Here is a 56,958-nt window from a genome sequence, read left to right as displayed (position 1 = left end):
TTCCTGGGGGTAGTGCTTATCCACAAGGGCGAGATCAGCCGCCGTGATATAGCCTTTGCTGAGGAATTGTTGAATTAATTCCTGCCCCTTGTGATTTAACGCCCGTTGCAGCAATGCCATTTGGGAAGCTTCGCCATAGATCCAGAGATCTTGCACCCGCCGGGCAACAGAGGCTCCCCCCGCGCCTTTGGGATAGCGAATGTAGTCAAAAAGTACCCCATCCGGTCGTCGTTGGGCGATCGCCGCCACCAGTTGGCGATAGTCCTGTTGAGCGAGGGAGTTATAGGGATCAATAAACGTCGCATCCGACTCTCCCGCCCCCACATCGATGGTCAAGTCACTGGTGGCCATTAGACTGTCCTGACTGAGACCATTCCGAGCCAGTGCCGCCTGACGGTCAGGGCGCTGGGAGTAGGGATAGCCAAAGTTCATGGTAAACAACCAGGCATAGACTTTGAGACCCCGCTCATGGCCTTTGCGAATTACGGTTGCCAGTAGGTCTGCCTGCTCCAGTCCTGGGGTATTAATCTGAGAGGGCCATACGGTGGGGTTGTTGGCTGCCGGAAGCAAGGCTCGCCCGTGGTAAAATGTTTCGATGTAAACCTGGTTATACCCCCGATCGACAATGCGATCTAGTACCGACTCTAGTACCCCTGGTTTGGTATCACAGGCGTACAGGCGCAGCCAGGTGGCCGTATTCTGGGGCCAAACTTGAGCCCGACAGCGGCGAAGCATTTCAGCATGATTGGCAACAAGAGCACGATACTGCACCTCTGCACTGGGATCTCCGGTTGCCGCCGCTTGGCGCAGGAGATCTTTTTGGGCGATCGCTGCTGCTGATTGTTGGCAATAACTGGAGATCTGTGCTTGAGCTGGTTTTAGCCCTAGGGCACTCTCAACCCCTAAGCCGATCACCCCAACCAACAGCCCAGCCCAAGGATGAAGGAACCAAGGGCGGATTTGCCAGACATGGGGGGAAACGCAGTTACCAGACATCAGCGCTAGGGAACTGGAACAGATTGGAGCAGGCGTTCAACCACCTGCTGGGTCTTTTTACCGGCCGCAGGAATCATGCGGTGAGCTAAAACATGGGTGGCCAAGAACTTCACATCATCCGGGATCGCAAAGTCCCGATCCTCTAAAAAGGCCAAGGCTTGAGTGGCTCGTTGCAGTGCTACTGCACCCCGGGGACTAACCCCGAGGAGTACCGCCTCATCCTGACGGGTGGCTCGGACTAAATCGACAATGTACTGCTGGAGGGGTAACTTCACGGCAACTTGAGCACAGCATTGCCGTAATTCTTGCACATCGGCGAGGGAGAGACAGGGCTTCAGCTCCTCCATGCCACTTCTCCCCTGGAGGCGTTGCAGCATCTGTAACTCTTCCAACTCCGTGGGGTAACCCAAGCTAAAGGCAAGGGTAAAGCGATCCATCTGGGCTTCTGGGAGGGGAAAGGTTCCCTGATACTCAATAGGATTCTGGGTGGCAATGACGAAAAATGGACTCGGAACCAAGCGAGTCACTCCATCCACCGTAATCTGGCGTTCCTCCATCACTTCTAATAAGGCCGATTGGGTGCGAGGGGTGGCCCGATTAATCTCATCCGCCAATAGCACATTGGCGAAGGCTGGCCCCGGTAAAAACTCAAACTCTCCGCTGCGAGGGTTCCAAATGTTAGTGCCTGTAATATCAGAGGGCAAGAGATCAGGGGTACATTGAATCCGCTGAAATCGGCCTTCGATGGAGCGAGCCAGGGTCTTAGCCAGTAGGGTCTTCCCCACCCCTGGTACATCCTCTAACAGGGCATGACCACCCGACAGAAACGCAACTAAAATCAGGCGAATGGCATCCTGCTTACCCACAATCGTTTGACCCAAATGCTGGATCAGTAATTCAATCCGGTCTCTCATAGAGGAAAACCAAGGAGGGGTTATCGAGGGGGCATCAGTATGGCTCTGGCTGCCCTACAGTCTAACTGGATCTGCGCCTGCAAGTCGTCTAGAGTCGAAAATTTTTGTTCCGGTCGCAAAAACTGCTCCAAACTCACCACCAGGGTTTGCCCATAGAGATCCCCTGACCAATCCAGGAGATGCACCTCAATCACCTGCTGGTGACCATCGACCGTGGGACGAAAGCCCAGATTCATTACCCCTGAAAGGGTTCCTAGATCGGGCTTCAGGGTGGAACTGGTGACCCGAACCGCGTAAACTCCCTGTCGGGGCAGAAATTTAATCCCAGGGATCTGCAAATTTGCCGTGGGGAAACCCAGGGTACGTCCTAACTGTGCCCCCGGTACCACCGTCCCCACCAGGCAGTAGTCATAGCCCAAAAGGTAATTGGCAGCGGCGATCGCTCCCTCTTGCAGGAGTTGGCGAATACTGGAACTACTGATGGCTGCGTGTTCACAGGTTTGAATGGGTACAATCATCACCTCAATCCCATAACGTCCCGCGATCATTTGCAGATCGCGGGACGTTCCCGACCGTTGGCAGCCAAACTGGAAATTTTCTCCCACACTGATTTGGGTGGCTCGTAACTGATTGACGAGAATTGTTTCCACAAACGCTGAGGGACTGAGATCTGCCAATTCTCGATCAAAGGGTAGTTGCACCAGTTGTTCCACCCCTAGAGCCTGCAATTGCAGGACTTTTTGGTCGAAGGGGGTCAGCAACAAGCGGGATTCACCGGAGAAGAATTCTTGGGGATGGGGATGGAAGGTGACCACCGTCGGATAGGGATGGGCACTCACCGCAGCGGGTGCAATCAAGCCGACACATCCCTCTGTGCCGCTGAGAGAAGTAGAAGTATCGCCTCCACTGTAGGCACCTGGTGAGGAGTCTCCTGGCAACCGCTTGCCGCCACTGGCAGCAGGGGATAGAGAGTCTACAACAATCGGTTGAATCACACGGCGATGTCCCCGATGCACCCCATCAAAATTCCCCAGGGCAACGGTGGTTGGCGTTAGCGCGGTAGTAAGAGAAGAAGTGACCCACACGCTTTACATTTTTACACACTTCTTTCGGGTTGAGGCGACGGGCAGTAATTTTCTCGCGTTCTCAGGGGTCTGAAACCAACCCCATCTGGGTAACATCACGGCAGCAGTTGCAGCGCCATTCCTTCCTGAGCCATGACCGTATTGGGAAAGAGCGTTGCTGCCTGGACACCGACTTGATCCAGAAACGCATCATTGTGGAGCGGGTCATGGTGAAAAATTACCAACTTTTGGACATTGGCCGCCTGCGCCAGTTTCACTGCTTCCTGCCAAGTGGAGTGACCCCAGCCTACCTTACCATTGCTGGCATTGTAGTACTCTTCATCGGTGTAGGTAGCATCGTAGATGAACACATCCGCATCCTGCGCCAGTCGGAGTACATTCTCATCCAGCCGATCGGGATAGTGCTCTGTATCCGTAACATAGGCAGCCACATGGCCCTGCCAGCTGACTCGGTAGCCCACCGATCGTCCCGGATGATTCAAGGGGATATTCTCCACCGTGATCGGGCCAATTTGCACCACTTCCTCTAGGGCGAGGTCATAAAATTTCAGATCTCCCCCCATAATTTGTAATGGCACCGGGAAATTAGGGTGGAGCATCTGGTCATTGAGGCGTTGTTCAATGGTGGAGCCATTGATGGCCAAAGGACTGTAGATATGAAAGCAATTGCCAGGGACAAATGCCGGGACAAAAAACGGAAACCCTTGGATGTGATCCCAGTGGGTATGGGTAAAGAAAAGATAAGCTTCCAGAGGCATTTGGGACAGGAGGTTTTGCCCCAACACCCGTAAACCCGTCCCGCCGTCAAAAATTAACCGCTGGCCTCCCACCCGCATCTCCACACAGGGGGTATTGCCCCCGTAGCGCACGGTCTCGATCCCTGGGCAAGCGATGCTACCCCTCACGCCCCAAAAATGAACAGAAAATTGATCTTGCATGCATAACATGGGCTAGTGTCAGAGTACTTTGTGCTGCCCATAAGGTACTCTCTTCTGCAATAGTCTACCCTTTGGTTAATTGAATCTTAAAAAGAAGAAAGCATTCCTTTAGGCATCTCGGAAGCTGATCCACAGGGAAATCATCTGACCTACCCTGGTCAGGGGCGATCCCAAAAATTCGCCCCCCAATCTTGCAGTTGAGTTAACCCCTCTAGACTCGTGAGGTTAAAGTGCAGGGGGGTGACCGTAATATAGCGATCGAGGATGGCTTGGGTATCGAGCCCAGCGACATCAGATCCTGCAGTGTCCGGCACCTCCTCCACGACTTCCCCAGCTAACCAGTAGTAGGTTTTCCCCCGAGGATCGGTGCGTTTTTCAAACACATCCTGGTAACGGCGCACCCCCAGTCGTGTCATCGTCACCCCGGCAATTTCAGATGCAGGCACGGCGGGGACATTGACGTTTAGCAGCATCGTTGCTGGCAGAGGGTACTTGTGACAATGGCTGAGTAACCGCTGGGCGAACTGGGCGGCGGGTAAAAACTCCTGGAATGTAAAACTTGTGAGACTCAGCGCAATGCTAGGAATCCCTTCAATTACCCCCTCCATAGCCGCCGAAACCGTGCCGGAATAGAGCACATCGGTTCCTAGGTTGGCACCGTGGTTAATCCCAGAGAGGACAAAATCGGGTGGACTCTCCAGCAGCGCCCACAGGGCTAGCTTCACACAGTCGGAAGGGGTACCCGAGCAGGCCCAAGTGCGCACGGCGGGGTGAAAAACATCCTCTACAACTTCGGCGCGAATCGGCTTATGGAGAGTCAGACCATGGCCCGTTGCTGAGCGTTCTCGATCGGGGCAAACCACCGTCACGTCATGACCCGCGATCGCCAGGGTATTGGCTAGGGTGCGAATTCCCAGAGCAAACGACACCGTCGTCATTACTAATCAGTAATTTCATTTCAATTGCAGATTGGTGAAAACAGGGCTCTGGCCTCTAAACTAGCAGTAGGCAACTGCATTTGTTGATCAACCCTGCATTTGTTGCCTGAAACCTTGTTGATGTCAAGATGAATTCCCTGCATGACTACTTTGCCCCCGAACTTGGAGGAACAACTCATTGCCCTGCGCCAAGATGCAGAGCAAGCCCTCGCTCACCTTGCGGATACCCTCACGCCAACCGTAGCGCTGGAGCAGGTGGAGCAGTTGCGGGTGAAATACCTGGGTAAAAAAGGGCAGCTGGCGCAAGTACTGGGAGGGATGGGGAAGTTGGCAGTCGGCGATCGCCCGCGCATCGGTGCCCTCGCCAACGAGGTGAAAGAAGCTCTACAACAGGCCCTCGATCAGCAACGGGCAACCCTACAGACCGCCCAAATTCAGGCGCAATTGGCCGCTGAAACCCTTGATGTGACGATGCCGGGAGTGTACGCAGCCCAAGGACGGGTACACCCCTTGAATAGCACCATTGATCAGGTGTTGGATATTTTTATGGGGTTAGGGTACACCGTGGCTCAAGGCCCGGAGATGGAGACGGACTACTATAACTTCCAGGCACTGAACTTCCTCCCCGATCATCCGGCGCGGGATATGCAAGATACCTTATACCTCCCCGACGGCAATCTCCTACGTACCCACACTTCCAATGTGCAGATCCGGTACATGGAAAACAATGACCCTCCGGTGCGGATTGTGGCTCCAGGTCGTTGCTATCGCCGGGATACGGTGGATGCCACCCATTCAGCTGTTTTTCACCAGGTCGAAATTCTGGCGGTGGATGAAGGGCTCACCTTCACCGATCTCAAAGGCACAGTCAAGGTATTCCTGGAAGCTTTATTTGGCGAGGTGCCCATCCGATTTCGCCCTAGCTATTTCCCCTTTACCGAGCCTTCTGCTGAGGTAGATGTGCAGTGGAAAGGCCGCTGGTTGGAAGTTCTGGGCTGCGGCATGGTTGATCCCCATGTGTTTAAGTCTGTGGGCTATGACCCAGAGATCTATACAGGGTTTGCCGCCGGATTTGGAGTGGAGCGACTCGCCATGGTACTCCATCAGATTGATGATATTCGCCGCCTATACAACAGTGACCTGCGATTTCTCCGCCAGTTTTAAGCGCTGACCGCCCTATCCGCCCATCGACCAGGGAGGCAGGAGACGTTGCAGCAACCCTTGCCCCATCTGCAATTTGGCACTCATGAAATTTTGCAACGCTCGCTGTGAGACAGGTGTCAAGGGCTGACGAGGCATGGATGAGGTATAGACCCCCCAAAAAATATTGAGGGAAAAGGTAATCACTGCCGCTAGGAAAAGCCGCTCTGGAATGGTAAGTAATTTTCCGCGCATCTGCACTCCTCTCACTTCGTTGCTTGCTACCTACCCCATGGGGTCAGGGGATCCGAAGGGACGTTGTTGTGTATACGCTGACCCAGCGGCGGGATAAAACGATCCGCGGGTGTGGCAGTTTCCGATCCGGCTCGGGTTGGAGCTGTAGTTAAATTCAGGTGGGTGACGGAGGGTTCCGGACAGGGCAGCAGTGCCGACACAGTTGAACCCATCTGAGCAACGATGGACTGTCTCCCCCCGTCAACCGCATCCGTGATCGATGCTGTTACGTTACTGTTACGTTAAGTCATCTCAAATGCTTTGTTTGGAGGTCAAGATTAAATGCCAGCCAAAACACTACTCGAAAAAGCCAAGAACGAGGTCAGTGAGGGAATTGAACTGCAACAGCAGGGCAACCTAGAGACTGCGATCCTGCGATATCGCCGCGCCCTGATGCTCAAGCCTAATTACTTTCAAGCGTTGCAGAAGTTAGCCTCCATCCATAGCTCCCAACAGAACTGGGCTGAAACCATTCAGTGCTACCAGCGCATCGTTGACTTCAAACCCCAATTGCCTACTCCTTACCTGAAGCTGGCGCAAGCGGCTCAGGAACTCAACCAGATTGATCGGGCTATCTCTGCCTACCAAAAGGCATTGGAACTGAAATCAGATTGGCCTGCGGTTGTGTACAAAGAGGCGGGGGATTGTCTGGCGCTGCGGGAAACTTCCATTGCCGATGCGATCGCTGCCTACCAGAAAGCAGCTGAACTCAAAACCGACTGGTCTGCTGGGTTCTATACCAAGTTGGGGGATGTACTGCAAAAGCACCAACAGTGGGACGCGGCGATCGCCGCTTACCAGCAAGCCATTGAACTCAAACCCAATTCGGCTCTCCTCTATCTGCTTCAGGGGGCTGCCTATTTCAAAAAACGGTTGGTTTAATGAAGCCATCGCTGCGTATCGGCAGAGTATTGAGTTCCAAACTGATAATCAGGCAGCCTATAAGAGCTTGGGGGATGTTCTGCGCAAAAAAGGCCAATTCCAGGATGCCCTCCAGGCCTATCAGAAGGTGCTAGAACTCAAGCCAGATGCCCTTACCACCTATCGATTGATGGGGGATGTGTTGTTGCTGCTCCACCGGGATGCCGAGGCGCTAGACTGCTATCGGCGGGCGATCGCCGCTTAGGAGATCTGAGGTGGTTGCTCCCCTAAAGAGCTGCCACCCTGCTGCAACGATCACGGCTCTGCATCCGGCTCACTTGCTGAGTCTGGGGGGGTCGGGCGCAGGCGTTGCTGTAACACCTGCAACCCCAGACCCAGGAGCCCCAGAGACACCAAGCCAAAAATCCCGGTTCCGAGGGCACTTAAGCCCACAATCAGGGTTCGCAGCGCCACCGTGATGTTGATCACGATCATGTTATGGGAGTGCAATCCCTGGTGGGCAAACCTGAGGGCAATCCGCAGCGTCAGGTGGTACATGCCGAAGGCGATCGCCCCACTCACCAAAGAACCGCCCAAACAATGCCAGGGGTTCGGTAGCGTCGCCGCCGAATTGGAGGAGGGAGGCGTGGGTGTGGGGTTAGTCATTACGGGTACCTGAGGCAAGCAATTGAATACCAGTGGAGGTGGTCGGTGCTACCCAGAGCTGTAGATCGGGATCGGGCAACACGGACTGCACCTGTTGTTGGATCTGCTGGGCTTGGGTTTGGGAGGTTGCCAGGGCAAACACCGTGGGGCCAGAGCCGGACATCATAGTGCCTAGGGCTCCAGCCTCTTGAAAGACCTTTCGGAGCTGCAAAACCGAGGGATGGGCTGGCAAAACCACCCGCTCTAAATCATTGTGCAACAGTTGGGCAATCTGGGGGTTGTCTCCATGGGCGATGGCGTTGATCATGGTTCCGGAGTGAACCCGCTGTCTCCGGGTCTCTAAGCTACTGAGATCCCAGACATAGGAACTCTGAAATTGCTGGCGATAGGTCTGATAGGCCCAAGCGGTGGACACCGACAGACTGCGGTATTTCCCCAACACCACCCACAGATGCACATCAGGCAAGGGAGCCAAGGCTTCGCCCCGCCCGGTTGCCAATAACGTCCCCCCGGCAATACAAAACGGCACATCGGAACCCAGGTGCGCCCCCAAGGCCTGTAATTCACTCCGGGTTAAGCCCAGATTCCAGAGCAGATCCAGTCCAACCAAGACGGCGGCAGCATTGGCAGACCCCCCTGCAAGGCCAGCGCCCACCGGAATCTGCTTATGAATGGTAATGTCAACTCCACCGAACTGGGCAAAGGCTTGGGGCAATTCTGTTGCCATCAGCTGGGCAGCGCGATAGGCAAGGTTGCTTTGATCCGTGGGGACTTGGGGATGGTCACAGTGAATACGGAACAACTGAGTCCCATTGGGATGCAGATCGATCTGGTCCGTCAAGGCCACACTTTGCATCACCATAATCAGTTCATGGTAGCCATCGGGGCGATCGCCGAGAATTTCCAGGTAGAGGTTGATTTTAGCAGCAGCCAGCAGCGAGTAAGGGTGCATGGGAATCGTTGGATAGGGTCAGCTGACCCCAGATAAGAGATTGCTCAGGGCAATCCAGTGGGGTAGGCTCAGGTCTTCAGCACGGGCTTGGGGATTTACCTTTAATTCTTCCAGGTAGCGGGTCAAATCCGTCGGTTCAATCACGGCTTTTAAGTTATTCCGCAGCATCTTGCGGCGACTGGCAAACCCCATCTGAATCAAGGTTTCTAAGCGGCGCGGATCTAAAGCTGGGGTTGCCAGGGGGCGGGGGCACAACCGCACCACGGCTGAATCCACCTGCGGTGGGGGTTCAAAGGCACAGGCTGGCACCCCACAGATCCATTCACAATTGGCTAAATACTGAACCCGCACCGATAGGGCACCGTAGACTCGGGAACCCGGTGGAGCAGTGAGTCGCTCCGCCACTTCTTTTTGCACCAGCAACACAATGGTGGCAAAGGGTTGGGGAACCGGTTGGGCAATGCTGCCCAGCAGTCGCTCTAAAATTGGGCCTGTGATGTTGTACGGAATATTGGCAACGACTTTGTTGGGATGCTGAAAGGCCGGAAAATCTCCCAGGTGGGCCGCCAGATCCAGGGATAAAAAATCCCCCGCCAACAGCAAAAAATTGTCGCGTCCCCGGAATTGTTTACTCAGGCGATCGCACAGATGCCGATCAATTTCCACCGCCACCAATGCTGCAACTAGGGGCAGCAGGCGCTTGGTTAGCAGCCCGGTGCCGGGGCCAATTTCTAAGACCCGATCGCCCCGACTCAGATCAGCCGCTTGGACAATTTGGTTCAGAACCTGATCGCTGCGCAGCCAGTGCTGCCCAAAGCGTTTACGGGGTCGAGGAGCCATCCGTCCCTTAGCGCTTCCGCCCTTGAAGTTGGCGATAGACCGCCTTGAGATCAACCTGGTGATGGGCGAGAGCCACTAGGGCATGATAGAACAGGTCAGCGACTTCCGAGGCGATCGCGTCGGGGTCATCCTCCATACAGGCCATCACTACCTCCGCTGCTTCTTCACCAAGTTTTTTTCAAAATTTTGTTGTCCCCCCCGGCCAGTAGCTTACAGGTGTAGGAGTCCGTCACGGGATGCTGTTGGCGATCGCCAATAATGGCAAAAACCTGGGACAGGGTATCAGCGGGAGGAGAAGCCACCTGTTGGTCAAGGCGGTGAAAGCAACTGCGCTCCCCGGTATGGCAGGCAATATCCCCGACCTGCTCCACCCCAATCAGTAATGCATCACTGTCACAGTCGTAGCGCAGGGTCTTCACCTGTTGCAGATGTCCGGAGGTCGATCCCTTGGGCCATAGTGCTTGGCGCGATCGACTCCAGAACCAGGTTTGGCCAGTTTCCAGGGTTTTTTTGGATAGCGTCCCGGTTCATCCAAGCCATCATCAAAACCGTGCCATCTAGGTAGTCCTGCACAATCGCAGGCACTAGCCCCCGCTCATCGTAGCAAATGGCATCCACTGGAATCGCAGCCGTCAGAGCAATCGGAGGAAGAGATGACATGGTTAGCAACAGCAAGTGCCCAGACAATCAGGAAGGGGCTGACTGAATCCAACATACCATTTCTCCGTCGTCCACTTGGCTGGGGTAGGATATTCAACTAATGGTGATCATGGTGAATTAAATACCCTAGTCCTCACCCCTACTTGAGGCTCCATAGCACTAAATAAGTATTGGCGCGATCCAGCCCTCGCTCGATAAGGAGAGACCTTTGATTAGCACGACCCTTAAAACCACCAAATCAGAAGAAATCTTTACCACCGCCCAAAAACTAATGCCGGGAGGGGTGAGTTCTCCCGTGCGAGCGTTTAAATCCGTGGGTGGGCAGCCCATTGTCTTTGACCGAGTTCAGGGTGCCTACCTCTGGGATGTGGATGGCAATCAATACATTGACTATGTGGGCAGCTGGGGACCAGCCATCTGTGGTCATGCCCATCCCGTGGTGATCAAAGCCTTGCAGGAAGCACTGGAAAAAGGGACGAGTTTCGGTGCCCCCTGTGTTCTGGAAAATACCTTGGCAGAAATGGTGATTGATGCCGTTCCTAGTATTGAAATGGTGCGGTTTGTCAATTCCGGTACCGAGGCCTGTATGTCCGTACTGCGGCTGATGCGAGCCTTTACCGGACGGGAGAAAATTATCAAATTTGAGGGCTGCTATCACGGTCATGCCGATATGTTTCTGGTGAAAGCCGGATCTGGGGTTGCCACCCTGGGGTTGCCCGATTCTCCTGGGGTACCCAAGAGTACCACCAGCAGTACCCTCACCGCTCCCTACAATAACCTGGAAGCCGTCAAGGTCTTGTTTGATCAGCATCCTGACCAGATTGCCGGGGTGATTTTAGAACCCGTAGTGGGCAACGCTGGTTTTATTCCCCCTGATGTCGGTTTTCTAGCGGGCTTACGGGAACTTACCCAAGAATATGGAGCCCTGCTGGTGTTCGATGAGGTGATGACGGGGTTCCGTATTGCCTATGGTGGGGCCCAAGAAAAGTTTGGCATTACCCCAGATCTGACGACCTTGGGGAAGGTAATTGGTGGCGGGCTGCCTGTGGGAGCCTATGGTGGTCGCCGGGAGATTATGGCGCTGGTGGCTCCCGCAGGGCCGATGTACCAGGCCGGAACCCTTTCTGGCAATCCCCTTGCCATGACAGCGGGGATTAAAACCCTAGAGTTGCTGCGTCAACCGGGCACCTATGAGCATCTTGATCGGATTTCAGGCAAGTTAGTGGCAGGTCTACTCCAGATTGCTCGCGATGCGGACCATCGCGTCTGTGGGGGCCATATCAGTGGTATGTTCGGCCTGTTTTTTACCCCTGGCCCGGTTCATAGCTATGAAGACGCGAAGAAGTCTGATCTAGCAAAATTTAGTCGCTTCCATCGGGGGATGTTAGAGCAGGGGATTTATTTAGCTCCCTCCCAATTCGAGGCTGGATTTACTTCCCTGGCCCATACCGATGCTGAGATTGACCGCACCTTAGAAGCCGCCCAAATCGTTCTCTCTAGCTTTTAAGTCTGCGATCGCAGGAGACGGCATCTGCTCCTGCGATCAACTACTCCGTTGCTGCGACATCGCTCTCGGAGCCTCAAACTTATACCCCACCCCCCGAACTGTTTGGATTAAGGCCGGTTGCTCCGCATCAACTTCAATTTTTTTACGAATCTGCCCAATGTGCACATCGACAACCCGCTGATCCCCGACATAGTCATAATCCCACACTTCCTGAATCAGCTCGGCACGCCGCCAGACCCGCCCTGGGTGACTGGCGAGAAAGTGTAACAGATCAAATTCCAGGGCGGTGAGTAGCACCATCTGATCATTGAGGCGCACTTCCCGGCGTACCGGGTCGATCATCAGTTGTTCAAAAATCAGACACTGCTGCGACGCCGTGGTGACAATGCGCTGGCGCTTCAAAATCGCAGCAACCCGCACCCCTAGTTCTCCCAAGCTGAAGGGCTTGGTAATGTAGTCATCAGCTCCTTGGGTGAAGCCACGGATTTTGTCAGCCTCATCGGTACGGCTGGTTAGCATCAGCACAAATACACCGGTGCGACTCTGCATTTGTTGACAGAGGTTATAGCCAGTGGCATCGGGGAGATTCACATCAAGAATCACCAAATCTGGGTTGAACTGTTCAAAGAGGCTGAGGGCGGTCTTGCCGTCCCCGGCAGCTTCCATTTGATAGTCCTGCTTTGCCAGAAAGCGATGAATCAGGTTGCGAATTGCTGGATCATCATCAACGACGAGAATCTTTGCAGAAACCATGTCTGTAACCTTACGTTAAATTCAGTCAAGAGTTGATGAACGCATGGCAAAGCTTGATTAAAACTTTACGTCAACTTCATGCACTCTTCTGAAATTATCCCCAATATAAGCAATGTACTCAGGATTCTAGCCAATTATCTTGCCGAAACCGGGCATTGACGGCATTCATGGCGGTAGGCTATCCCTATCAACATCACAGATCATTGATCACTGCTGAAAAGTTGGGAGCCTTAGGGGCAATGGCCGGAGGCCGATCAATAAGCTCCAGAGGAGAGCGCGCCAATAACCCTTGCGTCAAGCCCACAGTTGGCATTGTCTGAGGGTAGGGGGCATGATAGAAGTAATACCCATCCTGAACAAATATTTGCTACCAGCCCACAGGAGCCTTTGCCTGAGCTGAATGTAACGTTTGTTAAATATATAGTCGTAGGAATGGCAAAGGTTTTGGCGTTTTTTTGCACGGGTGCTTGTGAACCGATGGTGCCCTAGGTTAGTTTTGAGAAGAGGTGCAAGCAAGACCCATGAGTGAGCAAAGTCCCTACGAAACGCTAGGGGTCTCGGAAGAGGCTTCCTTTGATGAAGTGCAGACCGCTCGGAGTCGTCTGCTCGAAGAGTTTTGTGGCGATCGCAAACAGGCGGATGTCATTGAAGCTGCCTACGATGCCGTATTGATGGATCGGCTACGGATGCGACAGGAAGGTAAAATCAAGGTTCCAGAACGCATCCGGTTCCCGGAGCGGTTGGTGCAGCCTCCTCCCAGTCCCCCCGTATCGCTGAGTCATCAATCCCCGGCCTGGTTGAGGGGGTTTCTAGACACCCCCAGCCGGGGAGATATTCTCTGGCCTGCGGGTTTATTCACGGTTCTCAGCAGCCTCAGTCTCCTCTTCCCCGCTCAGGAAGGTGGGATTTTGCAGTTGACCCTCTCCCTGGGCATTGGATTTAGTCTTTATTTCCTCAATCGCAAAGAGCGTAAGTTTGGGCGGGCTTTTCTCCTGACCCTGGCCGGGCTGTTGTGCGGCCTCTTGTTGGGTAGCCTCTTGGTTCCCTTCTTCCAGGCACCGATTCTGGCAGTCGGGTTGACCGAAGAGAAGATCATCACTGTTATTACCTTCTTAGTACTCTGGCTGGTTGATAGCTTCCTACGCTAGGACGTTGTCAAGGTTTCGTTGATGGCTCAAGGGTTTGAAAGCGACCATCTCTAGCCCGTCAGACAGAGATCGGCTGGTTTAGGAATCCGGAGGCAGGGTTGCGGCCAAAAAATCTGTCAACCAATTTTTAATGTGATAAGTTGCGTGACAGTCATCTTCGTTGTAGTGCAAAATCGCGTTCAGAAACTGGCGATCGCCCGTCGCCAGCCATTGGGTGTACCAGTAGATCGACTGTGCCCCATTGGCACTGGCATCCCGCCAGCGAAAGCCCAGCCAGCGAGCAATTTGCTTCAGAGCATAACTTTCAACCGGCAGGGTGACGGTGCGGGTTACCCAGTCATGTAAATCGATAAAGCGCGTCAGCAACTGCTGAATTTGTGTCCAGGGGGTGCCATACAGCTGCCCCAAGCGTTTCACGGTCTGGACTTCGTAGGGACAAAAATGAAAAATCGGGGCATCGGGATAGCGCCCCACTAGGTCTAGAAACTGCTCCCAGATCAGTGCTTCCCCATCGGGAGCTTCCGCCAGAAAGGGGTAAAAAGTTGTTGCTCCCTGGAAACGCTCCACCACCAGGACGCCATGGAGGTAGGCGAGGTTACGCTCTGGTTCAGCTTCAATATCAAAGTAGAGTTCAACGGCAGCTGTGGGGAGATGCTTGATCAGCTTCAGGTTGCCCTGGGGCAGGTTGACGCGGTGGTCCTGCATTGGCCCCCAATCCGGAGGTAGGGTTGGCATTGCCTGATTTTGCAGGGTGGCCTGAGCCTGACGTACGAGTTTCTGTGCCACCTCTCGCCCAAACCCTGGCAGCAACTCCAGGGTCCGGGGATGGATGTTCGACAAGGACTCAACGGTTGTCAGGTGGAGGGTTTGTAGATAGCTATAGCGACTGGGGGTAACCCCCGGCAAGAGGGACAAATGCTGCTGATCCTGGGCGATCGCATAGCAGTGGCTAAACCACTGGCAGAGATTACAACGGTTCCGGGCAATGAACACTTCCGGTGGTTCCGATTGATCGAGGGTCGTGAGGCACTCTTTGAGGAGGATCTGCATCCGGGGCAGAAGTTCCGGCAGATCGACGGCATATAACCCGCGTTCTCGCAGCAGCAGCCAAGCCCCCTCCGGCCAAGCCCCCTGCACCATGGACAGGATCTGGGTATGAAAGGTAAGCACCATCTGATATTCCAGCTTGGGGCGCTTGCCGAGCTTGATCTCGACGGGCGCATAGATCCAGTTGCCCCAAAAGGAGCGACCGGGCTGGCGGATCAAGAGATCGGGTTTGCTCACCAGGGTGACCCCCGTCGGTGCTTGGTCTACTAAAACCCCCTGAAAAATATGCTCCACCCCTTGCTGCATCAGGGCTAAGGTTGCAGCGGCCCCTGCGCCCCAATCCCCCGCCGCATACTTAGGTTGGTGATAGGTCAGGTCGGCTAACACCTGCCGCTGATGGGTAAAACTGTCTTGGCGTAACTTCAGCACATAATCACTGGCCGGCTCCCGCAGGTCAGCATTTCCATACTCCTCCAGAAAGGCCCGACGACTACAACGCTGGTAGTCCAGAAATAGCTCATCAGTCAGCAACATGCCTCCAAACTAGCAGGAATCCTCAGTTGATGAGGTGTCACAGTGCCAGTTAGAAAGCTCCCGACGGTTGGTGAATCGTGGGTCTGCGTTCTAAGCTGGAGTCAATCCAGCCATTTCCCGGAGGTTGGCAACGTCACCCGGTCCCCATTTCGCCAGAGGAACGCCCTTGCTCGACGCCCATCGTCAACAATTTCCAGCGTTGACCCACCACACGTACTTTAACTTTGGGGGGCAGGGGCCCTTACCTACCCCCGCCCTCAGCGCGATTCACCAAGCCTTCACCAGACTGGATCAGACGGGGCCGTTCTCCAATACTGCCCATACCTGGTTCGCTCAGGAGTGCAGCCAACTTCGAAGCGCGATCGCCGCTGAACTCAACATTGCCCCCGCAACCCTGACCCTGACAGAGAATGTCACCGTCGGCTGTAATATTCCCCTCTGGGGCATAAATTGGCAACCAGGGGATCATCTGCTGATATCCGACTGTGAGCACCCAGGGGTGGTGGCAGCGGTGCAGGAACTCCAGCGGCGGTTTGCCATTGAGATTTCGGTGTGCCCCCTGCAAGCCACCCTGAATGACGGTGATCCGGTGGCCTGTATTGCGACCCACCTCCGACCACGAACACGACTGGTTGTCATCAGCCATCTGTTGTGGAATACCGGGCAGGTATTACCCCTCGCAGAGATTGTCCAGATCTGCCATGCCTATGAGGCAGCGGCATCCCCGGTGCGGGTTTTGGTAGATGGGGCACAGTCAGTGGGTTGCCTACCCCTGGATTTGACCGCGATCGCTGTGGATTTCTATGCCTTTACTGGCCATAAGTGGTGGTGTGGCCCTGCCGGAGTTGGGGGACTGTATGTCCACCCAGACGCCCTCGAAAGTGTCCAGCCCACCTTTATTGGTTGGCGCGGCATCACCACTGACCCAGTGGGCACTCCCACGGGTTGGCAGCCAGGGAGTAAGCGCTATGAGGTTGCCACCGCAGCGGTGCCCCTCTATGCGGGGTTAAGCGCTGCTATCGCCCTGCATCAGCAGTGGGGCACGGCCACCGAGCGCTACCAGGAGATTTGCCAGCTCAGTCAAACGCTGTGGCAGCAGCTCTCCCAGTTCCCGTTCATTCGCTGCTTACGCACCACCCCCCCCGGAGGCAGGTCTGGTCAGCTTCCAATGGCTCCCCGACCCCACCCCTGCCGGTCATCAAAAACTTAGTGGCCGCTTTAGAAGCCCGAGGTCTGCTCCTGCGCACCCTAGCAGTGCCCAGTTGTGTGCGTGCCTGTGTGCATTATTTCACCCAACCCGCCGACATCGACTGCTTAATGCAGGCGATCGGGGAATTACAGCCCTAACCTATGCCTCGACCCACGCTCTACGTTGCCATTACCAATCATGGCTTTGGTCATGCCACCCGCACCGCTGCGGTGGTCGCTGAAATACAGCACCTCTGCCCGGATCTTTTGGTGATTCTGGTGACAACTGCCCCCCGCTGGTTGCTGGACTCCTATCTGCAAGGTGAGTTTATTCAACGTCCTCGAGCCTTGGATATTGGCGTCATCCAGCGGGACAGCCTCACCATGGACAAAGCCGCCACCCTGGAACAATTGCAGGGGATTCAAAGGCGACAGGCGGCGATCATTGCTGGGGAGGTGAATTTTATTCGCCAAAATCGCGTTGGTTTAGTGCTCGCAGATATTCCGCCCCTGGCAACGGCGATCGCCCACGCTGCTGACCTTCCCTGTTGGATGTTGAGTAACTTTGGCTGGGATTATATCTACCGCGCTTGGGGCGGCGAGTTTTGTGCGATCGCCGACTGGATTAGCCAGTGTTTCGCAGCCTGTGACCAGTTGTTTCGCTTGCCCTTCCATGAACCCATGGCCGCCTTTCCTCAGATCAGGGATGTGGGCTTGACCGGGGGCACCCCTCGCCATGACCTAGGGCAATTACGGCAAAAATTTCAGCTGCGGACCACCCCAGAGCAAACCGTGCTCTTAACCTTTGGGGGACTGAATCTCAACGCCATTCCCTATGATGGTCTTAGCCGATTTCCCGACTGGGACTTCATTACCTTCGATGCCCAAGCTCCTGCCCTCCCCAACCTCCGGGTGGTCACCGATCATCAGTACCGTCCCGTTGACTTCATGCCCCTGTGTGGGCGGGTGGTGTCCAAACCCGGTTACAGCACCTTTGCCGAAGCCTGTCGTCTGGGAATCCCCTTGGTTTCCCTTACCCGGGAAGATTTTGTGGAATCTCCTCTGTTACTAGAGGGAATCCAACAGTATGCCCAGCATCAAATTCTGACCCCAGGGGAGTTTTATCAGGGAACTTGGACATTTCTGGAACAACCCTTGCAGCCGCCGCAGCAGTCCCAGTCCTTAGACCCCCACGGGAATCTGGCGATCGCCCAGGCGGTGGTGGACTATTTGCAAACCCAGGAGCAGGTCTGACCCATGACCCACTATCAGCACAGCCTCAAAATTCCCACCCGTGGTCAGGGATTTCACAAGATCACCCCCCAAATCCAGGGGATAGTGGCTGCATCTCAGGTAGACATCGGACTCTGCACCCTGTTTCTGCGCCACACCTCGGCCAGCCTAGTGATTCAAGAAAATGCTGATCCCGATGTGCTCACGGATTTAGCCACCTTCCTGGACAAACTGGTTCCGGAATCGGGTTCTTACCACCACAGCACCGAAGGCCCAGATGATATGCCAGCCCATATTCGCACGGCCCTGACCCATACCTCGGAACAAATTCCTATTACCCAGGGACAACTGGTACTGGGAATCTGGCAGGGGATTTATCTCTGGGAGCATCGACGCCAGGGTTCGACTCGGGAGCTGGTGGTTCACATTACGGGCTTCTAGCGGTCTGTGATCATGTTTTTGCATTCATTGCGATCACCCGGAAAATTGCCAATCCTCAACCACTACCCACAGGCGTTGCATCATTGGGGGATGAATCAAGGCTGATTTCCATGCCATGTCCTGAGTGCAACTCAACCCATACCCATCAAAACAGCCTCAAAAAAAGTAAACAAAATCACATCTATGTCGATTGTGGTCGTCAATTCATTGGCTGCTATGAGACCACGAGAGGCTACCGTGATGAGGTGAAACGGGAATGCCTAAAAATGGATGTCAATGTCATGGGGTTCCGAGGCAGCGAACGAGTGAAAGGAATTCATACCTTCATTCAGCAACGCCGTCAAGATATACTTCAAATTGAGAACTCTAGACGTTTGTTGATTGACTGGGGTCGAGCCGATGACATCCTATGCGACATCCACTGCCCGATCTGAAATGAGCGAACTGCGGCGCTTACGGAGTCTGCTGCCACCGGAAATGCAAAGTTGGGTCACCGTTGAAAGTACGTCAGCGGTCAATCCTCCCTTGATTGCCTGTGAGGAAATTGGAAAGGATCAGGTCGAAGTCCAAGTTGATCTGGTGCGGTGGGATCAGTTGGCGCTGGATCAACGGAATCTGTTGTTCTGGCATGAAGTCTCCCGAATTCAGAATGACACCATTCCCAAAGATGGTTGGGAAATGGCAGCCCTTGCAATTGGCTTGGGGGGTGCGGTGGGGGAACTCTGGGTTCAGGATGGGCTGCTCCTGATGCTGGCCTTAACCCTCTGTGGAGTTTCCGGTTACCGTCTATACAAGAAAAATAATGGGGAGCGAATTTTACAGCAGGCGATTGATGCCGATGAACAGGCGATCGCCCTGGCGACCCGATTTGGCTATACCTTACCCAATGCCTATAAAAGTCTCGGCAGTGCCCTCAAGGCCTTGATTGAGCAAAACCCGAAAAAACGTCAGCGAAGTCGCTACGAAGCCAGACTACAAGCGTTGAAACAAAGCGCGGCCAAGGCCAAAGCTAAGGCTAAAACCATCCGCGATGAATCGATCTAGACCCGAGATATTTGTTGGTCGAACCTTTAGGGAAAACCCTTGATGACTCCTGAAAACCCTGATGTCAATCAACGCTCCGGTACTGCAAGCATCTACCGATTTTTGAGAGGGGCAGCCCTAGCTGCCTTTGTGATCTTGATCCCAATCTCTGCTGGATCGTCCATGGATTTCAACCTGGTGCAAGTTAGCTTTGCATCCTTGCTGGCGATCTCGTGTGGGCTACTCTCTAGCCTTTGGGGAGACAAATTTATTGACAGAGTGACCAGGGTCTTAAATTCCTTTGCTCTTTGATCTCAATCAGCTTCCTTCATTTAATTTCGGAGGTCTGCAGGACATAGGGAGACGATCGTAACGGCTGATTTCGACCTTTTTACCTGTCATTCTCCCAGGGGAATGGTATCAGCTGCTAACACAGTGTTGATCATCGGAATGCCGAGTCTATAGCGCCGGGAGGGGAGCATGAAAGTGGCAGTCACAGGGGCAACCGGGGTTTGTGGGGCATCGGTTAGTAGAACGGCTGCAAGCTGAGGGGTATCAAGTGCTGGTGCTGACTCGGGATGCAACCAAGGCTCAGGTCTGCTTCCCCCGAGGAGCAGTTCCCAGCCGTGGAAATTCTGCCTTACACCCCCACCGTCTCGGGGGACTGGCAGCAGGCTCTCTCTGGGTGTGAGGGCGTGGTAAATCTAGCAGGCCAACCCATCGCTGCAGGTCGTTGGACTCCCACCCTGAAACAGGCGATTCTCGACAGCCGCAGGCACGGCACCCAGAAATTAGTTGAAGCCATTGCCCAAGCCCATCCCCGGCCAACGGTTCTAGTCAATGCCTCGGCGATCGGCTACTACGGTCGCAGCGAAACCGCTGCCTTCGATGAGACCAGCCCTCCTGGAAACGAGTTTTTTAGCCCACGTCTGCCAAGCCTGGGAAGCTGCTGCCCAAGCGGTCACGACCCATGGGGTGCGTTTGGTGATTGTTCGCTTAGGGATTGTGTTGAGTATGGGAGGGGCGATCGCCAAAATGATTCCCCCCTTCAAACTCTTTGCCGGAGGCCCAATTGGGAGTGGACAGCAGTGGTTTTCCTGGATTCATCGTGAGGATCTGGTGAATTTGATCCTGGAAGCCCTGACGCGATCGCAGCTGTCAGGTGTTGTCAATGGCACCGCGCCCAACCCAGTGCGGATGCATGAACTCTGTCAGGTTCTGGGGCAGGTACTCCACCGTCCCTCCTGGCTCCCTGTCCCAGGATTTGCCCTGGAATTGCTGCTGGGAGAAGGGGCGACCGTTGTTTTAGAAGGACAGCAGGTACTCCCTCAGCGCACCCTCAGTCAAGGATTTACCTATCAGTACCCCACCCTCAAGGCTGCCCTGACAGAGTTTTTGGGCGATCGCTAGGGGCACTTGTGAGGGGGGGTGGGAAACCTTGCTATTGGTGCCAGTGACTCAATATTGACAGACAGATAGCCTACTGAACTCGATAATTGCGGCGACGACGGGCGAGAAAAGCTGGTAGATCTCCCACAGGAGAAAGAAAGGACTCCAAAAGCATGGGTTCGGAACTTTCAGGCAAGGCCGTTGGCTGAATTTCCATTAGGAAATCGGGTATCAGTACATCTGGATCCATGGGGGGAAGCAGATCGCAGGCAGGGTCTGTCGGGGTGAGACTATCGGCGATCACTGCTGGATCTGTCAGAGTCTGCGCTAGGAGATCCTGGCAACGTAGGGCATAGCGGTGGCTGACCAGAAAACGGTCTTTCCAGTGTTGGACTGCTGCTTCGTACTCCTTGGCTTGCTGGGCTTGCTGAAGGATTTGTTCCTGCATTTCAGCCACTTGCTGCGTCAGTGCCACCGTGCGATCGCTATGTCGATCTCGTTCAGCAGTCAACTCCTGACAGGTGTGCTGCAATTTGGCCTGTAGCATGCGCTGTCTGACCAATTCGGTTTCCAAACCCGCTAATTTTAACTGGAGTAGCGCTGGGTCTGGGGCCTTGCTTGTGGACAAATCATAGGGTGGAACACCACCATGGGACAGCGGTGCTCGTTGTTCCATGCAGGCATGTTGTTGCTGATAGGTTGTCAGTTGCCGTTGGGTCTCATCCAACTGCACCTCAAGACTGATAATCTGAGTGCGAGCTGTCAGCACTTGGGCTGCTAATTCCAGACCTCGCTGCTGTTGCGAGGCTAAGGCAGTTTGCAGATCCTGGATCAGTTGATTCTGGTAAACCTGCGCCGTTGTCCGATCATGAACTAGATGGGAGCGCAGGTATCCCAGTTCGGTCTGCTGGGCTTGGGCCATAACTTCCGCTGCGCTCAAGAGTTCCTGAAATTGTTGCTCTCGCTCCCGAAATACCTGTTCTTGTAACGCTAACTCTTGTTGCTGCTGACTGAGTTGCTGATTCAGGTTCATGATTGCCTGTTGCTGCACATGGGAGAAAGCTTCAGTGGCTGCCAGTTGACTCTCCATCGATTCCTGATCACGAATCAGGAGTTTGATCTCCCAAAAAGCCATGAGGCATTGATCCAGAGCTTGCTCTAGTTGATGAATTCGATCCAGACGATTTTGTGCCAGAGATCGCACCTCATCGAGCTGCTCGAGCAGTTCTAGTCGTTCCAGTTCCCAAGTTGGGCGGGGTAAGCCTGGGGAAGGGACGGTTGAATGGTTCAGGCTATGTATCGTATCCCCTCGCACAGAATCAACCAAGTCAAAGCCTCCGGCTCACAACTAACGGCTCACGTTCAAAAATGGGATGCTGAAACCCCAATCGAAAACACGGTCAGTAGCTCGGAAATTCGGGCAAGGTAACGGGAACAGCGGCAACTGAATCACTATCCGTCAAGGTATCACGGTTCTTGAAATTTTATAACCATAGGGATAACCGCACAGTCAGAAAAATTTTAGATCGAGAATCAGAGCCAGGAATGGAGTGGACAGTGACAGCATTCGGGGAGGTCAGGAGAGCGATATCCTGAAGAGGAACAGAGAGGCAGTCCTCAAAGGCGATCAGGGTCGTTGTGGCCGGGAGGCAACCGTGGCAGTTACCATCCAAACCTTAATGCAGCGTAAACAGCAGGGGCAACCGATTGTCGCCTTGACCGCCTGGGACTTCGCGATCGCTCAGATTCTGGATCAGTCCGGGGTGGATCTAATTTTGGTGGGGGGATTCCATGGCCATGGTCGCCCTGGGGCATCCGACAACCCTGCCAATTACCCTGGATGAGATGATTCACCATGCTCAGGCGGTACGTCGGGGGGTGAAACAAGCTCTGCTGATCTGTGATCTACCGTTTTTGAGCTACCAAGAAAGTTTCCAGCAGGCGCTGCACTCCGCAGGCCGTGTCCTCAAAGAAGCGGGGATTCAAGGGGTGAAGTTAGAGGGGGGCTATCCCGCCATGGCTGAAACCGTGCGGTGCTTGGTGCAAGCAGGAATTCCGGTCATGGGGCATGTGGGTCTTACCCCTCAGTCCGTGCATCTGTTGGGGTATCGTCAGCAGGGGAACTCCGAGTTGGCGGGGGAGCAAATTCTGACCCAGGCGATCGCCCTAGAGCAAGCTGGAGCCTTTGGGATCATCTTGGAGCACATTCCAGCGACACTGGGCTTACAAATTAGTCAAAAGTTGACCATTCCCACCATCGGGATTGGCGCTGGCCCCTACTGTGATGGTCAGGTACTCGTTACCGCGGATCTGCTGGGGCTGTCCCCCCGGCAGCCTCCCTTTGCCAAGTCCTATGCAGATTTGTGGGGAACGATTACCCAGGCGGTGCAACAGTTTGGTCGAGAGGTGCGATCGCAACAATTTCCCAGCCCTGGGGCGGGGGCAGAGGCTCCCAGATCCAACCTCAGTAACTCATCAGTTGATTAGCAATTCATGTCAGCTGATGACTACATTCGGCTCAAGCGTCTTGATCCATCAATAGAAGATTCACAGACCTTTAGAGAGAGGGCAAAAGCAGGGTGGCAATCACCCAGCGGCCCCCGTCCACCAAATAGAAACCACCCACTAGAAGTAATAGCCCACCTGCAAAGCGGCTAATGGTTTCAGCATGGCGTAAAAGCTGACGGGTTTGCTTCGCCAAGCCGGTAAAGAGACTCGCAAGAAAGATGATGGCGGTGTACCCAAGGGCATAACTTACCATTGCGAGGGTACTCAGAACTTGGGAGCCGGTCGCGGCTCCTGCGGCTAACACAGAAAACATCACGGGACTGGTACAGGGCGAACTCACCAACCCGAAGGTTAAGCCGACCCCGTAGGGTCCCTTTAAGCCATTCCCGAGGTGGCTGAGCCATGGATGCAGGGGGCTGGTGGCCGGTAGCTTCACCACGGGCAATTGGGGGCGGGGCAAGCGCACCCAGCCAGTCAGATTCACTCCCATCAGCATAATCAGCAGCCCGACCGCCACATGGAAGTACCCCCGAAACTTAATCAGTACAATCCCCGCAAAGGCAGAAAACTAGCCCCAGGGTGCTCAGAACTGTCACCACCCCCAAGACAAAGGCCGCTGCCTTCCAGAATGCCTGTTGCCGGGAGGTAATGGTATGGGTGCCAATATAGCTAAGGTTCACGGGTAACAACGAGAGGATGCAGGGGGTAAATACTTGAGAACAGACCGCCTACAAACGAGAACAGCAGTAACATCAATGGGTGGGTCAGGGATTGTTGGCTAAACCACTGCTCATACTGCTCTCCTAAGGTAAATCCTAATTGTTGCAGGACTGCATAGGCACCCGCCCCCCATCCCTGACTGGCAGCCAGGAGTAACAGCAACCCTACCAAAAACCCTAAACTAAAGACCTTGAGTGCTGACTTTCGAGCCAGCAAGTCTGCTAAGGATTTTGCGCGTGACATATCCCCCCAATCATGTCCATGGCAGTCGAAGGTGGATCGATCTCCTGTGATTCAGTCCCAGGTCTGTCGATAAACATCAACATTATGTAACTGGATTGCCTCGTTGCTCACCGCTGAAAACCCGATAGGTCAGCCAATTCTCTGAGAGACAACATGCCGGGAAAAATCTGCCCATTGATTTCCCAGGTGGGGTATCCGTGGACTCCCTTCTGTTCACACAGCGCTGGCTGGGCATTGGTACCATTAGGGTCACATTCCACAATATTTAATTGGCTTACCGCTGCCCCAAAAAGCTGCTCTTGCCGCCGACAGTAGGGACACCAGTAGGTGGCAAACATAGTGGCACCCACCTTACGTAGATGACTCGCCAAGGCGGCTTCATAATTCAGGGGTTCCACTGGGGCGGGCATCGTTGGAGTGGGCATCCCTGGGGTGGGGCGGGCGGCCACGGCTACAGCGGGGGAATTTGGTTGACCTGGATTTTGCAGCAAGGCAAGGCGCTGTTGGGCGAGACTGGCATTCTTCTGATCTCCCTGGGTGGTAAACAGTTGAATCGCTTTCTGAAGATCGGCGATCGCCCGTTGGGATTGACCCAATTGTTGATAATCATCTGCCCGATTCAAATAAGCAGGGGCAAAATTCGGTTGCAGTTGAATCGCCTGGTCAAAGTTCTGGATTGCCGCCGGGTGCTTGCCCAGCATTGAGTAGGCAATCCCGCGTCCCAGATAGGCTTCGGTAAACTGAGGGCTGAGGTGAATCGCCTGGGAAAAATCAGCGATCGCCCCTTGATACTTGCCCTTCTGAACCTTACGGGCTCCCTGATTATTCAGGGTGATTGCTTGGGCACTGGGAGCTGCCGCCGCCGCAGTTTTCAAACTTGCGGTGGGGGTCGGTGCTGGCTGGTTAACCGTAAGGGCAGTGCATCCTACCAGTGACAGCACCGACAGGAGGAGAAGGCGGCTAGACAAGAAGCGGGAGCAGATAGGGGGCCACATAGGCAATTGGCGAGGCTCTCCACCCAGTTTAGAATATAGGCATGATTTTTCCAGATTTTTCCCAATTTACCGCCCTTGCCAGCCAGGGAAACTTTATCCCGGTCTATCAAGAATGGGTGGCTGACCTCGACACCCCGGTCTCTGCTTGGTACCGTGTCTGTGCCAGCGAACCCTACAGCTTTTTATTAGAATCCGTTGAAGGTGGAGAGCAGCTGGCTCGCTACAGTTTACTGGGCTGTGATCCCCTGTGGGTATTAGAAGCCAGGGGAGGGCGCACTACCCAAACCCATCGCGATGGATTGGTAGAGGTTTTTGAGGGAGATCCGTTCACCATACTGGCCAATTGCCTGCAACCCTATCATCCGGTGAAGCTGCCCCAGTTGCCCCCCGGTATTGGCGGGTTATTTGGGTTCTGGGGGTATGAACTGATCCACTGGATTGAACCCAAAGTACCGATTCATGCTCCATCCCCGGCGGATCTACCCGATGGTCTGTGGATGCAGGTGGATAACCTGCTGATCTTTGATCAAGTGAAGCGCAAGATTTGGGCGATCGCCTATGCCGATCTGCGCTCTCCGGAGGTTGACTTGGCCCAGGCTTACCAGCGTGCCTGCGATCGCGTCACGCATTTAGTCGGCAAGCTACAATCGCCCTTGCAATCCTCTGCCCATCGTCTGGCTTGGACGCCACCGGGGGGGCCGTCTCAGCCATCCCAGCCCCAATTAGCCTATAGCAGTAACACGTCGCGATCACAGTTTTGTGGCAATGTCCAGAAGGCAAAGGATCACATTCAGGCGGGGGATATTTTCCAGGTGGTGCTGTCCCAGCGACTGACAGCGGAATATCAGGGCGATCCCTTCGCCCTCTACCGCTCCCTGCGGTTGATCAATCCCTCCCCGTACATGGCCTACTTTAACTTCCGGGATTGGCAGATCATTGGTTCCAGTCCTGAGGTGATGGTCAAGGCAGAACATCCCAGTAATGGGGCACAGCAACCCTTGCTGGCAACGGTACGTCCGATTGCAGGGACGCGACCGCGCGGTCAAACCCCCGGCGACGATGCCACCTTAGCGGCAGAACTGCTCCAAGATCCCAAAGAAGTCGCAGAACATGTGATGCTGGTAGATCTGGGACGAAATGACCTGGGACGGGTTTGCCTTCAAGGGTCGGTGCGGGTGAATGAGCTGATGGTGATTGAACGCTACTCCCATGTGATGCACATTGTCAGTCAGGTGGTTGGGGATTTGGCACCGGGAAAAACAGCATGGGATCTGCTGAAGGCCTGTTTCCCCGCTGGAACCGTCAGCGGGGCTCCTAAAATTCGGGCGATGGAGATTATTCACGATCTGGAACCCTGTCGTCGCGGCCCCTACTCAGGTGCCTATGGTTTTTATGACTTTGAAGGTCAATTAAATACGGCGATCACCATTCGCACGATGGTAGTGACCTCCCTAGGGAGCGATCGCCATCTGGTGAGTGTGCAAGCAGGAGCAGGGTTGGTCGCTGATTCCGATCCCGATAAAGAATATGAGGAAACCCTCAACAAAGCCAGGGGACTGCTAGAGGCGATTCGCTGTCTGCCAATGGGGGCAAATCTTAACCTGAATCCAACCTGCTGATTACCTGTCGTTTAGATTTGTGATTTAGATTACAAACCAGACCCCCATCCCCTCTGGTAGATATCTATGCTCCATGTTTTTGACTCTGAGGCCACTGTCCAGCCTGATTTGCGTCAATTATTAGAGGAGCTTTACCAAGGACGCACCCTACATCCCTATCGCAGTGGGACGATGATCCCACTCTACCCCCAGGAAATTTGGGTGGTCTGTCGGGGTGTGGTGCAGCTGAGTACGCTCTACACGAGCGGCGATGAAGCCCTACTCGGGTTGGTGGGGCCCGCTATGCCCTTTGGCTTACCCCTGACCTTCATCCATCCCTATCAAGCGATCGCCCTCTCCGATGTTGATCTGATGGCGCTGACCATGTCGGACGTGAAAAAATCACCGACCCTAGCCCATAGCCTGTTTCACCACCTCACCCGCCGCCTCCGTCAGTCAGAAGCATTGCTGGCACTCGCAGGGCATCGGCGCGTGGAAGAACGGCTGCGGCATTTGCTGCTGTTGCTGCGCCAAGAGTTTGGCCAGCCCAACCCCGAGGGGATGCGGTTAAATGTGCGGCTCACCCATCAACATTTGGCGAATGCGATCGGTACCACTCGGGTCACCGTGACCCGGTTGCTGGGGCAATTTCGGGAGGAAGGCTGGTTATTGGTGGATGCCAACCGTCATCTCGTAATTCCCCACCACGTATCCATCTAAAGATTGAACAGGGTTTTGAAGCGATTTCGTATCCACTCCAAAGCATTTTGGTGATTTTCCGGCATCCCCAACAAGCCTAACTTTTGGAGATCATGACGCAGTTGACTGTAAACCTCTTGATCTTTAACGCACTCCTGGGTAATCAACTCCGTCAAGTCTGGGCGCAACCGCAGGAGCTTTTCAAAGTTGTGTTTATCAATCACAAACAAAATGCTATCTTGCAAGGCGCGAGCTGAGGCAGCATAGGGAACCCCTAGCATTAAGGCAACTTCCCCCAAGAATTCTCCAGTGCTATAGACTTTAACCTGTTTATCCAGTTGCAGCACTACCGCTTCAATGGCACCGCAGAGAACCAGATAAAATGCCTGACCCGGTTCCCCTTCCCGGAACAGGATCTCACCAGCCCCCAAGGTTTTGCGGTAGCCAATCTCAATCAGCGATCGTAAATGCAGGTCTGAGCAATTGCGAAAATAGGGAATTTTGTGGAGCAAGTCTCGCAGGGAAACAGGTTTGGCAGGGCGAGGAGGTTGGGGCGGAGTGGAGAGATTATCGGAGATCGGTTCCTCAGCTTGGGGCTGTCCAGGGAGTAAAGCATCGGGATTCCGCAACCACAGATCCTGCTGCGGAAAGGGCATTGTAATTCCCATTTGGCGAAACTGGTGGTCAATGATGAAATTTAGCGAGCTTTTGAGAGAAATACGCTCATCAATCCGGTTGACCCAAACCCATAGCTCAAACTGGAGCGCACTGTCGCCAAACCCAATAAAAACCACCTTGGGGGCTGGATCATGTAAGACAAAAGACTCCATGTAGGCAGCATTGAGTAAGGTTTCCGTTACCAAAATCGGGTCACTTTCGTAGGAGGCCCCGACTGGAATCCGAATCCGCCCCTTAAAACTTTGATAGCTCCAATTCAGCACCTGTTGGGATGTCAAATTACTATTGGGAACCACCACATACCCCCCCATCAAAGGTGTGAATCAGCGTCGAGCGGATGGAAATTTCTTTGATGTACCCCGAGAGGCCATCAAATTCCACATAATCCCCAACCTGGAGTTTCCCTTCCAACAATAAGACCAAGCCGCTGACTAGATGTTTGGTCATCTCCTGGAGACCAAAGCCGATCCCAATCCCCAGGGTGCCTAAGATCACCGTCAGGGTGGCAACGTCAAATCCAAACATTTGCAACAGAATAATCAACCCTAAGACGGCGGTACTGTAGCTGATCAAAACAGCAACCGCTTCCCGATTTCCCTGATCGAGACGGGTGAGCAACCGTTCCTTGAGAAAATGCTTCAAAAGACGGGAGAAAATCACCACACCTAAAAAAGCCAAGGTGATTTGCAGCAACCAAGTAAGGGTGACCGACTCCTTGCCAATTTTGAACCAGGGTGTCTGTAGGAAGCGGTCAAGGGGAAGTTGCCAGAGGTAGAGGTGCATACACAGGTCAACCGTGGTTACCAGAAACATCCGTTGTCTTGATGCGGTTCAAGCTAAGATACGGGCACCCATTTGTGATCTCCGTTAGAAAATGAGCAGCCTTACCTTTTACATTGTCGATGTTTTTGCCGAAACCAAGTATACCGGCAATCAATTGGCTGTATTTACCGGGTCAACAGGCGACCTTTCAGATGCTCAAATGCAGCAAATTGCCCGAGAGATCAACTATTCCGAAACGACGTTTATTCTCTCGACGAATACCCGCAACGGGGGCTATGATGTCCGAATTTTTACGCCCCAGACAGAACTCCCCTTTGCAGGGCATCCAACCCTGGGCACTGCTTTTATTCTCCAACAGGAAATCTTGCAAACTGCGATCGCCACTCTATCCCTCAACTTAAAAGTGGGACAAATTCCGGTGAGTTTTGACTATGGAACGGCGGGGGCTGAGGTGGTGTGGATGCAGCAACCTGCCCCTACCTTTGGGCAGATCTTAGACCCCGCCGCGATCGCCGCTGCCTTGGGTCTGAATCCCGCTGCGATTGATCCTCGATTTCCAATTCAGGAAGTCTCAACGGGGGTACCCTTTATCATTGTGCCGCTGCAAACCCAGGCCGATCTTAAGGCGGCACGGGTGAACCGCGAGTTGTACTTTCAACAGGTGGAGTCCTTAACGGCTAAAGAAGTGCTGCTCTTTTGTCCCCAAACCTACGATCCGGCTAATACCTTGAGCGTGCGGGTCTTTGCCGACTACCTGGGTATCCCAGAAGATCCAGCAACGGGGAGTGCCAATGGCTGCCTAGCAGGCTATTTGGTGAACTATCGCTATTGGGGGGACACAATCTTGGATATTCGCGTGGAACAGGGACACGAGATCAACCGACCCTCCCTGCTGTTGTTAAAAGCACAGCAGCAGGCAACAGCAGAGATCACGGTTTTGGTCGGGGGGCGTGTGCTTCTGATTGCCAGGGGAGAATTTCTGTAAACTAGTCCGTTAGCGAATGGCACGACGCAGGGCATCTCTTTGCTCGGGGGTCAGGGATGCAATCACCCGTTTCACCGAACTCCGGGGCTCTGCCATCGCAGTTCCGAGATGCTCACGGGCATTTCCCAAGACTTCCAGGATTTCCAAAAACTCAGCTTCTAGCCCATCGGTTTCTGGCGATGACAGGGGTTCGAGTACCTCATTGGCCTCTGGATGACGACAAACACCCGCGTCGCAGTTTAGCCCCAGTTGATGCCAGTAAAGTGTCGGAACGACGCGACCCCGTTGACTAAAGTGCTCGTGGTTGAGCATTTGGGACTCTAAATAGGCTTTGGGCGAGGAATAATAGCGTTTTTCCCGCGCATAGGGTACGGTAAAACAGCCAAACACCTTCCGATACTCTTCGGAGTCGAGAATCGATGTGATCACCTTACCCACCCCTTGATGCATGAGGATATTGCAGTAAGCCTGCATCTCTTGCTGATCTAAGGGGGCACGCCCCATGAAGTGCTTAAAACACCACTCCAAAAACTTCAGGTTAGAACCCCTGTGGTAAAAAGCATTCAAGTAAACCTCCGAGTGGCCGAGTTCCTTTAAGAATCGCCGCACCCCGATTTTGTCTTTGAGAAAGTCTGCCTCAACTTGAGCCAGAACTCGGCGTTCAGAGTGATAGGGTTGCCGCTCCAGCACCTGCTGATAGATCTGATATAGAGCCGCTTGGCGTTCTTCCAGGGTTGAACGGCGGCTAACGGTCATAGACTTAGTCATAGCGACTCCTGCAAATCTAGGGTGTGAAGTAGGTTAGGTACTCAAGCATGGGACTGTAGCGTCTGCATGATGCTGTCTAGGTAAGGCCGAACAAGGTTGCAGCATCCCGCCGAAAGGTTACTTGTAATGGTTTCTTGCAAATAGCGATAAGCGGTTGCACAGTGAACATTCCGCTTGTGTGCCATCAAAATGGTGTCCAGCCAAGACATCATTTGTTCTGTAAACAGGGTTTCGTCATCTCGCAGAATCGACAGGGCAATGTAGCGCAACACCTCCGACATGTCATACTTGCAACGCGGCCCGTGTTGTTGGATGATGTCTGGATGACTCTGAGAGAGCTTACGCAGTGTCTGGAGCAATAGCTTTTCGTTTTGGTCGCGGAGCGACTGATAGGTTTCCAGACGGATTGCATAACTCTGGAGATAGTCTTCTAGGGGAGCGAGTTCTCGGGAGTTAAGATAACGCCCCTCAGCTTCTATGACATTCTTCTCTAGGGTGGTGTTAAGCACATGCATAGGTCTCTGAACCCTTCCTTTAATGAGCGTCTTAATCTTCAGACTGCCCCGATTCAACCCCACTTCAACGCCTTGCAGTATTTCTTAATACCAACTTGAGGTATTTCTTAATAGCCAAAGACACTAAAAAATCAGCCGCTCCCTAGAGAACAGGTACGAACTCGTTTCTAGGGATCAGCCTCTGAAGATAGGTAGGTGTGATAGCGTTTTCTCAGCTATGCCACTGAAGCCACACGATGACGACCAACAACCTGCCGATAATAGGTTTGTAACTGCTGGGTGGCAGAATCCCAACCCCAGCGCTCTGCTTCCAGTCGGGCATTTTGACGCAGGGTATCTCGTTCGTCTTGCTGGGAGAAAAGTCGTTGGGTAGCGGCGATCGCCCCCCGATCATCATTTGGGTCAAACAAGTAACCGTTCACCCCATCTTCTACAATATCGGGGATGCCACCGGAACGAGCTGCAACCACCGGACAACCTGCGGCCATGGCTTCTAAGAGCACTAGACCTAAGGTTTCCGTACGGGATGGGAAAATAAAGGCATCAGCTGAGGCAAAAACTGCCGCGAGTTCCTCACCAACGCGATACCCCACAAAATGGGTGGGCGTTCCGGCAAAATGTTTTTCTAGGGTTGCACGGTGCGGTCCATCCCCCACCAATGCCAGTCTGGCATCTGGAATTGCTTCTAGAATCGGTTTAATTTGTTCGATTTCCTTCTCAGCGGAAAGTCTTCCGACGTAGAGAAGCAGGGGTGCCTGTGGATGGCCCTGACTGAGGAAGGAGCGCACTGTTTGGGAAGCCAAATGGGGTTGAAATAACTCTGTATCAACCCCACGCTGCCACAAATCAACCCGCTGAATCCCATGGGCTGAGAGTTCCTGCATCATGGCGGTGGAAGTACACAGGTTCAATTGCGCCTGGTTGTGCCCAGCTTTCAGTAACTCCCAGAGCAACCCCTCTAGCATTCCCAACCCGTAGTGCTGTAAATACTGGGGCAGATGGGTGTGGTAGGAGGCAATCAGTGGAATATCGAAGGTTTTGCTGTAATACAATCCTGACAGCCCTAACACGGCAGGATTCACCACATGGACTACGTCCGGTCGGAACTGCTTCAATGCTTGACCAATCGCAGGTCTGGGGAGGGCTAGTTTCAGTTCTGGATACAGAGGCAACGGAAAACCAGAAACCCCATGAATTCTGGCTCCCATGTATTCGGTGAGACCGCCATCCGGGGAAAAAACGAGAACTTGATCACCCGCCCGCTGGAGATGCTCTACGGTGTGCCGCAGTCGGGTAACAATGCCATCAACTTTCGGCAAAAAGGTTTCAGTAAAGAGGGCGATACGCATTGATAACTAGGTCATCCCAACGTCAACGGTTTTGGTCACTGAGCACTTGAACTGGATGGCGCAACTGAGGGATAGCGCTGGTCAGGCAGCTGAGAACCGTCTCGGACTGTCAGATTATTATCAGTCGCCAATTCTGGGAGGCTGCCTGATACGCCATCGCCCAAATCTTAATAGCGATCGCTAAGAGTGGTTCTCCCTCAGGTGGGATACATTCTGACTTAAGCATCCAGGAGTCTGAACCCAGCAGGGTTTTGTGATGCTGACTTCTAACCAAGGAGCTGTAACTCATTTATTGGGGAATTGCTCTATAACTGACAAAAGTTGGTGCTTCGACTCTGCTGTCAAACGATTCACAGTAGAACACGCAATAATTTTGGCTTTCTCAGGTGAGTTTGAGACCGATTAAAAGTCCTCGACTTTATTTTTCAGGCATTGCCCGCTGCTGGCTAGGGTCAATATTTTTGGGGGTGTTGTCTACTATGGCTATCATCCTACAAGGAGCGTTCCACGGCGCAACGATTTCTTCAGGATTCTCTGTCTGATGTCATCAACAGCCATGGTGAATTCGGGATCAGGGAAATGTAACACTGCACTCACCTCCTCTCAGGAAATCCATCCGATGACCTTCCTCCATTTCTAGCTTTTTTGGCTTGCATAACGCGGTTGATCGCTAGGATGAAATTCCCAGAAGGAACCAGCCCCGTCATTAGCTGCTGCCATGGGCTTTAGGACGACGAATTGCCCACAAGCTTGATCTCACTACCGCCAGTTGACCTTGGGTAGGATCTGGTTGTTATCGACACGCTGCTGATATTTAATGGCAAAGTTAAGCAGGGAATCGAGGAGGGAATCTGAGAGGTAGTGGGGTTGTAAGCCCAAATCAAGGAGATTGGTATTCTTAGCGTTGAAGTAGTGCTCTTCTTTTTCGACTCTGGGGTTATCCAAGTGATGAATCTCAACGTTGAGATCGATGGAGTTGCCAGCTTTTTTCACCATCAGCGCTAGGTCACCCACACTAAACTGTTCTGTAAACTGGTTAAACACCCGGAACTCGCCTGGGTTAGCTGGGTTGGCGATCGCCAACTCCACACACCGCACCGTATCCCGAATATCTAAGAACCCACGGGTTTGCCCCCCCTTGCCATAGACCGTCAGCGGATGACCGATCGCGGCCTGAATACAGAAGCGATTCAAAGCCGTGCCAAAAATTCCATCGTAGTCGAGGCGATTAATCAGCAACTCGTCCATGCCCGTTTCATCGGTCAGCACCCCATAGACGACTCCTTGGTTGAGATCGGTCGCCCGCAGCCCCCAAATACGACAAGCAAAATGAATGTTGTGGGAGTCATGCACCTTGCTCAAGTGGTACATACTTCCAGGTTGCTTGGGATAGGGCAGGGTATCCTTGCGCCCATTATGCTCAATTGTGATGTAGCCTTCTTCAATATCAATATTGGGAGTGCCGTACTCACCCATAGTTCCCAACTTCACGAGGTGACAGTCTGGGAAGTGCTCTCGAATGGCATAGAGTAGGTTGAGCGTCCCGACCACATTGTTAACCTGGGTCAGCACTGCGTGTTCGCGATCAATCATCGAAAACGGTGCCGATCTCTGTTCACCAAAGTGAACGATGGTGTCTGGCTGGAACTGCAATAAAGATTTTTCCAGGAAAGTGTAATTGGTAATATCACCAATGAATAAGTCAATCGCCTTGCCTGTCAAATCTTGCCAGCGTTGGAGCCGCTGTTGGATTGGAGCAATAGGAGTTAGGGTTTCCAGGCAAAGTTCCAGATCCCAGTGTCGGCGCACTAGACTATCGAGAATGCCAACTTCATAACCTTGGTTGGAAAGATAAAGTGCAGTTGCCCAACCACAGTAGCCATCGCCGCCAATAACCAGGACTTTCATCTTGCTGAATCTTGAACGAGTAAAGTTCACGGTACGGATCGGACTTTAAATTAGAGTCCTAGGCATCCTGGAACGGACGAAGCCCTAGGGGAACATTTAGAGTCTTCTACACACCGTATCAGGAAAGGGGTTCATTCAGACCGACCTGAACAAGAATTTTTTCCACCCGATGGACAGATCGAGATTAAACCTTGATTTCATCCGCAAAACTTGCCCAGCGCACAAAATGGAAAGGGCCGGCGATCGATCCCCAGATATGCTCATCCGTTGCCACATCCCGCCCCCGGTCGTGGCTGATAAATTGCTTGGCATCAATCTCAAACTCACTGTCTAGATAGGTCGTTTTGCCCTTGCGGTGGACAATGCAGGCCTTTCCTGGTTCTACGGTTCCTTTAAAGCTCTCACCAGCCCATTCCACCACCATATTGCATCCTGGGAGCTGCTCTAAATCCTTAATCTGGAGGGCGCTTAAGCGATCCGGTTCTCGAGACGCTCCATAGAATTTTTCTTCCTGCTTTACCAAATAATTCTCAATCGCGATGTGTTGAGGCTGGAGAACTAGCTTCAAGACCCTCACCCGATAGGGGACATTCAGGAGATAATCATAGGCTTGCTCTACAAATAGGCTTACCCCAGACAGCAATTCCTGGGGCAGCGGTCGCATACAGACCCGAATGTGGGCAAAGAAAGGAGGATTTTCAAATGCCTGTGCCTGATTGCTGAAATCAGCTGCCATCCAGCGGGCCAGGGTTGCAATATCAGTCGAGTGGGTCATGGAGAGTTTACCTGGATCGTTGTAAGGATTTTATCGCCAAACTTCCACCCGATATCAGTGGTGTGAGGCTAACCCACCCGTGGGGATACCACTCCCCGTCCGTCAATCATTCTCGTCACTATGATAGAGAGGGCGGCAGCCACCTGTTTAGAAGTCGCCAATTAAGTAGATATGTCCTACCTCGTGATCTACGATGGTAACTGCAACCTTTGTGTGGGTCTGGTGCAACTGTTGGAAACCCTGGATCAGGGTGTTCAGTTTCAATATGCGCCGATGCAGGCGCAGGATACGCTCCAACAATGGGGGGTGCAGCCTGGAGATTGTCAGCAGGGCATGATTTTGATCCATCAGCAGACCCCCGCCAACGATGGCAGGGCAGTGATGCAGCAGAGGAAATTGGTCGACTTTTACCGTTGGGTTCTACGTTTGTCGCCGCCTATCGCGGTCTCCCTAGTTTGAAATTCTTGGGCGATCGCCTCTATACCCAGATCCGGGATCATCGTTATTCACTATTTGGGCAGCGTGTCAGCACTTACCAGCCTAACTATCCTGTCTGCACATCCAATGGCTGTGGCGGTTTGATCCCTGAAACTATGGCACCTGCCACCGCAGAGATCTCAAGTCAGAGACCACCTCAACCCATGAGGTTTGCGCCCCCATAGCTCCTCATTGGTAGCAGTTTCAGAAGTGGTTACGAGCTGTGCCCGTCATTCTCCTGGATTGACCATTGGCATCGTAACAAGATTGTCGAATAATGTCATGATGGATTCGGTATCAGGCATTAAACCAATGGCTACACCCTTTCACATTGTTGTCGAGAACAATCCTGCCATTATCTTCGCGAGTCGAGGCGGCAATCCTGCCAAAGTTTTGCCAATTCTAGAGCCGTTCCTAGAGAAATTCTGGCAAGAGCGGGAGACCTCGGGCGAACATGCAGATACCCCGGAATGTCTCGTTGCTCAAATTGTGGTTCGCTTTGGGTTTGAAATTTGTGAGGATGACTTTTCCAACCTGCGGGTTGGTATCCACTTTAACCCCAGTGCGGAGTATCTCTATTACGTCGGTCTCGATCAGGCGGTGAGTACATGGGTACCGGACGTAACCTATCAGCAGAGACCAGATGCCGGCCTCGCCCACTGTCATCCCTTACAAAAAACAGAGGCGTAGTCCTTGATGTCTCCTGTCCCCTCTTCAGAGCCATTGCCAAACCCTGATGAGCCGCAGCCAACCCTGGTCCCTTTTGCCGTTGGCGATCGCGTCCGCTTAGGCCTGCGCCCCCCCTACCTGAAGACCGCTGATCCAATGCCAATGTTGCGCCCCCCCGATACGGTTGCATTGGGAGACGAGGGTGTGATTTTGGATTGCCGTCCTGGTGGATTTTGGGTGGTTCGCTTCACCCCCGGTTGCTTCCTGGTAGACAGCAAGTACCTAGAGCGCGTCGCTCTGTTCACTGCATCGGCAGCCGATCACACAAACATAGATGAAGTAGCAACCTAGGTGGGAACTACTTCACCCGTTTGGTGGGTAGGAATTCGTTGCCATTGGAACCGTTGAAGCCAGGGTTGCGATCGCTGAGAACCTTTAACGATTACTAACACCTGCCAAATCGCTAGTAGCGATTTCTAGAAAATTTACCACCGCCACCGCTACCACTGCGATTTTCGCGGGGTTTCGCTTTGTTCAAGCGCAATTCCCGACCCAGCCACTCAGCACCATCTAATTCTGAAATAGCAACATCTTCTTTGGCTTCATCTTCCATTTCTACGAAGGCAAATCCCCGCTTTTTACCTGTTTCGTGATCAATGGGAAGCGTAATCCGACTGACGTTACCGTATTCAGTGAAAATCTCCTTTAAATCTTCTTCCGTTGCCTGAAAAGACAAGTTGCCAATGTAAATCGTCACAGTTCTCTCCCAACCAATTCGTTACTATTCAGTCCGGAAAGAACGTGAGGCAGACTAAAACTAAACACTCTTGCGCCCTAACACCGAACTTGATTTCGACATCGATTATAGCCAATCTCTGCCGAAAAGACAGCTAAAACCCGGCAAGTGGAGAAGATTTCCCGGCAAATTTACCCCCATGTTATGACCAGGTTAAGAGGATGTCTGGGATGTCAGTTGTGTTGGAAATTGATAACAATCTCTGAGGTTGGGAAGGATCAGGAAGATATTGATATAGATCATCGAGAACCTCCGAGAGACCCCATGCTCAGCGAAGCAGTATGGGGAGATGTCAAGACTGAATCTTGGTAAAGGCCACCTGCGCCGCTGCCTGTTCTGCTGCTTTAATCGATCGCCCCTGACCTTGACCAAGTAATTGTCCCGACAGCCAAACTTCAGCCCTAAAGCGGTGGTTGTCATGGCGGGGGGGGTCCGTTTCCTGCACTCGGTACTCCGGTAAGCATCGATAATGGGCCTGGGTCCATTCTTGGAGAGCGGCTTTGTAGTTCTGCAACGCTGGATCTCGACGAATTTCAGTGGTTAACCGTTGTAAGTGGGGTTCCAGCCAAGGATGAATCAGTTCCAGGGTATGAACACTCAGGTACAAGGCTCCTAAGAGAGCTTCAAAGGCTTCTGCCCAACGGGACTCTTCCCCTGCCTTATCTCGTAGGGCACTGGCGGAAACCAGGAGATAGTGCTCCAAATCGTAGTGCGCCGCGAGTTGGGCTAGGGTGCGATCGCTGACTAAAATTGAGCGGACGGCTGCATATTCCCCCACCGCAGCGGTAGGATAGGTGTTCCACAAAAACTCGGCGACCGCCATCCGCACCACGGCATCTCCGACAAATTCCAAGCGATCGTAGTTAAATTCAGCGGAAATGGTGGGATGGGTCAAGGCTAAATCCAGTAACTGCCAGTTAATGGTCGCCACCTCCCCTAGACCCAAGTGCCGGATCAATCGTTGGAGTTGTTGCTGTCGATGGGGATAAGGGAGGGGCATGGCTGGCTTCTTCAGTTGACGCGAACCAGACGAATTTCAGTGCGTTGATTGCGGGCATCCCTGGGAGGAATCCCCGGTAGGGGTTGGCGAAAGCCCAGCCCCTCTGCCAGGAGATTATGCTTCAGACCTTGCTGGCGCAAATAGTTCACCACAACCTGAGCCCGCTCTTGACTCAGGGTTTGATTGAGACTCGCAGATCCAGTACGGGAGGTGTGGCCGATGATGCGAACTGCCACGGTCTGGGTATTAAATTCGGCAATTTCCTGAGCCAATTTCTGGAGTGTCTTCTGCCCTGCGGCGGTGAGTTGGGCCGACCCAACTCCAAACTTCACTTCGCCCCGGACTTGTAAATTGCCAATATCAGGGGCGGCTTGAATCTGGCTGGCTGGGAGTTTACGGGGGGGTAGGAATGGCTCTGGATTTACCAGCCAATCGATCTGCGAGGTCGGGGCTATCGGCACGGACCAAACTAATCAGGGTTTGGGTATTGTTGGCGGCACTGGTAAGAAAACGGCTGGTGAAGAGGCTGGCCGGGTCGGGGGGAACTTGGTTGAGGCGACCGGACAAGGTGAGAACCGCCGCGATCGCATTCATCCGTCGTTTCAAGGTGCCATCGGTCATCCAGGTTTGGGCTTCCGGGGCTGTGAAAAACTCAATGCCCTGTAAAACAGCACTGGCATCCTGCGGGGAGAGTTTGCCATCGTTGGCAATCTGGACTTGCAGTTGGGAGGAGTCGCGGGTGTTGGCATCAATGCGCCGATAGTAGGCCGCCAAAAAATCCGTAATTGCCTGGGGCTGATGTTCCATGAGGGGCTGGGAGGCCACAATCACATCAACAATGGCACCGGGGGCATCCTCACTAGACAGCACCACCGTGTATCCCTGGTGGCGAGCCTGGGTGACGTAGGGTTCCCACAAAACGGCAATGGCAACAGGTTGACTCGGGTCTTGCAACTGCTTCCAGGCGGCGGAGGCATCGGCAACTTTCTGAATTTGAAAATCACTGAGGTTAAAGGCTTCAAATTGGGTATCTAGCACCAGGGCCAGATATTCACTGGGGGTATCCCCCGCAAAGGCGATCGCCAATGGTGGCCCCTGACTGCGGGAACGAGCAACCAGTTGCGTCAGATCCAGTAACGACTTCAGGGTCGGATATTTGCGGGTATTGAGAATCACGGCATCGGCTCCCACGGTGCGATCAATCAGACCGACAATCTTGCCCTGGGGTTGCTGCTTGAGGAATTGATCGAGGGTGGTCACTAAGAGGTCAGCCTGCCCCTGATTCAGGGCATGGGTGCGTTTGGCCTGATCAAATTCATCGGCATACCGCAGCTGAATCTGGCTCGCAGCCAGAGCTTGCTGAAATCCCTGGCTGCGAAAGGTGCTGTAACCGCTAAAGGTATCGCCCAAGAGGGTGAGTTGAGTTAGCCCTTGGGGAACAACCGAGGGGGGATGTTGGGGCGATCGGCCCAGGTTGGGCAGCAGGTCAGGGGCGACCCGATGTAGTAACCACAGCCCACCGACACTCAATCCCGCTGTGAAGACAAATGCCAGCACTAGAGCCGAGTCAATGCGTTTACTCATGAAAAAATTGCCAGGATGCCACTACCCCAGATGGTTGACAACATCCTACCCTTAAATCTTCCGTGATGTCAGGCTAGGACAGCACTGAGCAAGCCCTCAAAGAGGATGCGACCATCCGTGGTTCCCAGGAGGGGGTCAGCAGCCCGCTCGGGGTGGGGCATCATACCCAGTACCCGACCCGAGGGATCGCAAATACCAGCGATGTGGTGTAAGGAGCCATTGGGGTTCCCGAGGTCACTCAGGTCTCCCCTGGGGGTACAGTAGCGGAAGAGAATTTGGTCGTTGGCTTCCAGGCCAGCCAGGGTTTCGGCATCGGCGTAGTAACTGCCTTCCCCATGGGCAATGGGGAGGTGAATCACCTGTCCTGCCTGGTACCCCTGGGTCCAGGGTCGATGGGGTGGTCTACCCGCAGTGGCACCCGATCGCAAATAAAATGTAAATCACGATTCCGCACCAAGGCACCCGGGGAGCAAGCCGACCTCCGTTAGGATCTGGAAGCCATTACAGATGCCCAGGACAAACTTGCCTTTGCGGACGTGTTCTAGGGTGGACTGGATCACGGGGGAAAACCGGGCGATCGCCCCGCAGCGGAGGTAATCACCATAGCTAAAGCCACCAGGAATCACCATCACGTCGAGGTCATCAATTTCTGTCTCTTCGTGCCAAACCATGCGAGTGGGCAGTCCCATGAGGTCGCGGGTGACATAGGCGACATCGCGATCGCAGTTAGAGCCAGGAAACACAGCAATTCCAAATTTCATCGAAACCTCAACGGTGGAGCAGGAGTTATGCAGTCATCTAGCCCCGGGGGGAATGCTGAGACCAGAGAGCAACCCTCAGCAACCCACAGGAGCGTCGGCCGGGATCAACTCAAAGCGATAGGTTTCAATCACCGGGTTGGCTAACAGTTGATCACAGATCCGATCCAACTGCTGCTGGGCGGTGGCCTCATCCGCTGCCGTCAGGGTGACTTCAATGTATTTACCAATTCGCACCTGGTTGACATTGTCATACCCCAGATGTTGCAACCCGGACTTCACAGCCGTGCCCGCTGGGTCTAATACAGAGGGTCGCAGGGTCACGTAAACAAGTGCCTGATATTGTTGATCCACAGACTCAAACCTCCACCCCAAATATCGTCCCAAATATAGTACTGGTCAGGCAGCTGAGAACCAGACGGTTCAACGCCGGTTCTGGGAGGCTGCTGGCTCGCCGTCACCCCATGCTTGGTGACCTCAGCTCGAAGATGCTGGGCAGCCGTTACAATTAAAAGCCATTTCACTTTAACGTAGAAGAAGGTCGTCCATACTGCCGCTGGTGCAGTGAAGCGAAGCCCATTCATGAGAACTCGCCCCACCCGCAGTCAGGAACGTATTTTAGAACTCCTCCAGTCCCTCAATCGTCCCCTGTCTGCCCAGGAGATGTATGTGGAACTCCGCAATCACAGTCAGGCCATGGGTTTAGCAACGGTCTATCGTTCTCTGGAGGCTCTGAAGTTAGAGGGGGTCGTGCAAGTCCGCAAGTTAGCCAATGGCGAGTCTTTGTACAATTTAGTGCAGCAGGACAAACACCATCTCACCTGTCTGCAATGTGGAGAGTCGATTTCCCTGGGCGAATGCCCGGTGCATCAACTGGAATCTCAACTGCAAGTCTCTCACCACTTCAAGATTTACTACCACACCCTAGAGTTTTTCGGCCTCTGTCAGGGTTGTCAACTCGCTCAGTAGAGTTCCTAGGAGGGGATAGGCAGGTAGGCTTACGGATGCCCCCCTAAAACTCGCGCCGAGCAAAGACTAAGGTGGCAATCGCCAGCAACAGCACTGTATACAGCAGGGCATATCCCCCGCTGGCTAACAGCTCCGATGGGTTAGGAATTAAGCCATAGATGGCTTGATTTTTCAGGTTCAGCCGCTCTAGATCGGGCAAGATCAGGTAGAGGCCATCCATGAGGTTTTGAATCCCTGGATTTTTGGTGAGTTTCCCCAACGCCACTAAATCACGGGTGAAATGACCCACCAGATAAACAGCCAAGGTAAAGAGGGTGGCCAGCAGGGAACTAGTAAAGACCCCAAAGGCGATCGCCACCGCAATCAGCAACGACAGTTCCAGGAAAATATAAAAAATCGCCAGTAATAAGCTCCCCAAGGGGAAGGGAATTTGCATCAGACTCAGCCCCGCCAGATACACCAGGGTCATCAGCGTCACCAAGACGGCTAACACAGCTGACAAACCCAAATGTTTTCCTACAATAAACTCAGTGCAACTCATGGGCTTGGCGATCAAGACAAACACCGTGCGTTTCTCAATTTCTTTGTTCACCAACCCGGTGCCCACAAATACGGCGACAATTAGACCCATCACATTGATCGCCGCCAAGCCCAAATCCAGGATGATTTTGCCACCTGAGCCGGGGGCTAGCCCCGGAATGAGTAAGATAGCAGCCAGTAAGACCACTACAAATAAACCCAGCAAGTATAGAATGCGATCGCGGATCACCTCAAGGAAGACATTGGCGGCAATGACAAAGACTCGACCTGGTTTCACGGTTAGCTCCCCAACCCGACATCCGATTCACTAGAATACTCAAGAATATACCCAGTATGAGTAGTAAAAACGGCATCGGCATCCGCACTGCCTCCCATCGCTCCGAACGCTTGGTGGGACAAGTTCATGTCTATGATGGGGCGGGCAAAGGGAAGTCCCAAGCCGCCCTCGGGGTTGTCTTACGCTCCATTGGACTGGGCATCCATTCTGCCCTCCAAACTCGGGTGCTGTTGTTGCGATTTCTCAAAGGCCCAGGGCGTCCCTACGATGAAGACGGCGCGATTGAAGCCCTGCAACGAGGCTTCCCCCACCTGATTGACCAGGTACGAACCGGGCGCGCCGAGTTCTTTGGCCCTGATGACATTACCCGGTTTGATCGCCTGGAAGCTCAACGGGGCTGGGATGTTGCCAAGGGGGCGATCGCCTCGGGGTTGTACTCGGTGGTGGTGCTGGATGAAATTAACCCGGTACTGGATCTGGGATTGTTGCCCGTCGAGGAGGTGATCAAAGCCCTGAAACAGAAGCCCGATCAGATGGAAGTGATTGCCACGGGACGGGGTGCGCCTCCAGGGTTGCTGGAGATTGCCGATCTGCACTCGGAGATGCGTCCGATGACGGCGGCCAATGCCAGTCATCGAGCCATTGAGGGCGTGGAAATTTACACAGGAGCAGGGAAAGGCAAGTCCACCAGTGCCCTGGGGAAGGCTCTGCAAGCCATTGGTCGCGGCATCAGTCAGGATAAGTCCCACCGCGTCTTGATTATGCAGTGGCTCAAGGGTGGCTCTGGTTACACCGAAGATGCGGCGATCGCGGCACTGCGGCAGATTTATCCTAGTCTTGTGGATCATCAGCGCTGTGGCCGAGACGCGATTGTATGSCGGGGGCAGCAGCAGGAGTTGGACTACGTCGAAGCCGAGCCGGGGTTGGGAAATTGCCAGGGCAGCGATCGCCTCGGGCTTATATAAGACGATCATTCTGGATGAACTGAACCCCACGGTGGATCTGGAGCTACTCCCGGAAGAGCCGATTGTCATGGCCTTACTGCGAAAACCCCGGGACACCGAAGTCATTATCACCGGGCGCTGCAAAAATCCCCCCGCCTACTTCGAGTTAGCCAGTGTTCATTCCGAAGTTTACTGCCACAAACACTATGCCAATAGTGGGGTTGAGCTGAAGCGCGGGGTAGATTTCTAACTGTGTCTGGTTCCATAGAAACCACTATGTCAGCTAGAATTAGCGCATCGATAAAAACTAAATTGCTCAATATGTAATTCCTACCTTCAATCCTTCCGCTATCGTGCTAAATTCTCAAAAATAACGTTGAAATCTGCAAATAGAAATGAGTAACTCTCCAAAAACATACGATGTTGATAAGGCTTTCTCAGCCTATATTCATTATCTCCAGTCTAACCACGAGCAACTGAAAGGAGGAGATGACAACCCTAATCTAGTTTTTGAGCTAGAAAATGCTCTGGATGAAACTGAAGCAGCTCAAATGTCAGTGATTGAACTTAGAAAAATCCCAGAAGTCAATGCTTTATTTGAAGAGCGTTGGCTACCAGAACTGATCGATTTGAATGAGTTGATCAAGCTGCCAGAAGGAACCTTCGGGTATATCTATGCTAAGGAAATGCTCGCAAGGGGCTTTGATCCTCATTTCTTTCAAAAAGTTCCTGTCGAAGATGACATTGCCTATATGAAAATGTTATGGAGAAGTACCCACGATTTCTACCATGTCGTTGCAGATTTTGATGTCGATTTGGTGGGAGAATTTGCCCTTCAAGTCTTTATGATGGCACAATCCCCAATTCCAATTAGCATCATGATAGTAAGTCAAGGTCTTTTTCAAACAGCAATCTACAACCCACAAGAATTTACCCGTTTGATGCAAGAAATGTCTCGTGCTTGGGATTTAGGAATTCAAACTCCAGCAAAGTTCATAGCTCAGAAGTGGGATCAGTATTTGAATCTATCCCTCGCTGAAGTTCGGGATATCCTAGGTATTCCTGAAGCGTTGCGACTTTCTTGACAGAAGTTAAGATAGGCTGTGTTCTAGAGGTGGTAATTGTCGTCTATTGACTGTATTGACAAAAGTCCTTCAAGCTCGACAATCACTATACTTTTACATATCTAGATATCTAGCTTTTCTGGGTTTGAGAAGATCAGCAAGACTAATGACTTTCTCCATAAGGCTTTCAGGCTTTATTCATGAATTCACTTGTATCAAGTGATCCATTTTTTCTTCAGGATCCCAAAAGAGCCAAATATCTGAAATTTCCCTACTAAATCAAGCATCTTTGAAATTGTCATGAACAGTGTCAATTTAGAAAAACATGCTCTCAGACTTTCACTTATTGGGGCTTTATTCTGTTCAATCTTAGGAATTTCATTTGGAGTTTCATTAAACTCTGAAGCAATTCTTCTAGATGGAGTTTTTTAATTTAATTAGGTTTTTTTATGGCTTTAGCAACGCTGTGGATTTCCCGGTTGCTGCAAAAAACCAGAAAGCCAATTATTTCAGTTCGGCTACATTGGCTTTGTACCGTTCATTAATCTCCTTAAATCTCTCCTGATTACCATCCTTTCTCTATTTGCATCAATTTCGGCTGTAGGAGCAATCCTCCATGGTGGTCGGGTATCAGGTTCGGCTGTAGCCGTCATTTATGCGGCGATAGCCGCCTCAGTTTGTCTATTCATTGCAATCACACAAATTCAAATTACCAAGAAAATTCAATCCTCTCTAGTTCGTGTAGATGCCAGTAGTTGGTTGATCAACGGTTTAATTAGTCTTGCGGTTGGATTGGTTTTCGGCTTAGCGACTATTCTGCAAAAAACGTCATTTTCCAGATTGGTTCCCTATGCCGATCCGCTCCTAGTTATCATCTTAGTGCTGATCACTCTTCCCATTCCTTTGAAAATCATTATCGATAGTACTAGGCAACTTTTGTTGGGTTCTCCCCAGTTGAATTTACAGCAGCAGATCAAAGCAGTTTTTGAGCAGAATGTAAATGCACTGCCTTATCAAGAGATTTGGCTTCGCAGTACTAAAATCGGTGAATTCATCTATTTGCACGCCTTCTGGTTGCTCCCGGAACAGCCTGCTGACTTGAAGGTTCAGGATCTCGATTGCATACGTCAGGGAATGATCACAGCCCTGCGACAAGAATTCCCTAATTTAGAGGTAGATATTATCTTCACCCGAGATTCTCACTGGGCTGAGGAGGTTAACCGGAACCAAGCAGCGTCAATGGTGTCAAATTAATTGAAACCCAGTTGCAAGCTAGGAAAATTGCTGTATTCCTACTGTTATTGAGCACGACCCAAATTCCAATGTATCGCAATCCCCAACAGATTGAGAACGTTCCAGTATCGTCGGTGCCTCCCCTGCAAGAGTAAAAACAAAGATCCCTACTATTTCTCCCAAAGTGCTTCCAATCAGCAAGGGGCTAGAATGAAAAGGATCATCATCCTTAAGTCAAAGTTGGCAAAATCAGCCTATTTTTGTAGGCAGGACAGCCATCATGGGGGACAATATCGGGTGAGTCTTCCATTGCAGACTGCCATTGAGCGGCCTCCTCCATTAGAATTCTGAAAGTGCTCCCATGCAGATTGCAGCGATTTGTCAATTATTTCCCCTATTTGAAACCGCAGAGTCAGAAACCCTAGAAGGACTATCTGCGATTGCTACCGAGCATGAATATCCTGCCGAACGAGCGGTAGTGATTGAAGATGCCTGGGGAAATGCCATCTACTTTGTGATCTCAGGCTGGGTGAAAGTGCGGTTACTGACGGGGGAGACAGAAAAAACCCTGGCGATTTTAGGTCGAGGTGATTTTTTTGGGGAAATGGCTATTCTCGATGAGTCGCCCCGCTCCACCGATGTGGTTTCCCTATCTCCGGTGCATCTGTTCAGTATTTCGGCTCAACGATTCACACAAATGCTATTCAAGGATGGCAAATTCCAGCACCGCCTGCTGCAACTGATGGTGAAGCGGCTGCGGCAGTCCAATCTCCGGTTGCAACTGCGGGGTCAACCTTCGGCGGTGAAGCTTGCCAATACCCTGGTCAGCTTGGCAGAGTCCTACGGTCAGCCGTTAGAGTCAGGGATCAATATTTACAACCTGCCCCATCAAGATTTGGCCGATGTCAGCGATATTGGCCTAGAAGATACCCACAAGATTATGGAAAAGCTAGACAGTAAAGGCTGGGTGAAAGCAAATCCAGGGGATCAAACCCTGCAACTGCTGAATCTCAAGCAGTTGATGCACTTGGCCGGGCGCGTTTAAACAACAGCACCTCAATGCAAAACCGGGCATGAATCAAGCAGCAGATGACCACCCCATTCCCTCCCCAGTCGTTGCCCACCCTGCGGGGATGGCGACCTCCCAGCCTCCCATCACAACCCAACCCTCCCCGCTCCAGATCCACTATCAGGTGGCAATGCCAGCACCAGCCACCCATCTGTTTTCGCTAACCTTGCAAGTACAGGGGCTCTTGCCTCCTCGGCTGGATTTAAAACTACCGGTGTGGACACCGGGTTCCTATCTGGTGCGGGAGTACGCCCGCCATCTCCAGGGTTTCTCGGCGGCCACCGCCACGGGGGTACCCCTATCTTGGCGGAAACTCAGTAAAAATCACTGGCAAGTAGAGACAACAGGGGTTGCTGCGATCGCGGTTCACTATGACATCTATGCCAATGAGCTGTCGGTGCGCACCAATCACTTAGATACCACCCATGGCTATTTCAATGGGGCCGCCCTGTTTTTGTATCTACCGGGATGGGAAAAACAGCCCATAACCGTAGCGATCGCGCCTCCGGAGGGTTGGCACGTCACCACCCCACTACCGAAGCTGGCCGCTTCGCCACCTACCTTCCGAGCCAGCGACTATGACACCCTGGTGGACAGCCCCTTTGAAATTGGTACTCATGCCTGCTATGACTTTGAAGTTCTGGGGAAACCTCACCAATTGGCCATTTGGGGGCAGGGCAATCAACAGCCAGAACAGCTCATTCAGGATATCCGACAGCTGATTCACACGGAAGCGCAGCTATTTGGAGGGCTGCCCTACGATCGCTATCTCTTTCTCCTTCACCTGTCTTCCCAAGGAAATGGCGGGTTGGAACATAAAACGTCCTGCTCCCTCAACTATCCCCGCTTTGGGTTCCGCAACCGAGAGAAATATCAGCGGTTCTTGCAGCTGGTGGCCCATGAATTTTTCCATCTCTGGAATGTCAAACGGATTCGGCCCCTGGCCTTAGAGACCTTTGACTACGACCAGGAAAACTACACTTCCTCCCTCTGGTTCAGTGAAGGCACCACCAGCTACTACGATTTACTGATCCCTTTGCGGGCGGGTCTGATGAATGGCTCAACCTTTTTGGCAGGGTTGAGTAAGGAGATCACTCGCTTTCTCAACACCCCCGGTCGCCGAGTGCAGCCTTTGCAGGAGTCGAGTTTTGATGCCTGGATTAAGCTCTATCGTCCCGATGCCAATAGCCTCAATTCGCAAGTTTCCTACTACCTCAAAGGGGAGTTGGTGTCGTTGCTCCTCGATTTGCGGATTCGGGTGCGCTCCGCCCACCAGCGATCTCTGGATGATGTCATGCGCCAAATGTGGCAACGGTTTGGCATCCCAGAAGTTGGCTTTACCCCCGAACAGCTCCAGCAGGTGATGGAATCAGTGGTCGGGGAGTCATTGTCTGATTTCTGGCACTGCTATGTACAGGGCACCGAGGAACTACCCTTCCAGACTTACCTGGAGCCCTTTGGTCTGCAACTCCTCGCCCACACCACGGAGGAAATTCCCTATCTGGGGCTCACCGTGAAGGCAGAGCAGGGTCGAGATCTGGTGAAAGGGGTGGAGAGTGACTCTCCGGCCCAGCACGCAGGTCTGGATAGCGGCGATGAACTGCTGGCAATCAATGGTATCCGGGTGCACGCAGAACAACTATCGGAACGGCTCAAGGATTTTCAGCCTGGCGATCAAATTCAGTTGACGGTGTTTCACCAAGATCAACTCCGCACCTGTCCTGCAGTGCTGGCATCTCCCCAGCCCAGTCAGTACCATATTATTGCCATTGCCCATCCTTCCCCGACTCAGGAACAAAACTGCCTGGATTGGTTAGGGACATCCCTGGCGAACCTGCGCTAGTTGACGCTGCTCCTTCACCCACACCCAGGTCAGAGGTGGGATTTCACAAAAGTCGCTAGACGTTCCATGCCCCTCTCAATGGTGGTCATATCGGTGGCATAGGAGAGGCGAATGTGATCATCCGCGCCAAAGGCAATGCCAGGGATGGTCGCCACCTGATGGGTTTCGAGGAGTGCATCGCAGAACTGGAGGGAGGTTAGTCCAGTTTGGCGGATGTTAACAAAGAGATAGAAGGCACCCTCGGGCTGGCCGCAGGTTAAACCCGGAATCTGCCGCAGCAGATCCAAAATCACGATGCGGCGCTCGGCAAAGGCCAGTCGCATCTGTTCTACACACTCCTGTGAACCTTCCAGCGCTGCGATCGCCCCATACTGGGCAAAGGTGCAGACATTTGAGGTGCTATGCCCTTGGATGGTCGAGGCGGCCTTGATCAGTTCCACTGGCCCAGCTAGGTAGCCAACGCGCCACCCGGTCATGGAGTAAGCCTTGGCAAAGCCACTGCTAATCAGGGTACGCTCAAAAATCTTTGGCCCCAGGGAGCCAATGCTGACGTGCTGAGCAGGCTCATAGGTGATTTTGCCATAGATTTCATCCGAAACCACCCAGACATTGGCGGCGACAATGACATCGGCGATCGCCTGAATCTCAGCCGCCGTGTAAACCATCCCGGTGGGATTTGAGGGGGAATTGAGGACAAACAATCGCGTCCGGGGGGTAATGGCCTGTTGCAGTTGGCTGGGGGTAATTTTGTAGCCACTGGCAGCATCGGTGGGCACAATCACGGGGACTCCCGCTGCCAATCGCACCATTTCGGGATAGCTCAACCAGTAAGGAGCCGGGATGATCACTTCATCCCCAGGATCTAGGAGCGCCATCATTAGATTAAACAGCGAATGCTTACCACCATTGGTTACAATCACATTCTCAGCGGCATAACAGAGACCATCGGCCTGCAAACTTTGGGCGATCGCACTACGGAGCCGGGGTTCTCCGGCGGCGGGACCATAGCGAGTCTTCCCGGCTTCCAGAGCCTTAATAGCCGCAGCTTTGATGTGGGTGGGGGTCTCAAAGTCCGGTTCTCCGGTACTGAAGCTACAAACATCAAGTCCATCTGCTTGCATTGCCTTCGCCTTTGCAGCGATCGCCAATGTTAAAGAAGGGGTGACCTGACTTACTCGGGCTGCCAGTTTCATGGTGAGGGATAAGGGTTGTCTACGAGAAAGGCCATATTGATTTAGTTCAGAATAACCTATTAGTCTCTCAACTTTGAGTTGAAGATTAACGCCTTTTTAAAGGGGGGATTATTTTTGCAAGTTTTTCAACCCCGCAAAAAAATCTTCACAGACCACCAGGAAGCCTTGCCTGCGTCCCGAAATCTCTGGTTTGGGCTTGTAGACAACTAAGGATTTGTCAAAAAAAGCCCGACTCTCTACTAAAGAATCAGGCCATACAGCACATAAAGAACTACTACTGTTAGAATGCCATCTTTTTAGAGAGCATCCTGTAACGATCGTATGACATTTTTGTGAAATTGAGGATGGCGCTGGATACTGCCAACGCTAGCACTGGGAGCAGGCTCCCAGTGCTGTTTTTTAGGTGGGTGGGTGCGAGTGCAGAGCTTCAATGATCTGAACATTCGCTTTGGGGAAAGGGAACTGATCTAGTTCCTCCAGGGTCACCCACCGCACTTCATCGCAGGCCAAGGGCTGGGGTGTCCCGGCTATATGGCGACAGCAATGTACCACCAAAGTCACCCGGAAGTGCGTATAAGCATGATCAATCGTAACCAGATGTTGCGCCACCGCAATCTCAATGCCCAATTCTTCCTGAATCTCGCGGACAATACACTCAACAACGGTTTCTCCTACCTCCACTTTGCCACCGGGGAATTCCCAGAGTCCACCCAGTAACCCCGACTGGCGACGGCGATCGATGAGTACCTGTCCCTGGTCGTTCCAGATGACGGCAACACCAATGGTTTTATGGGGCAAGGGAACAGTAGGTTCACGCATCGGTAAGCTGGATTGCATCCCTTGATCATACGCCTGACAATGGGGTTGCCAGGGGCAGTTTTGGCAGGTGGGTTGCTGAGGAGTACAAACCGTTGCCCCCAGATCCATGAGGGCTTGGTTAAAATCTCGGGGGTGTTGGGCATCTAAAAGCTGGGCTGACAGTTGCCACAATGCGTTGAGAGCTTGACGCGGGGGGCAGGGCAAGGCTACTAATCGCGCCAGCACTCGCTGGACATTGCCATCCAGAATTGGCCAAGCCTGATGGAAGGCAGCACTCAAAATTCCCCCTGCGGTCGATCGCCCAATTCCAGGCAACGCTAAAATCGCTGGAAGTTGATCAGGAAATTGACCCTGATGCTGCTGCATGATCACCTGAGCTGCCCGATGGAGATTGCGGGCACGGGCATAGTAGCCTAAACCTTGCCAAACCTTTAAGACCTGCTGCTGGTCAGCTATGGCTAGGGTGGCAATGGTGGGAAACTGCTGCAGCCATCGGTGATAGTAGGGGATCACCGTCTTTACCTGGGTTTGCTGCAACATGATCTCAGAAACCCAGATTGCATAGGGATCCTGTTGGCTTCGCCACGGTAACTCTCGTCCTGCCTGACGGTACCATGTCAAAAGCGATTGTCGTAAGGCTGGGAGGACTGAACCATCCAGCTGATGACTGGGTAAAACAGGCTGAGACAGGGGGAGTTGTTGGGACAAGGTCAATCCTTGTGGGCTGTCAAGAATTGTTTAAGGGATTGAAAATCCTGAAACAATAACCCGATTTAAACCGCTTTGGCCATCAACTAAAAGTTGATAGGGCATTAGGGAGCAAGGGGTGACTTCAGAGGTCTGAGCCGTTTGCTTCCGTTAGTTGCCAGGACTTCTCAAAAGTCATGCGTTGCTCCGCATTGCGGAGGAAGTAGCCGCTAATCATCGCGGAAGCCATCAATCGCCCCAAATGTTCCCGACTGGTTGTGATAGTGACCCCAAAATGCTCGGAAGGTAAGTTCCCGAGCAAGCCAACAATATTGCGCTCCATCACCTGAAACACTTCGACAGAGCTGGGTTTGGACAGCTGGGCAATGGTTTCTGGGTTCATGGATTGAAGATACTGCCACAGTAAATTCCCAGGCTCAGCATCACTTTCTAAGAACTCAATGCCTCGATTTAACGGATGACTCACGTTGCAACCCTCGTTCACACAGTTATAAACGTTTCTTAACATCACTGTAACAAAAACCGGTAAAAGCCCAAGGTGCTTGGAACCGAACTTGAGGTGGGGTTTTCCCCTCAAAATTACGAATCCGATGGGTTCGGAGGACAGGATCAACCATTGCAGTTGACCTGAGAGGCTCGGCATCGCCGCCTAACTGGCTAGATATTCCCCAATGCTGCCTTTGCGTTTGCGGAGCTTTGTCAGGGCTTCTCGCTCAATTTGTCGCACCCGCTCCCGGCTAATATTCAGGAGGTCACCGATCTTAGCCAGGGTCATCGCCTGTCCGTTTTCCAGACCAAAGCGGAGGGCGAGCACTTCTCGCTGCTGGGGGGTTTAAGTCGGCCATCAGGGTTTCTAGATCCGTTCGCAGGGCTGCTTGTGCCGTGAATTCTTCTGGAGAGGGGCTGGTGTCTTCGAGTAGTTCTCCGAGTTCAGTGTCTTGGTTATCCCCCACTCGTAAATCAAGGGAGAGGGGTTGACGAGCCCGTTCCAGGTACTCACGCACCTGCCGAGGGGTGAGTTCCAATTCTTCTGCCAATTCAACTGCGGTGGCAGCCCGTCCCAGTTTCTGAGAGAGCTGGCGCTGGGCTTTCTTAATTTTGTTGAGTTTTTCGGTAATGTGAATTGGCAGGCGGATGGTACGACCTTTCTCCGCGATCGCCCGTGTAATGGCTTGACGAATCCACCAGTAAGCATAGGTCGAGAAGCGATATCCCTTGGTGGGATCAAATTTTTCCACCCCCCGCTGCATACCAATGGAACCTTCCTGGATTAAATCCAACAGATCCATGTTGCGCTTCGTATATTTTTTTGGCCACGGATACGACAAGGCGCAGGTTAGCCTCGACCATCTTCCGTTTTGCGAGCTCGCCTTCTGCGATCGCTCGACGGAGTTCTGATTCCGAGAGTTGGAGTTGGGCAGCCCATTCGGCCAAATTAGGTTCACGAGCGAGTTGGGCGGTTAGGGTATCTTTGACATCCTGACAAGCCATTGAACGCTGTACCTGCTTACCGTAAAGGATCTCCTGCTCATGGGTCAGGAGGGGAACTCTACCAATTTCCCTAAGATAGGCGCGAACAAGGTCAGGAGAGGTCTGAGGGTTCTTCATAGCACCGAGTCTCAGAAAGTTAGAAACAGTATCGAAGCGGAATGTAACCAACAACGTTACACAGTTAACAAAAACCCAGGCAAATTGCCCTGAATTTTATCCGTCAAGCTTGGGGGAACGAAAGCAACCCAGCAGGGAGAGAACGGCTCTCGGGTGCATGAATCGGGACTTCAAATGGCAACCATTCAGAAGACCAGAGCTTGAGTATCATGAGACAACTGCACCAATTATGATCGATCAAAACAGGTTGTAGCCCCTGGTGTTAGCTTCTACAACATCCAACCTGCGCTGCGTCAAATCCCATCTTGTGTTAAGAATCATAACATTTCTAAGAAGCGTGTCCACCCTTTCTGGAGAAATTATTGCCAGCTGCAGAGGGGTGCCGTGGGCAGCCCCCTGCCAGGAGCTTGTTGATCCAGGGTACCCATGATGCTCGGTTCCGAATGCATTCTAGAGAACAAGATCTAACTCGAAGCAATGATTTCAGCATCGGTTGATGCTAGCTTTCGCCACTTGGGGATCAGGAACCTACCTTTGGCATTCATTTCTGACTGAATTGGGGCAGGAAGCGTTCCCCGCTAGGCGGGGGTGTTTGCCGTTATTAAGGTTCCGCTGCCAGGTATAAAGAGGACTGAAACAACACCGACTCTTGATGGGTCTGCAACGTACAGTCCGATCGCGGATAGGCTACACAGGTAACCGTGTATCCAGCTGCAATTTCTGCAGGGCGGAGGAATTTTTGTTCCTGTTGATCAATGACCCCACTCAGGATCTGGGCCACACAGACCGAACAATCTCCCTGCTGGCAACCAGCGGGGAGGCGTACTCCAGCAGCCTCGGCCCAATCCAAAATATACTGATCTTCTGGAACCAAAAGGGTGCGATCGAGGCCGATGGCTGGGTTGATCAGCCGCACTTGATATACGCTCATTCACCGCTGTTAAAGGTCAACATTCTGAAGCAACTTTATCGCAGCAACTCCCCCCTTGACTGGTGCTGGGGTAACTTGTCCACGAAGAACCACTCCATCACAGAGATAGTCGGCACTAGAAAATAGCTGCAACAATGGCAACCAGCATGATCAAAGGGAACAGCACCGGAACCAGAACCAAAGAGGCAATGCCAACGGCAGACAAGACTAAAACAGAAGATAAGAATTCCATATAGCTAACCTTGAAAACGGTGACAGGATGTGCGTTAGCCCCAGTTTACCTGACCGGTTGTTTCCCGATGGTGAATCTTCACAAGAATCAACTGAGGGGCAAACAATGATATCGAGGGCTTATTGACAGCGCTGAACAGAACCATCGGCATAGAGTTCCATGGGAACCAACTCCAGCTTGCCTTCGATCTTCATTTGGCTGTAAACAATTTTAAGCAAGGGAGATTGGTTTTTGTTGTAGCGAAGAGACATCTGGTGCTCCATTTTCCTGACAAGGTTGATAGGCTTTTGAGCCTGGTATGCTCTATTATTCAATACCAAGGGAGCTAATTACCGGATTTCTTTATCATCTTTACGGATAAAACGCAATCCATCAGGCTTTTGTAAGGAGATGAACAAGCGTTTTTTAGCACCTCATTGAAACCCCCGCTGGCGTTGGGCTTCAAAGAGGAGAAGTGCCGCCGCGATCGCCACATTCAAAGACTCCACGCCAGAACTGAGGGGAATTCGCACCTGCTGATCAGCTAGGGCAATGAGATTGGGGGGCAGTCCGGCTCCTTCATTGCCGAGGAGAATCAGGGTGGGGCGTTGCCAGTTGACTTGCCAGTAAGTGATCGGTGCCTGGGGTAGGGTGGCAATGACCTGGATGCCCTGGGTACGGCATTGGGTGATCTCTGTCTCCAGATCAGGACTGATGGCCATGGGGAGCCGAAACCATTGTCCCGCCGACGCTCGGAGCACCTTGGGATGATCCAAATCCACACTGTCCGCACTCAGCCATAAACCCTCTGCCCCCGCTGCCGCAGTGGTGCGAATAATGGTTCCTAGATTGCCGGGATCTTGCAGGGTTGCGATCGCTAAACCCAAGGTTTGGATGGTCAGGGGTTGGGTATGGAGCCGGGGCATCGTAGCCACCACTCCATCGGGTTCGACGGTGGTGGCGATCGCACGGAGAACCTCCGCACTCACCAGCTCTAACCGTCGAGCCTGTTGACTGGCTTGGTGCCAAAGTTGCGGATAGCGCTCCTGCCAGTCCGACGTATGGCAAATTGTCTCTAGGGGTTGGGCTGTCTCTAGGGCTGCTTCCAGCAGGTGGGTACCCTCGAGGAGACAGAGATGCTGCTGACGACGTTCCTTGGGGCGATGGAGTTTACGAAGCTGTTTGACCAGTGGATTTTGGGAACTGGTGATCATCGGCGATGGTGACTGCATGTAGGATCAATGGTGGCAACCGCAGATCCAACCCCCAGGAGAAATGCTATCGCAAACCTGCCCCCGCTGTATCCCTCCATCCCTAGCCAGGAAGCGTAGAATGAATCACCAAGGGGGTGGGGGGAACCGTTCGCTTTCCCCTATGGACTTTGGTCTCGGTGCTATCCATCGGCTGGGGTTTCAGGACTTCTAAATTCAGGCGATAGCCAACATTCCGAATCGTTTGAATTAAATTCGGTTGCCGGGGATCTTGTTCAATTTTTTTTCGCAACGACAGTACATGGGTATCTACTGTGCGGGGATTATCAATGGCATCTGGCCAGGCTCGATTCAGCAATTCTAGTCGGGTGAGGGGTAGACCACTGGCTTGGGCGAGAACGTATAGCAGACTAAACTCCTGAGGGGTGAGGTCAATGGGTTCACTCTTGAACCGCACCCGCCGCTGCACGAGGTCAATCTTCAAATCACCATAGTCTAGGGAGGCGGGGGGGACCACATTGCGGATACGTCGGGTGAGGGCTTCAATCCGAGCGAGAAATTCTTGCATCCCAAAGGGCTTGGTCAGGTAGTCATCGGCTCCGGCTCGGAGTCCTTCCACAATGTCAGCTTCCGTATCCCGCACCGATAGCATCAAAATCAACGCCAATTGATGACGCTGTAGCCAGCTACAAAATTCCAAGCCGTCCCCGTCGGGTAAATCTGCATCTAAAATCACCAACGCTGGTTGACGACCCTGAAACACCTCTCTGGCCTGATGGATATCAGCCGATTGATAAACACCGTAGCCTGATTGCTGAAGATGCCAACCTAGCAGCGATCGCAAGTGGGGGTTAGTTTCGATGATTTGAATCCCAGTTGATGCCACAACCGCAGGCTTCCCCTCAAATGACTTCTGGTGCGTTGGTTTAGGTTAACAAAGCACTTGTCAGGGTTTTGTAACCAAGGCTACGCTTACTCCAGACTACGTCTCCATGTAGCTATTCCAGCGAATGATTGACGAGGGGTAGGTTACCAAGGCTACGGTTTCTACTAGGAGGAATCCCGGATAAAAAGTTAGAATTAATGTTGTAACCTACGAAATCCGACTGAACGCTATCGATGTTATTGATAACAGGTCTCAATCCAGATAGGACGTTGCAAATTGAATCATGCTCCAGGATACTCGCTCAATTCGCTTCTATCAAAATCTGACGGATGACCTCGTAGAGTTATGGCAGCGCGGCTATCGCTTTGATGATCTGCGGCTTTATCTAGATGGTTATCTGGCAGCATTGCGACATGCCAATATCTTAGAACCTTATTTGATTCACCGATTAGAAGAGGAAGTCACCCGCTATATTCACGACCCTTCTAATTTTGTGTTGCCCGAGCCTGAACCCGACTATTACGAGTATTAGTTCTGCTTATTCCTCCAGGGGTGGGGTGAGGCGGGGGATAGTTGCAAAAATCCAAAGAAACTGGATTGGAAATTATTTTTAGGAGTCTTTGACTCCTAAAAATAACTATGACACCTCCCTAGGGCTGGCCGGTTCTCAGAGGGTGTTTTAAAAGTCGTTTAGTGAGTAAAAAAAGCTCACTCAGTGTAAGCTGCGAATATGTCGTACACAGCACTGAGAGAGCGTCATGAGTAAAGCTTACCCCAGTAATTTGTCTCAAGCCCAATTTGAACTACTCAACGACTTGATACCCGAGCCGAAATTCGGTGGTCGTCCTCGTAGCGTCGATATGTGGGATGTTCTGAACGCCATTTTCTATGTTTTGGTGGAGGGAGTGCGATGGCGAGGGTTGCCAGGGGATTTTCCGGCATGGCAAACCGTATACACCTACTTTCGTCAGTGGCGCAAAGATGGAACCTGGGTGCGGATGCACGACCGATTGCGAGAGTGTACCCGAATTGAACAGGAGCGTCATCGCAGCCCGTCGGAAGCGATTATCGACAGTCAAAGTGTCAAAAGTGCCGCT

General features: G+C 52.7%; 51 protein-coding genes and 12 pseudogenes (1 of these 63 only partly in view). 27 read left to right on the top strand and 36 right to left on the bottom strand.

Going from position 1 to position 56,958, the window contains the following annotated elements; all coding sequences use genetic code 11:
- The 5 genes and pseudogenes from DO97_RS11470 to surE form a co-directional block, all read right to left on the bottom strand.
- Positions 1-996, bottom strand: partial view of a family 10 glycosylhydrolase gene (locus tag DO97_RS11470; protein WP_156120541.1) — the 5' portion only. Its footprint begins 543 nt before the window's first position; only the first 996 of its 1,539 coding nucleotides appear in the window; it begins with the start codon at positions 994-996; its stop codon lies beyond the left edge, outside the window.
- Between the two features lie 5 nt (positions 997-1,001).
- Entirely contained in the window at positions 1,002-1,910 is a 909-nt protein-coding gene (locus DO97_RS11465; RefSeq protein WP_036533492.1) for an AAA family ATPase, read from the bottom strand.
- A 20-nt stretch (positions 1,911-1,930) separates the two neighbouring features.
- Positions 1,931-2,995 carry a bifunctional riboflavin kinase/FAD synthetase gene (locus DO97_RS11460; protein WP_036533490.1) on the bottom strand — a complete coding sequence of 355 codons (1,065 nt, stop codon included), beginning with the start codon at positions 2,993-2,995 and terminating at the stop codon, positions 1,931-1,933.
- A 95-nt stretch (positions 2,996-3,090) separates the two neighbouring features.
- On the bottom strand, positions 3,091-3,942 hold the full coding sequence (locus tag DO97_RS11455) for an MBL fold metallo-hydrolase (protein WP_036533526.1): 852 nt from the start codon (positions 3,940-3,942) through the stop codon (positions 3,091-3,093).
- Positions 3,943-4,091: 149 nt separating this feature from the next.
- Positions 4,092-4,890: pseudogene (gene surE / locus DO97_RS11450) on the bottom strand (5'/3'-nucleotidase SurE).
- Positions 4,891-5,021: 131 nt separating this feature from the next.
- Between surE and pheS the strand changes: the two are divergent.
- A complete protein-coding gene (gene pheS, locus DO97_RS11445) occupies positions 5,022-6,035 on the top strand; it encodes a phenylalanine--tRNA ligase subunit alpha (protein ID WP_156120543.1) in 1,014 nt (337 codons plus the stop codon).
- 12 nt (positions 6,036-6,047) lie between these two features.
- On the opposite strand, the gene DO97_RS11440 is transcribed toward pheS, so the two are convergent.
- On the bottom strand, positions 6,048-6,266 hold the full coding sequence (locus tag DO97_RS11440; protein WP_036533486.1) for a hypothetical protein: 219 nt from the start codon (positions 6,264-6,266) through the stop codon (positions 6,048-6,050).
- A 321-nt stretch (positions 6,267-6,587) separates the two neighbouring features.
- On the opposite strand from DO97_RS11440, the gene DO97_RS11435 reads away from it, so the two are divergent.
- Both DO97_RS11435 and DO97_RS26530 read left to right on the top strand, forming a co-directional pair.
- Entirely contained in the window at positions 6,588-7,187 is a 600-nt protein-coding gene (locus tag DO97_RS11435) for a tetratricopeptide repeat protein (protein ID WP_036533485.1), read from the top strand.
- Positions 7,114-7,431 carry a tetratricopeptide repeat protein gene (locus tag DO97_RS26530; protein ID WP_072016428.1) on the top strand — a complete coding sequence of 106 codons (318 nt, stop codon included), beginning with the start codon at positions 7,114-7,116 and terminating at the stop codon, positions 7,429-7,431. Before DO97_RS11435 ends, DO97_RS26530 begins: the two co-directional genes overlap by 74 nt.
- Positions 7,432-7,481: 50 nt before the next feature.
- Here the strand turns inward: DO97_RS26530 and DO97_RS11430 are convergent, their stop codons facing one another.
- From DO97_RS11430 to hisIE, 4 genes and pseudogenes are all read right to left on the bottom strand, one after another.
- The gene (locus DO97_RS11430) at positions 7,482-7,832 is read right to left on the bottom strand and encodes a DUF3082 domain-containing protein (RefSeq protein WP_036533484.1); all 351 of its coding nucleotides are present in this window, start codon (positions 7,830-7,832) and stop codon (positions 7,482-7,484) included.
- Positions 7,825-8,784 (bottom strand): 4-(cytidine 5'-diphospho)-2-C-methyl-D-erythritol kinase, encoded by a 960-nt coding sequence (gene ispE / locus DO97_RS11425; RefSeq protein ID WP_036533483.1) that lies wholly within the window; start codon positions 8,782-8,784, stop codon positions 7,825-7,827. The genes DO97_RS11430 and ispE overlap by 8 nt, the downstream gene beginning before the upstream one ends.
- Positions 8,785-8,802: 18 nt before the next feature.
- On the bottom strand, positions 8,803-9,624 hold the full coding sequence (gene rsmA / locus DO97_RS11420) for a 16S rRNA (adenine(1518)-N(6)/adenine(1519)-N(6))-dimethyltransferase RsmA (protein WP_036533481.1): 822 nt from the start codon (positions 9,622-9,624) through the stop codon (positions 8,803-8,805).
- 7 nt (positions 9,625-9,631) lie between these two features.
- Positions 9,632-10,284 (bottom strand): annotated as a pseudogene (gene hisIE, locus DO97_RS31145) (bifunctional phosphoribosyl-AMP cyclohydrolase/phosphoribosyl-ATP diphosphatase HisIE).
- Positions 10,285-10,492: 208 nt separating this feature from the next.
- Between hisIE and hemL the strand changes: the two are divergent.
- Positions 10,493-11,791: a glutamate-1-semialdehyde 2,1-aminomutase gene (gene hemL, locus DO97_RS11410; protein WP_036533479.1), complete on the top strand. Its 1,299-nt coding sequence runs from the start codon at positions 10,493-10,495 to the stop codon at positions 11,789-11,791.
- A 36-nt stretch (positions 11,792-11,827) separates the two neighbouring features.
- Here the strand turns inward: hemL and DO97_RS11405 are convergent, their stop codons facing one another.
- Positions 11,828-12,544 (bottom strand): response regulator transcription factor, encoded by a 717-nt coding sequence (locus DO97_RS11405; RefSeq protein ID WP_036533477.1) that lies wholly within the window; start codon positions 12,542-12,544, stop codon positions 11,828-11,830.
- Positions 12,545-13,065: 521 nt separating this feature from the next.
- Here DO97_RS11405 and DO97_RS11400 point away from each other — a divergent pair.
- Positions 13,066-13,692, top strand: coding sequence for a CPP1-like family protein (locus DO97_RS11400; protein ID WP_036533474.1), 627 nt, complete (start codon positions 13,066-13,068; stop codon positions 13,690-13,692).
- 78 nt (positions 13,693-13,770) lie between these two features.
- Here DO97_RS11400 and DO97_RS11395 read toward each other — a convergent pair whose 3' ends face one another.
- Positions 13,771-15,273, bottom strand: coding sequence for a TM0106 family RecB-like putative nuclease (locus DO97_RS11395; RefSeq protein WP_036533471.1), 1,503 nt, complete (start codon positions 15,271-15,273; stop codon positions 13,771-13,773).
- A gap of 166 nt (positions 15,274-15,439) precedes the next feature.
- Between DO97_RS11395 and DO97_RS11390 the strand changes: the two are divergent.
- From DO97_RS11390 to thyD, 6 genes and pseudogenes are all read left to right on the top strand, one after another.
- Positions 15,440-16,620: pseudogene (locus tag DO97_RS11390) on the top strand (aminotransferase class V-fold PLP-dependent enzyme).
- Between the two features lie 3 nt (positions 16,621-16,623).
- Positions 16,624-17,715, top strand: a complete 1,092-nt coding sequence (locus DO97_RS11385; RefSeq protein ID WP_036533469.1) for a glycosyl transferase — start codon at positions 16,624-16,626, stop codon at positions 17,713-17,715.
- Positions 17,716-17,718: 3 nt separating this feature from the next.
- Complete coding sequence (locus DO97_RS11380) at positions 17,719-18,135, top strand: secondary thiamine-phosphate synthase enzyme YjbQ (RefSeq protein ID WP_036533468.1); 417 nt, start codon at positions 17,719-17,721, stop codon at positions 18,133-18,135.
- Between the two features lie 110 nt (positions 18,136-18,245).
- Positions 18,246-18,455 (top strand): annotated as a pseudogene (locus tag DO97_RS31140) (IS1 family transposase); the annotation flags it as partial.
- Positions 18,456-18,534: 79 nt separating this feature from the next.
- Positions 18,535-19,179, top strand: coding sequence for a DUF3318 domain-containing protein (locus DO97_RS11375; protein WP_036533467.1), 645 nt, complete (start codon positions 18,535-18,537; stop codon positions 19,177-19,179).
- 459 nt (positions 19,180-19,638) lie between these two features.
- Positions 19,639-20,568, top strand: a pseudogene (gene thyD, locus DO97_RS31135) (thylakoid membrane protein ThyD).
- A 70-nt stretch (positions 20,569-20,638) separates the two neighbouring features.
- On the opposite strand, the gene DO97_RS11360 reads toward thyD, so the two are convergent.
- Positions 20,639-21,874 (bottom strand): hypothetical protein, encoded by a 1,236-nt coding sequence (locus tag DO97_RS11360; RefSeq protein ID WP_036533464.1) that lies wholly within the window; start codon positions 21,872-21,874, stop codon positions 20,639-20,641.
- Positions 21,875-22,202: 328 nt separating this feature from the next.
- Here DO97_RS11360 and panB point away from each other — a divergent pair.
- Positions 22,203-23,034, top strand: a pseudogene (panB, locus tag DO97_RS11355) (3-methyl-2-oxobutanoate hydroxymethyltransferase).
- Positions 23,035-23,104: 70 nt separating this feature from the next.
- On the opposite strand, the pseudogene DO97_RS31130 reads toward panB, so the two are convergent.
- Positions 23,105-24,018 (bottom strand): annotated as a pseudogene (locus DO97_RS31130) (cytochrome c biogenesis protein CcdA).
- A gap of 107 nt (positions 24,019-24,125) precedes the next feature.
- Positions 24,126-24,986, bottom strand: coding sequence for a tetratricopeptide repeat protein (locus tag DO97_RS21025; protein ID WP_204368585.1), 861 nt, complete (start codon positions 24,984-24,986; stop codon positions 24,126-24,128).
- A gap of 68 nt (positions 24,987-25,054) precedes the next feature.
- On the opposite strand from DO97_RS21025, the gene DO97_RS11340 reads away from it, so the two are divergent.
- Entirely contained in the window at positions 25,055-26,632 is a 1,578-nt protein-coding gene (locus tag DO97_RS11340; RefSeq protein ID WP_036533462.1) for an anthranilate synthase component I family protein, read from the top strand.
- Positions 26,633-26,698: 66 nt separating this feature from the next.
- The gene (locus DO97_RS11335) at positions 26,699-27,331 is read left to right on the top strand and encodes a Crp/Fnr family transcriptional regulator (protein WP_036533460.1); all 633 of its coding nucleotides are present in this window, start codon (positions 26,699-26,701) and stop codon (positions 27,329-27,331) included.
- Here the strand turns inward: DO97_RS11335 and DO97_RS26515 are convergent.
- Positions 27,328-28,299 carry a cyclic nucleotide-binding domain-containing protein gene (locus tag DO97_RS26515; RefSeq protein ID WP_275575000.1) on the bottom strand — a complete coding sequence of 324 codons (972 nt, stop codon included), beginning with the start codon at positions 28,297-28,299 and terminating at the stop codon, positions 27,328-27,330. The two genes, DO97_RS11335 and DO97_RS26515, sit on opposite strands and share 4 nt — an antisense overlap.
- A complete protein-coding gene (locus DO97_RS27635; protein ID WP_275574999.1) occupies positions 28,271-28,801 on the bottom strand; it encodes a mechanosensitive ion channel family protein in 531 nt (176 codons plus the stop codon). The genes DO97_RS26515 and DO97_RS27635 overlap by 29 nt, the downstream gene beginning before the upstream one ends.
- Positions 28,802-28,862: 61 nt before the next feature.
- Between DO97_RS27635 and DO97_RS11325 the strand changes: the two genes are divergently transcribed.
- Complete coding sequence (locus DO97_RS11325; RefSeq protein ID WP_036533458.1) at positions 28,863-29,756, top strand: PhzF family phenazine biosynthesis protein; 894 nt, start codon at positions 28,863-28,865, stop codon at positions 29,754-29,756.
- 9 nt (positions 29,757-29,765) lie between these two features.
- Here DO97_RS11325 and DO97_RS11320 read toward each other — a convergent pair whose 3' ends face one another.
- The 5 genes from DO97_RS11320 to DO97_RS11300 all read right to left on the bottom strand — a co-directional run bounded on the left by DO97_RS11320 (position 29,766) and on the right by DO97_RS11300 (position 35,071).
- The gene (locus DO97_RS11320) at positions 29,766-30,524 is read right to left on the bottom strand and encodes a phycobilisome rod-core linker polypeptide (protein ID WP_036533455.1); all 759 of its coding nucleotides are present in this window, start codon (positions 30,522-30,524) and stop codon (positions 29,766-29,768) included.
- Between the two features lie 41 nt (positions 30,525-30,565).
- On the bottom strand, positions 30,566-31,039 hold the full coding sequence (locus DO97_RS11315) for a globin family protein (protein ID WP_036533453.1): 474 nt from the start codon (positions 31,037-31,039) through the stop codon (positions 30,566-30,568).
- Between the two features lie 215 nt (positions 31,040-31,254).
- Positions 31,255-32,388: a glycosyltransferase family 4 protein gene (locus DO97_RS11310; RefSeq protein ID WP_036533451.1), complete on the bottom strand. Its 1,134-nt coding sequence runs from the start codon at positions 32,386-32,388 to the stop codon at positions 31,255-31,257.
- A gap of 759 nt (positions 32,389-33,147) precedes the next feature.
- A complete protein-coding gene (locus DO97_RS11305; protein ID WP_036533449.1) occupies positions 33,148-34,296 on the bottom strand; it encodes an NAD-dependent epimerase/dehydratase family protein in 1,149 nt (382 codons plus the stop codon).
- Positions 34,297-34,480: 184 nt separating this feature from the next.
- Positions 34,481-35,071, bottom strand: a complete 591-nt coding sequence (locus DO97_RS11300) for a chromophore lyase CpcT/CpeT (RefSeq protein ID WP_036533447.1) — start codon at positions 35,069-35,071, stop codon at positions 34,481-34,483.
- Positions 35,072-35,242: 171 nt separating this feature from the next.
- Here DO97_RS11300 and DO97_RS26505 point away from each other — a divergent pair, with 171 nt between their 5' ends.
- The 4 genes from DO97_RS26505 (at position 35,243) to sipA (ending at position 36,568) form a co-directional block, all read left to right on the top strand.
- Entirely contained in the window at positions 35,243-35,530 is a 288-nt protein-coding gene (locus tag DO97_RS26505; protein ID WP_072016427.1) for a thiol-disulfide oxidoreductase DCC family protein, read from the top strand.
- Positions 35,485-35,733: a thiol-disulfide oxidoreductase DCC family protein gene (locus tag DO97_RS26500; RefSeq protein ID WP_239651665.1), complete on the top strand. Its 249-nt coding sequence runs from the start codon at positions 35,485-35,487 to the stop codon at positions 35,731-35,733. Before DO97_RS26505 ends, DO97_RS26500 begins: the two co-directional genes overlap by 46 nt.
- A 127-nt stretch (positions 35,734-35,860) precedes the next feature.
- Entirely contained in the window at positions 35,861-36,238 is a 378-nt protein-coding gene (locus DO97_RS11290) for a hypothetical protein (protein WP_036533444.1), read from the top strand.
- A 6-nt stretch (positions 36,239-36,244) separates the two neighbouring features.
- A complete protein-coding gene (gene sipA, locus DO97_RS11285; protein ID WP_081980724.1) occupies positions 36,245-36,568 on the top strand; it encodes a regulatory protein SipA in 324 nt (107 codons plus the stop codon).
- Between the two features lie 112 nt (positions 36,569-36,680).
- Here the strand turns inward: sipA and DO97_RS11280 are convergent, their stop codons facing one another.
- The 5 genes and pseudogenes from DO97_RS11280 to purS form a co-directional block, all read right to left on the bottom strand.
- A complete protein-coding gene (locus tag DO97_RS11280; protein WP_036533441.1) occupies positions 36,681-36,974 on the bottom strand; it encodes an RNA recognition motif domain-containing protein in 294 nt (97 codons plus the stop codon).
- Positions 36,975-37,305: 331 nt separating this feature from the next.
- A complete protein-coding gene (gene rnc / locus DO97_RS11275) occupies positions 37,306-38,013 on the bottom strand; it encodes a ribonuclease III (protein ID WP_036533437.1) in 708 nt (235 codons plus the stop codon).
- Positions 38,014-38,024: 11 nt separating this feature from the next.
- Positions 38,025-39,597: pseudogene (locus DO97_RS11270) on the bottom strand (OmpA family protein).
- A 68-nt stretch (positions 39,598-39,665) separates the two neighbouring features.
- Positions 39,666-40,358: pseudogene (gene purQ, locus DO97_RS11265) on the bottom strand (phosphoribosylformylglycinamidine synthase subunit PurQ).
- A 75-nt stretch (positions 40,359-40,433) separates the two neighbouring features.
- A complete protein-coding gene (gene purS, locus DO97_RS11260; RefSeq protein ID WP_036533435.1) occupies positions 40,434-40,709 on the bottom strand; it encodes a phosphoribosylformylglycinamidine synthase subunit PurS in 276 nt (91 codons plus the stop codon).
- Between the two features lie 228 nt (positions 40,710-40,937).
- Here purS and DO97_RS11255 point away from each other — a divergent pair, with 228 nt between their 5' ends.
- Positions 40,938-41,324 carry a Fur family transcriptional regulator gene (locus DO97_RS11255; protein ID WP_036533432.1) on the top strand — a complete coding sequence of 129 codons (387 nt, stop codon included), beginning with the start codon at positions 40,938-40,940 and terminating at the stop codon, positions 41,322-41,324.
- A 43-nt stretch (positions 41,325-41,367) separates the two neighbouring features.
- Here the strand turns inward: DO97_RS11255 and DO97_RS11250 are convergent, their stop codons facing one another.
- Positions 41,368-42,141 (bottom strand): ABC transporter permease, encoded by a 774-nt coding sequence (locus DO97_RS11250; protein ID WP_036533429.1) that lies wholly within the window; start codon positions 42,139-42,141, stop codon positions 41,368-41,370.
- 56 nt (positions 42,142-42,197) lie between these two features.
- Between DO97_RS11250 and DO97_RS11245 the strand changes: the two are divergent.
- The 5 genes and pseudogenes from DO97_RS11245 (at position 42,198) to DO97_RS11225 (ending at position 48,294) form a co-directional block, all read left to right on the top strand.
- Positions 42,198-43,335: pseudogene (locus tag DO97_RS11245) on the top strand (cob(I)yrinic acid a,c-diamide adenosyltransferase).
- A 145-nt stretch (positions 43,336-43,480) separates the two neighbouring features.
- Positions 43,481-44,170: a Coq4 family protein gene (locus DO97_RS11240; RefSeq protein WP_036533426.1), complete on the top strand. Its 690-nt coding sequence runs from the start codon at positions 43,481-43,483 to the stop codon at positions 44,168-44,170.
- Positions 44,171-44,647: 477 nt separating this feature from the next.
- Positions 44,648-45,403: pseudogene (locus DO97_RS22190) on the top strand (cation efflux transmembrane domain-containing protein); the annotation flags it as partial.
- Between the two features lie 340 nt (positions 45,404-45,743).
- Positions 45,744-46,427 carry a Crp/Fnr family transcriptional regulator gene (locus tag DO97_RS11230; protein ID WP_036533423.1) on the top strand — a complete coding sequence of 228 codons (684 nt, stop codon included), beginning with the start codon at positions 45,744-45,746 and terminating at the stop codon, positions 46,425-46,427.
- 88 nt (positions 46,428-46,515) lie between these two features.
- Positions 46,516-48,294, top strand: a complete 1,779-nt coding sequence (locus DO97_RS11225) for a M61 family metallopeptidase (RefSeq protein ID WP_036533520.1) — start codon at positions 46,516-46,518, stop codon at positions 48,292-48,294.
- 29 nt (positions 48,295-48,323) lie between these two features.
- On the opposite strand, the gene DO97_RS11220 is transcribed toward DO97_RS11225, so the two are convergent.
- The 8 genes and pseudogenes from DO97_RS11220 to DO97_RS11190 form a co-directional block, all read right to left on the bottom strand.
- Positions 48,324-49,487 (bottom strand): pyridoxal phosphate-dependent aminotransferase, encoded by a 1,164-nt coding sequence (locus tag DO97_RS11220; protein ID WP_036533420.1) that lies wholly within the window; start codon positions 49,485-49,487, stop codon positions 48,324-48,326.
- Positions 49,488-49,886: 399 nt separating this feature from the next.
- Positions 49,887-50,996: an A/G-specific adenine glycosylase gene (gene mutY, locus DO97_RS11215; protein WP_052128649.1), complete on the bottom strand. Its 1,110-nt coding sequence runs from the start codon at positions 50,994-50,996 to the stop codon at positions 49,887-49,889.
- 142 nt (positions 50,997-51,138) lie between these two features.
- Positions 51,139-51,480, bottom strand: coding sequence for a DUF760 domain-containing protein (locus DO97_RS11210; protein WP_036533515.1), 342 nt, complete (start codon positions 51,478-51,480; stop codon positions 51,139-51,141).
- A 183-nt stretch (positions 51,481-51,663) separates the two neighbouring features.
- Positions 51,664-52,622 (bottom strand): annotated as a pseudogene (locus tag DO97_RS11205) (RNA polymerase sigma factor, RpoD/SigA family).
- 601 nt (positions 52,623-53,223) lie between these two features.
- The gene (locus DO97_RS11200; protein WP_036533416.1) at positions 53,224-53,553 is read right to left on the bottom strand and encodes a 2Fe-2S iron-sulfur cluster-binding protein; all 330 of its coding nucleotides are present in this window, start codon (positions 53,551-53,553) and stop codon (positions 53,224-53,226) included.
- Between the two features lie 351 nt (positions 53,554-53,904).
- Complete coding sequence (locus DO97_RS27630; RefSeq protein WP_275574998.1) at positions 53,905-54,036, bottom strand: hypothetical protein; 132 nt, start codon at positions 54,034-54,036, stop codon at positions 53,905-53,907.
- A gap of 162 nt (positions 54,037-54,198) precedes the next feature.
- Positions 54,199-54,978 carry a TrmH family RNA methyltransferase gene (locus DO97_RS11195; RefSeq protein WP_036533412.1) on the bottom strand — a complete coding sequence of 260 codons (780 nt, stop codon included), beginning with the start codon at positions 54,976-54,978 and terminating at the stop codon, positions 54,199-54,201.
- A 100-nt stretch (positions 54,979-55,078) separates the two neighbouring features.
- On the bottom strand, positions 55,079-55,861 hold the full coding sequence (locus tag DO97_RS11190; RefSeq protein WP_052128644.1) for a response regulator transcription factor: 783 nt from the start codon (positions 55,859-55,861) through the stop codon (positions 55,079-55,081).
- A 283-nt stretch (positions 55,862-56,144) separates the two neighbouring features.
- On the opposite strand from DO97_RS11190, the gene DO97_RS11185 reads away from it, so the two are divergent.
- Together DO97_RS11185 and DO97_RS11180 are read left to right on the top strand one after the other, a co-directional pair.
- Positions 56,145-56,393, top strand: a complete 249-nt coding sequence (locus DO97_RS11185; protein WP_036533408.1) for a DUF6761 family protein — start codon at positions 56,145-56,147, stop codon at positions 56,391-56,393.
- 226 nt (positions 56,394-56,619) lie between these two features.
- Positions 56,620-56,958: IS5 family transposase (locus tag DO97_RS11180; RefSeq protein WP_036533405.1), on the top strand; the 339-nt coding region annotated here is incomplete at its 3' end.

It is taken from the genome of Neosynechococcus sphagnicola sy1 (assembly GCF_000775285.1).
GTDB classification, from domain to species: Bacteria; Cyanobacteriota; Cyanobacteriia; order Neosynechococcales; family Neosynechococcaceae; genus Neosynechococcus; species Neosynechococcus sphagnicola.
The sequence above is the reverse complement of the archived record's forward strand: the minus strand, read 5'-3'. Positions and strand labels throughout refer to the sequence as shown.

What these genes read in the sequence shown, in the direction of transcription:
- DO97_RS11290 (WP_036533444.1), top strand. Translation starts at nt 35,861, where the DNA reads ATGGCTACACCCTTTCACATTGTTGTCGAGAACAATCCTGCCATTATC.
- DO97_RS27635 (WP_275574999.1), bottom strand. Translation starts at nt 28,801, where the DNA reads ATGTTTCTGGTAACCACGGTTGACCTGTGTATGCACCTCTACCTCTGG.
- DO97_RS11340 (WP_036533462.1), top strand. Translation starts at nt 25,055, where the DNA reads ATGATTTTTCCAGATTTTTCCCAATTTACCGCCCTTGCCAGCCAGGGA.
- DO97_RS11405 (WP_036533477.1), bottom strand. Translation starts at nt 12,544, where the DNA reads ATGGTTTCTGCAAAGATTCTCGTCGTTGATGATGATCCAGCAATTCGC.
- DO97_RS11435 (WP_036533485.1), top strand. Translation starts at nt 6,588, where the DNA reads ATGCCAGCCAAAACACTACTCGAAAAAGCCAAGAACGAGGTCAGTGAG.
- DO97_RS11320 (WP_036533455.1), bottom strand. Translation starts at nt 30,524, where the DNA reads ATGACTAAGTCTATGACCGTTAGCCGCCGTTCAACCCTGGAAGAACGC.
- DO97_RS11225 (WP_036533520.1), top strand. Translation starts at nt 46,516, where the DNA reads ATGGCGACCTCCCAGCCTCCCATCACAACCCAACCCTCCCCGCTCCAG.
- DO97_RS11195 (WP_036533412.1), bottom strand. Translation starts at nt 54,978, where the DNA reads ATGATCACCAGTTCCCAAAATCCACTGGTCAAACAGCTTCGTAAACTC.
- DO97_RS11430 (WP_036533484.1), bottom strand. Translation starts at nt 7,832, where the DNA reads ATGACTAACCCCACACCCACGCCTCCCTCCTCCAATTCGGCGGCGACG.
- DO97_RS11300 (WP_036533447.1), bottom strand. Translation starts at nt 35,071, where the DNA reads ATGACCCACTCGACTGATATTGCAACCCTGGCCCGCTGGATGGCAGCT.
- DO97_RS11400 (WP_036533474.1), top strand. Translation starts at nt 13,066, where the DNA reads ATGAGTGAGCAAAGTCCCTACGAAACGCTAGGGGTCTCGGAAGAGGCT.
- DO97_RS11305 (WP_036533449.1), bottom strand. Translation starts at nt 34,296, where the DNA reads ATGAAAGTCCTGGTTATTGGCGGCGATGGCTACTGTGGTTGGGCAACT.
- DO97_RS11455 (WP_036533526.1), bottom strand. Translation starts at nt 3,942, where the DNA reads ATGTTATGCATGCAAGATCAATTTTCTGTTCATTTTTGGGGCGTGAGG.
- DO97_RS11395 (WP_036533471.1), bottom strand. Translation starts at nt 15,273, where the DNA reads ATGTTGCTGACTGATGAGCTATTTCTGGACTACCAGCGTTGTAGTCGT.
- rnc (WP_036533437.1), bottom strand. Translation starts at nt 38,013, where the DNA reads ATGCCCCTCCCTTATCCCCATCGACAGCAACAACTCCAACGATTGATC.
- DO97_RS11220 (WP_036533420.1), bottom strand. Translation starts at nt 49,487, where the DNA reads ATGAAACTGGCAGCCCGAGTAAGTCAGGTCACCCCTTCTTTAACATTG.
- DO97_RS11240 (WP_036533426.1), top strand. Translation starts at nt 43,481, where the DNA reads ATGAGTAACTCTCCAAAAACATACGATGTTGATAAGGCTTTCTCAGCC.
- DO97_RS11380 (WP_036533468.1), top strand. Translation starts at nt 17,719, where the DNA reads ATGACCCACTATCAGCACAGCCTCAAAATTCCCACCCGTGGTCAGGGA.
- DO97_RS11325 (WP_036533458.1), top strand. Translation starts at nt 28,863, where the DNA reads ATGAGCAGCCTTACCTTTTACATTGTCGATGTTTTTGCCGAAACCAAG.
- DO97_RS11375 (WP_036533467.1), top strand. Translation starts at nt 18,535, where the DNA reads ATGACATCCTATGCGACATCCACTGCCCGATCTGAAATGAGCGAACTG.
- DO97_RS11185 (WP_036533408.1), top strand. Translation starts at nt 56,145, where the DNA reads ATGCTCCAGGATACTCGCTCAATTCGCTTCTATCAAAATCTGACGGAT.
- rsmA (WP_036533481.1), bottom strand. Translation starts at nt 9,624, where the DNA reads ATGGCTCCTCGACCCCGTAAACGCTTTGGGCAGCACTGGCTGCGCAGC.
- DO97_RS26505 (WP_072016427.1), top strand. Translation starts at nt 35,243, where the DNA reads ATGTCCTACCTCGTGATCTACGATGGTAACTGCAACCTTTGTGTGGGT.
- DO97_RS11385 (WP_036533469.1), top strand. Translation starts at nt 16,624, where the DNA reads ATGCCTCGACCCACGCTCTACGTTGCCATTACCAATCATGGCTTTGGT.
- DO97_RS11230 (WP_036533423.1), top strand. Translation starts at nt 45,744, where the DNA reads ATGCAGATTGCAGCGATTTGTCAATTATTTCCCCTATTTGAAACCGCA.
- DO97_RS27630 (WP_275574998.1), bottom strand. Translation starts at nt 54,036, where the DNA reads ATGTCTCTTCGCTACAACAAAAACCAATCTCCCTTGCTTAAAATTGTT.
- DO97_RS11315 (WP_036533453.1), bottom strand. Translation starts at nt 31,039, where the DNA reads ATGCATGTGCTTAACACCACCCTAGAGAAGAATGTCATAGAAGCTGAG.
- sipA (WP_081980724.1), top strand. Translation starts at nt 36,245, where the DNA reads ATGTCTCCTGTCCCCTCTTCAGAGCCATTGCCAAACCCTGATGAGCCG.
- DO97_RS11335 (WP_036533460.1), top strand. Translation starts at nt 26,699, where the DNA reads ATGCTCCATGTTTTTGACTCTGAGGCCACTGTCCAGCCTGATTTGCGT.
- DO97_RS11310 (WP_036533451.1), bottom strand. Translation starts at nt 32,388, where the DNA reads ATGCGTATCGCCCTCTTTACTGAAACCTTTTTGCCGAAAGTTGATGGC.
- DO97_RS11200 (WP_036533416.1), bottom strand. Translation starts at nt 53,553, where the DNA reads ATGAGCGTATATCAAGTGCGGCTGATCAACCCAGCCATCGGCCTCGAT.
- ispE (WP_036533483.1), bottom strand. Translation starts at nt 8,784, where the DNA reads ATGCACCCTTACTCGCTGCTGGCTGCTGCTAAAATCAACCTCTACCTG.
- DO97_RS11440 (WP_036533486.1), bottom strand. Translation starts at nt 6,266, where the DNA reads ATGCGCGGAAAATTACTTACCATTCCAGAGCGGCTTTTCCTAGCGGCA.
- DO97_RS11255 (WP_036533432.1), top strand. Translation starts at nt 40,938, where the DNA reads ATGAGAACTCGCCCCACCCGCAGTCAGGAACGTATTTTAGAACTCCTC.
- DO97_RS26515 (WP_275575000.1), bottom strand. Translation starts at nt 28,299, where the DNA reads ATGGGGGGGTATGTGGTGGTTCCCAATAGTAATTTGACATCCCAACAG.
- DO97_RS11465 (WP_036533492.1), bottom strand. Translation starts at nt 1,910, where the DNA reads ATGAGAGACCGGATTGAATTACTGATCCAGCATTTGGGTCAAACGATT.